Below are 57,671 nucleotides of genomic sequence, written 5' to 3' on the forward strand. Positions count from 1 at the left end.
TTCAGAAACTATTACTTTTATTTTAAAAGAAAAAAGACTGTAGGCAAACTCGAAATTTCGAGTTTGTCTACAGTCTGGCGACATGTCTAGTCGACATGTCGTTTATACGATTTGTTTTTGTAAATATTAAACATTTATGGATTTAATATTTTTTTGAACTCTATGTAGATATATTGGATTACGACATAAGTTACATTTTTGGAATTAAGAGATAATTTATTAATTTATATATATAATATATCCTTACTACATTTCAATTTATCTTTTTGTTAATATTATGTTACATAAAAAGTTAAATTTTTAGGAGGGATATACCTATGAACAATTTCTTTAAAAACACTGATTTATATTATAATAATCGTTCTATAGAAATCGTTCAGTTATTTCCCTCCTTTAATTTAGCAAAAATAAAGTACTCAGGAACTTCTGAAGAAATTACAGTAGATATTAATTTTATTGATAACCAAATTTCTAAGGAGAGCTATTTAACAATAAAAGTTTGAAAGGAAAAACAAATGATTTTTGACTTATTAGATTCCTCATTGGATGGAGATTTATGGGAAGAACTTATAGTGAAATGTTATAAATTGAAATACAATGACCAACATTTCACACCGATTCCTGCTGAATATCAAGGAGATGGAGGTATAGAAGGATTCACCAAATCAGGTGTCGCTATCCAATGTTATTGCCCTAATGATTCCAATTTATCTAATGACAAGCTTCACGAAAAGTTGCGCATTAAAATGACTAACGATATCAATAAATTTATTAATGTTGATTACATTAGTAAATTGAAAAAATTAGGTATACCTATAATTAAAGAATGGCATTTTGTTATACCCGAATATCGAGATAAAAGAATCATAGAACATGCAGCTAAAAAAAAGGAACTCGTTTTAAGCACTAGAGAAAAAGACTTACAATTATATGATTATATATCAGAAGATTTCGATATAATCATAAAAGTTGCTGATGATTATATGGTAGAGCTATCTACTATAGTACGTTCCAAAATCACTAATGTTAAATTAAATATAGTATTAAATGAGAATAGTAAACCAAACTGGACAAGTTGTGATATTGATAAAATTAACAATGTTAAGAGAAAATTAATAGCGATTCAACCTGATTTATCTAACTATCCTGATCAATTTAATGAATTATTAGATATGTATATGACTTTCTATATGTTAGGCATTGAACAATTGGAAAGGTTAAATGATAACTTTCCAGATATTAGAAAAGATATTTTAGAACTAACTTCATCTTTCCGATCTGAAGTAACAATTAAAACATTATTTAACACGGATAAAACATTAAATTCAAAATTATTCATTGAACTAGGTGAAACATTCGAAAAAAATTTGAGAAGAGACTTTGACTTTTTATCTAGTGCCTCAATTATGAATTTAAAAAATAATATTGTAGCAAGTTGGTTAGCAGATTGTTCAATGGAATTTAAAGGAGATATTTAAATTGAAAAACAATATTCTTATTCCAACTGAATATGTTAAATTTGATGCAAAACCAGATGCTGTACCATATAAATATCGATTAAGTTATAGAATATCTATTACATGTCTAATATTAAAGATTACAGGTGGAAGAAGCGGATGTTCCTTAACCAAGATACATCTAATCACTATTTCTATGTATTCCACTAAAAGTATGGACCATCTATTAGCTTATTTAAATGAACCAAAATCAAATTTTTTAACACTAAGATTTGATCCGGCAGTCAATAAAACAATTAATTTTATGCTTGCAGACAAAATTATATATCAACAAAAAAATGGACTATTTAGACTCTCTGATAAAGGAAAAAAATTCACTCAAAAATTAATTCGCTCAAATGAATTATTAATTTCTGAGAAAAATTTTCTAAATAATATCTCTACTCATTTATCAGAAGATATTATAAAAAATATTAGCAATACTCTTCTGGGGTGATAAAAGTGTTAACAATTAATGAAATAAAAATTGACATTGAAACAAATTTGAAACGATTTAGTTTTTCAAGCATTTTTAAAAAAGGTGTTAATTTAATATACAGCGAAGGTAATACAGTTGGGAAAAGTTCTGTAATCTCTGCAATTTACTATGCTATTGGATTAGAAGAGATAATTGGGGGCAAAGGTCCAAATGTATTAAGTTCTGCTTTTAAAACACAAATTGAATATGATGAAAAAGAAATACCTGTTTTAGAGTCAAAAGTATATTTAGAAATATCAAATGGAATTGAACCTATTACAATATTTAGAGCAGCAAAGTCTACTACACGTGGGCCAAATTTAATTACAGTATATTTTTCAAGTTTAGATAAAATTAATGATCTTAATATTAAAAAAGAAGATTATTACGTTCATTTGCATAATTCTGCAAAACATAAAAAAGGTTTCTATACATTTTTAGAATCATTTTTACAATTAAATTTACCCTATGTACCTAGTAAAAATGAAGAGGAAAGGAAATTATATCTCCAATTAATATTTTCTTCGATGTTTATTGAACAAAAACGTGGCTGGGGTGATATTTTTTCGGGTATGCCCTATTATGATATACTGGACCAAAAAAAACGTGTTATTGAATATATTTTAGGATTAGATACACTCGCAAATGAAAAGTTAAAGTATTCCTTAAAGAATGAAGAGAAACTTTTAAAAGAGAAATGGGAAAATTTATATAAACAATATAGTATTAAATTAAATCCCTATAAACTTGAATTAAAAGGCATCAACAAAAACATACATATAATAGAAAAAGACTCCATAGATATAATCTATACAGATAATGAATTAAATTATGATATCGAAGAATATATAAAAATTTTAGAAGATGAATTACAAGAATTAAATAAAGTTAAGATTAAAAAAAAGGAAAATCTAGAATCCTTAATTAAAGAAGTAGAAGAAACAAAAAATAGTATTAAAGAATTTGAAGACAAACTTAAAAATACTACTGAATATTATGATAAAGAACTTTCAAGTTTAAAACACTTGCAAAATAGTTTAGAAATGATAAATATTGACATTTTAAATAATAAAGATGCCTTAAAACTACAAAATTTAGGGTCGTTGGAGAAGTTTAAGACTTTTGATAATTTTTGCCCAACATGTGAACAACCTATTCAAGATACTATTTTAACTAATCAAATGTCTACTAATATAATGAGTATTGAAGAAAATATAAATCATTTAGAATCTCAGAAAAAATTATTTGAGTATGCAATATCCCAAAAAGAAAATACTATCTTTAAATTAAAAGAGGATATTAATACATATAGAACTTCTATCAAAAAACTATATTTTCTATTGCAAATTACTAATAACGATTTATATTCACCAGTTGAGACATATTCAGAAAAAAGTGTTTATAGAAAAGTAGAACTTCAAAAATTAATTTATGATTTAAATGAAGTTATATTGTTAAAAACTGAAATCAATGAGTCATTCTATAACTTATCTTCTGAATGGAAATTAAATCAGGAAAGTATTTTAAAACTTCCTAATAGTAACCTTACATTTAAAGATATAAATAAATTGGATAAATTACGTGCATACTTTATAGAGAACTTGAATACTTTTGGATATAGAAGCTCATTAGATATTAATAAAGTACAAATATCTAAAGATACCTACATGCCAATGATTGAACAGTTTGATATGAAATTTGATTCCTCTGCAAGTGATCATATTAGAAGAATCTGGGCATTTACCATAGCTTTATTGCAAACATCTATTGAAATGAATGGAAATCATCCAGGAATATTAATATTTGATGAACCTGGACAACATAGCATCATTGTAGACGATATGAAAAAATTCTTTAATGTATTGAGTAAAATTAAAGGTGTTCAGATAATTATAGGAATTACTATAAAAGAAAGTGATATTAGAAAAGTAGTGCTTGAAGAAGTGCAAACCGGTTCTTTCGGAATTCCACTTATAAATCGAGCTTTTAGTTAATATAAACCCCACTACCCAAAAGTGGGGTTTTGTTTTATACTAAGACAGAACATTTGTTCCTATTTTGTTTCAATGTATTGGTGATGGTAGTATGTATAACTCTAGTCATATAGAGGATTTTGTAAAGGAATTGTATACAAGAATTGATATCTTTGAACCACTACAACTTAATTTTAAAATAATATCTTCAAAACTAGGAATAAGAATATTCTACTGGAATGAACCCAGTCAGGCACTTTTTTTAAATAATTATTCATACATATTCTTAAATGCTCACTTAACCGAGCAAGCTATGTGGCAGGATTTTTGTCATGAATAAGCTCATGTTTTATTCCATGTTGGGAATCAAAGGACGATGACAAAAAGCTTTAGAGAATATCAGGAAGCAAAAGCAAATAACTTTATGTACCACGTTCCCACTTTCATGTTGGAACAACTAGAAATTACTGATTATACGAATGAATCTATAAAGTTAATACAATCATTATTTAATGTCGAAAAGGCATTTGCTTTACATCGTTTAACCCAATACTTAAATAAAAAGTTTTTTATGCTAAATTCGCATGGTGCTTAATTTTTAACTTTTCTATATTTAATTTTAAATTCAGATGGAAGGTGAGATTATGGCTAGTTTTCGTAAAATAAATGGTACTTGGGAATATCGAATTCGCTTCAAGGATATTGCTAGTGGTAAATGGAAAGAAAAGTCAAAACGTTGATTCTCTACAAAAAAAGAGGCACAATTAGCTGCAAACGAAGAAGAATTAAAATTTGAGTACTATGGGGTTCAAGAAGATGGTAAAGAAACTCTAAATGAATTTCTTTTGAAGTGGTTTGAACTTTATAAACGACCAAACTTAAAACAATCAACAGTTGATTTGCAAGAACGAAATACCAAGAATAATATACTCCCTAGATGGGGTAATTATAAACTAAAAGAAATTACGAGATTGGAATATAAAGAATGGTTAACAGATTTAAGCGAACATTATTCAGAAGGGTCTATCCGAAGAATTCATAGTATTATGAGTACTGCTATGCACGATGCTGTACACGAATTTCGAATACTCCGTGAAAATCCAATATCACGTATGAAAATTCCAAAATTAGCGGAGGAACATAAGATTAAGTATTTTTCTGTAGAAGAAATGGAAAAATTGATTAGTATTGCAAAAGAAAAAAAAGCAAAATACAGAGAATCCAATCAGCATTACACACTAATATATTTTTTGTTTCACACCAGATTACGAATTGGTGAAGCTCTTGCATTAACTTGGGACGATATAAATTTTGAACATGCTCAAGTATCTGTTGATAAGACCTGTAGATATAAAGATAAAGGCAAGGAAGTTGTCATTACCAGTACGAAAACGACTTCAAGTGAACGTATTATTGAAATTGATATCGATACTTTAGAAGTATTAAAAGAATATAAAAAAAATCAACAAGATATGTATTCCAAGTTTAATTATTATAAAAAGCCTGAGAATGATCTGATTTTCCATACACCTACCGGAGAATATTGGAGGGCTAATGTCATTCGGGAACAATTTAAAGTCTTTTGCAAAAGAGCAGGAATTTCAGAACTATCACCACATGCATGCAGACATTCTCATGCAGTTCACTTACTTGAAGCAGGAGCAGATATTAAATACATTTCAGAGAGACTTGGACATAAGTCTGTTGAGACTACTTACGATACCTATACACACATAACAAAAAAGATCGAGCGCAATGCACTCGACCTGTACAAAAAATATTTAAAATCATAAATTTGTGGGGCGTTTGTGGGTTTGTGTTACTTTTACACCAACCACAAGGCCTTAACAGTACTGATTTTATTGGAATTAACCAATAGAACCTTCCATTTCGAATTTGATTAAACGGTTCATTTCTACTGCGTATTCCATTGGTAATTCTTTTGTGAATGGTTCGATGAAGCCCATTACGATCATTTCTGTTGCTTCACCTTCTGAAATACCACGGCTCATTAAGTAGAATAATTGCTCTTCAGATACTTTAGAAACTTTTGCTTCATGCTCTAAAGATACATTATCGTTTAAGATTTCGTTATATGGAATTGTATCAGATGTTGATTCGTTATCTAAAATTAACGTATCACATTCGATGTTAGAACGTGCACCTGTTGCTTTTTTACCAAATCGAACGATACCACGGTAAGTTACTTTACCACCTTGTTTAGAGATCGATTTAGAAACGATTGTTGAAGATGTGTTTGGTGCTAAGTGAATCATTTTTGCACCAGCATCTTGGTGTTGACCTTTACCTGCAATCGCAATTGAAAGGGTCATACCACGAGCACCTTCACCTTTTAAAATACATGCTGGGTATTTCATCGTTAATTTTGAACCGATGTTACCATCAATCCATTCCATTGTACCGTTTTCTTCAACAACCGTACGTTTTGTAACTAGGTTATATACGTTATTCGCCCAGTTTTGGATTGTTGTATAACGGCAGTAAGCATCTTTCTTAACGATAATTTCAACTACTGCTGAGTGAAGGGAGTTTGTTGTGTATACAGGAGCTGTACATCCTTCAACATAGTGAACACTTGAACCTTCATCAACAATAATTAACGTACGTTCGAATTGACCCATATTTTCAGAGTTAATACGGAAGTATGCTTGAAGTGGAGTATCTAATTTTACACCAGGTGGAACGTAAATGAATGATCCACCAGACCAAACAGCTGAGTTTAGAGCAGCAAATTTGTTATCTGATGCTGGAATAACTGTACCCCAATATTGTTTGAAAATATCTTCATTTTCGCGTAATGCTGAATCCGTATCTTTGAAGACAATTCCTAGATCTTCAAGATCTTTTTTCATGTTGTGGTAAACTACTTCAGATTCGTACTGAGCAGATACACCAGCTAAATATTTTTGTTCAGCTTCAGGAATACCTAATTTATCAAATGTAGCTTTGATTTCTTCCGGTACTTCATCCCAAGATTTTTGAGTTGCTTCAGATGGTTTTACATAGTAAGTAATTTCATCGAAGTTTAAAGCAGATAGGTCGCCACCCCATTGTGGCATTGGTTTAGAGTAGAAAATTTCTAACGCTTTTAAACGATAGTTTAACATCCACTCCGGTTCATTTTTCATATTTGAAATTTCACGGACGATTTCATCAGTTAATCCACGTTTTGAACGGAAAACTGAAACGTCTTTATCATGGAAGCCGTATTTGTAATCGCCGATATCAGGCATTTTTTTCGCCATTTTTATTCTCCTCCGTTCAAAAATTAATTTTGATCGCTTACGCCTTTTTCCATTGCTTTCCAAGCTAATGTAGCGCATTTAATTCGTGCTGGGAATTTTGAAACACCTTGAAGTGCTTCAACATCCCCTAAATCATATTTATCGCTATAGTCTTCACCTAGCATCATTTTCGAAAAAATGTCAGCTAGTTCAAGAGCTTCATTTAATTTTTTTCCTTTAATAACTTCTGTCATCATCGAGGCAGAAGACATTGAAATGGAACAGCCTTCTCCATCAAATTTAGCATCTTCGACTATACCATCGTTGATTTTTAATGTTAAATGAATACGATCACCACATGTAGGGTTATTCATATCGATTGTGACACTGTCACCTTCCAATGAACCTTTGTTACGTGGTTTTTTATAATGATCCATAATGACTGAGCGGTATAGTTGATCTAAATTATTAAAAGACATCGTTAAAATACTCCTTCGCTGAGCGCAATCCTTCAACTAGTCGATCAATATCTTCTTTCGTATTATACATATAGAAGCTTGCTCGAGCTGTTGCAGTACATTGTAGCCATTTCATTAGCGGTTGGGCACAATGATGACCTGCACGTACAGCAATACCATTCATATCTAAAACAGTTGCTAAATCATGCGGATGTACACCGTCGATATTGAATGTAATTAAGCCGCAACGTTTTTGTGGATCTCGTGGTCCGTAAATAGTTAAACCATCGATTTTATCCATTTCACTTATAGCATATTCTACTAGGCTATGTTCATGTTCCGCAATTTTTTCCAAACCAATTTCATTTAAGAAATCAATCGCAGCACCTAAGCCAATAGCACCAGCAATATTTGGAGTACCACCTTCAAATTTCCAAGGTAGCTCTTTCCAAGTCGAATCATATAAGCCTACAAAGTCAATCATTTCTCCGCCAAACTCAATTGGTTCCATGTTTTCTAAAAGCGCTTTTTTACCATATAGTACACCAATACCTGTTGGACCGCACATTTTATGACCAGAAAAGCCTAAAAAGTCACAATCAAGATCTTGTACATCAATTGGCATATGCGGCGCAGCTTGTGCTGCATCTACTACAATCACCGCACCAACTGCGTGGGCCATTTCAGCAATTTCTTTAATTGGATTAATCGTCCCTAAAACGTTTGAAGCCATTGTAATCGCGACAATTTTCGTTTTTTCTGTAATCGTATTGCGAATAGTATCTAATGTAATCGTTCCATCTGGTTCAAGGTCAAAATACTTTAATACAGCACCTTTTTCCTTTGCCAATTGTTGCCAAGGAATTAAATTCGAATGGTGTTCCATATAGGAGATAATAATTTCATCGCCTTCTTCAACATTCATTCGTCCATAAGCAGCTGCTACCGTATTTAAAGAAGTTGTAGTACCACGAGTGTAAATAATTTCTTCTGTTGACGTCGCGTTAATGAACTTACGGATTTTCTCACGAGCTCCTTCATATGAATCAGTTGCTCGATTTCCTAAAGTATGTACACCACGGTGAACGTTGGAATTATCTAACTCGTAATAGTTTTTTACTGCTTCTAATACTTGAATTGGCTTTTGGGATGTTGCTGCACTATCAAGGTAAACGAGCGGATGCCCGTTTACTTCTTGATTGAGAACAGGAAACAATTTACGGATTTCATTCATTAGCGAACTTTCCCTTCAATGACTTTCGTCAATTGATTTTTAACGCTTTCGATAGGAAGGTTAGTAACAACAGGCGCAAGGAATCCGTGGATAACTAAACGCTCTGCTTCTGATTTTGAAATACCACGGCTCATTAAGTAATAAAGTTGAATTGGATCAACACGACCAACTGATGCTGCGTGTCCTGCCATTACATCATCTTCATCAATTAATAAAATTGGGTTTGCATCACCACGAGCATTTTCAGATAACATTAATACGCGTGATTCTTGTTCAGCATTTGATTTTGTAGCACCGTGTTCAATTTTACCGATACCATTAAAGATTGTTTGAGCTGCATCTTTCATAACACCATGTTTTAAGATGAAGCCTTCAGAGTTTTTACCCCAGTGACGAACTTCTGTTGTGAAGTTTTGTTTTTGTTCTCCGCGCCCTACTACTACTGTTTTCGCGTTCGCAGTTGAACCATCACCAATTAAATGAGTAATATTTTCAGAAATTGTATCTGAGTCATTCATTAAACCTAAAGCCCAGTCCATTTTCGCATCACGTTTAATATGACCGCGGCGGTTTACGTAAGTTGTAAAACCTTTCGCAAGTACATCAACGGCACCGAAAGTAACTTGTGCATTGTCTAATGCAATTACTTCTTCGATTAAGTTAGCTTGTCCATTTGATTGTTCTACTGTAGATACGTAAGTTTCTACATACGTTACCGCTGAATTGCTGTCAGCTACTACAAGAACATGGTTAAATAATGAAGCGTCTGCATTGTCGTTTAAGAAAACAACTTGTAATGGTTGTTCAACAACAACGTTTTTTGGTACGTATACGAATACACCACCGTTAACTAATGCAGCATGGTAAGCAGTTAATTTATGCTCATCTACTTTAACAGCTTCTGTCATAAAGTATTTTTGAACTAAATCACTATGCTCGCGAATCGCTGTTTGGATATCTGTAAAAATAACACCTTGAGCTTTTAACTCTTCAGAAATTTTAATGAATGCAGGTGTATTGTTACGTTGAATATAAAGGTTTTCTTGGCCTTCAATATCAATGATTTCTTTTACTTCTGTAGGAAGCTCATCTAAAGAATTAAATGGTGTGCTTTCTACTGTATGTTGAGGGAACTCGATAAAGTTCCAACCTGAAATATTCGTTTTGTCTGGCTTTGGCATTGGTAGCTCAGCAGCCTTTTCGATTGCTTCTGCGCGCAAGTTCGCAAACCATGATGGTTCATTGTTGCTTTGCGAGAACGAGCGTACTTCTGTAGCTGATAACGCCAATTTTGTTTCAACCGTCATGTTGTTTCGCCCTCCTCTATTAAGCTTCTTCTGTTACCGCGTCTGTATCTTCGATTCCTAATTCTTTTTTAATCCAGTCATAACCTTCTGCTTCTAAACGTTGAGCTAATTCTGGACCGCCGGATTTTACAACGCGTCCTTGCATCATAACGTGTACATGATCAGGAGTAATGTAGTTTAATAAACGTTGGTAGTGAGTGATTGCAAGACAGCCGAATCCTTCACCGCGCATTTCATTAATACCTTTTGCAACAACTTTTAATGCATCGATATCTAGACCTGAGTCGATTTCATCTAAAATAGCAAAAGTTGGTTTAATCATCATTAATTGAAGAATTTCATTACGTTTCTTTTCCCCACCAGAGAATCCTTCATTTAAATAACGTTGCGCCATATCTTGATCCATTTCTAGGAAATCCATAGCTTTATCTAATTCACGGATAAATTTCATTAATGAAATTTCATCGCCTTCTTCGCGACGAGCGTTAATAGCTGAACGGATGAAATCAGCGTTCGTTACACCTGAAATTTCAGAAGGATATTGCATTGCTAGGAATAAACCAGCTTTTGCACGTTCATCAACTTCCATTTCAAGAACGTTTTCACCATCTATTTCAATAGTACCTGAAGTAACTTCATATTTAGGGTGACCCATAATAGCAGAAGCTAATGTAGATTTACCAGTACCATTTGGACCCATAATTGCGTGGACTTCGTTTGTATTAATTGTTAGGTTTACACCTTTTAAAATCTCTTTATCTTCAATTGAAACATGAAGATCTTTAATAACTAAAGTTGACATTATATTACCTCCGTAGTTGCGAGTTAAATGGTAGTACCATTTCTAATTTATTATCATTCTAATCTTACCCGAAAACATCATAGCATGCAAAAGATTTATTTCATAATCATTAGATTTCAACTAAAACCATTATTATATTGATGTTTTACACATTTTTTCAGTTTAGAGGAAAACTAATTTTTAAAAAAAGGTCAGAAATTCATTTTCAATAAAAGAATACTAATTGAGAATAGATTTCAAATATCATAGAGTAAAAAATAATGTTAATCCATGAAAATAGAGACTTAAGTAGTTTTCCTTAGTATAACCAATTCCTATACATGTTGCGAAGAAATTATATTAAAAAAGAATTTAATGAAAATCAAATAAAAAGCGATTTTTGAGTTCTAACAGAAACCCAAAAATCGCCTACTAAATTTATGCTTTAACAGTTGTCGTTAAAAATTCATCCACACTCGCTGCTACTGCGCGACCTTCTTTAATAGCCCAAACAACTAAGCTTTGACCACGTCGTGCATCTCCTGCTGTAAATACACCAGGAACATTCGTTTCAAAGTCTTTAATGGATGCTTGAATACGGTTATTGACTAATTTCACACCAAATTGCTCTGGTAATGATTTTTCCACTCCTTCAAATCCAATCGCAACAAATACATATTGCGCTGGCCAAACCTTCTCAGTACCTGGAAGCTCTTTGAAGAAATAAAATCCGTCATCGCCTAAAATTTTCTCCATTTGAATAGTGTGAAGTTCTTTCACACGTCCGTTTTTATCGGCAACAATTTTTTTCGTTTGAATACAATATTCCCGTGGATCGCGACCTTTTACCGCTTCTACTTCTTCATAAGCATAATCCAATTGATAAATATTTGGATCTTGCGGCCAAGGACGGTCCTCTTGACGAGTTTTTGGTAATTGAGGATGTTTACCAAACTGATATACAGAGCGTGCCTTTTGTCGAATAGCAGTTGCTACACAGTCTGCCCCCGTATCACCACCACCGATGACAATCACATCTTTTCCAGCCACATCGATTGCTTTATGATCTTCAAAATTAGAATCTAGTAAACTTTGAGTGACACCTGTTAAGTAATCCATCGCTAAATGAATGCCTTCAGCCTCACTGCCTTCTAAATGTAGCACCCGCTGTTTTTGTGCACCGATACAAAGAATGACGGCATCGTATTGAGCTTTTAATTCATCTGCCGTAATGTCCTTCCCAATTTCAGTATTTAATATGAAATCAATTCCTTCTTGACGAAGTAAATTTACTCGACGTTCAATGACGTCTTTCTCTAGTTTCATATTCGGAATACCATACATGAGTAAACCACCTGGACGGTCTGCTCGCTCATAAATCGTTACACTATGACCAAGTTGGTTTAATTGGTCAGCCGCCGCTAAACCAGCCGGCCCTGATCCAACGATAGCGATTTTTTTCCCTGTACGCGTTTGAGGAATGCGAGGAACTATCCAATTATTTTCAAAGCCTTTATCAATAATGGAACGTTCAATCGATTTAATGGCAACGGCCGGATCCGTTATTGCTAATGTACAAGATCCTTCACAAGGCGCTGGACATACGCGCCCTGTGAATTCAGGAAAGTTATTCGTCATATGTAGACGATCTAATGCTTCTTTCCATTTCCCTCTATAGACTAAATCATTCCATTCAGGTATAACGTTTTGGATTGGACAACCTGCAGCTGCACCGCGAATTTCCACGCCCATGTGACAGAACGGTGTACCGCAATCCATACATCGCGCGCCTTGCCTTTGTAATGATTCATCTGACAGCCTTGTAGCATATTCATTCCAACTCGAAATACGCTCTAGTGGAGGCTGTTCCTTTGTTTTTTCTCGTTTATATTCCATAAATCCTGTTGGTTTGCCCATGCTAGAACCCCCTCTTATTTGGAAATCGCTAATTCTTTCACTCCAGTTGTTTCAACAAAAGCTTGCATCGCAGCTCCATCCTCTGTTAACCCTTGGAATCGATGATAATTAATTTTCTCTACCATTGCTTTATAGTCCGTTGGTACAACTTTAATAAACTTCTTAACAAAATAATCCCATTTCGCTAGAATATCTAATGCAATCGTACTTTCCGTATGCTCTAGATGTTTAATAATCATGGAGCGTACTGCTTCGATTTCTGCTTTATCTTCTAGTCGTTCCAATTGAATCATTTCTGTATTACATTTTTCTTTAAAACTTGCCTCATCTGTTGGTAAAACATACGCAGTTCCACCACTCATACCAGCTGCGAAGTTTTTCCCAACATCTCCTAAAATAACGACACGACCACCAGTCATATATTCACAGCCGTGATCACCGATACCTTCAACCACTACATTAGCTCCACTGTTACGTACCGCAAAGCGTTCGCCTGCGCGACCATTAATATAAGCCGTACCGCTTGTCGCTCCATATAAGCATACGTTACCAGCGATGACATTTTTTTCTTGCTCCCCTTTAATAGGAGCAATGGCCACTAATTTACCACCAGATAACCCTTTACCGAAGTAGTCATTGACATCACCAACACAAGATAACGCCATCCCACGTGGAACAAAGGCACCGAAACTTTGGCCAGCATGACCAGTAAATTTCAATGTAATCGTGCCATCTTTCAACCCTTTTTCGCCGTATTTTTTCGAAATTTCACTTCCGATTATTGTCCCAACAACTCGATCTGTATTTTTAATCGTGTATTCTAATTCAACACGTTCTTTTTCTTTTATACTATTTTCTACTTTTGGTAGAAGTTCACGTACATCGAAAGTTTCGTTAATACGTAAATCTTGATTTGTTTGTTTCGTACGTACCCCTTGCACTTGGTATAGCAATGCTGATAAATCAAGTTGACTTGCTTTCCAATGGGATTTTGCCCGTTCACTAATTTGAAGGACATCTGTACGACCAACCATTTCTTCAATCGTACGGAATCCTAATTTTGCCATATATTCTCGAATTTCTTCCGCTACAAATGTCATATAGTTCACGATATGGTCAGCATTTCCCATGAATTTTGCACGCAACTCCGGATTTTGTGTTGCCACACCAACCGGGCATGTATCCAAATGACAAGCACGCATCATAATACAGCCAAGGACGATTAAAGGAGCTGTAGCAAATCCGTATTCTTCCGCTCCTAGTAAAGCCGCCATTACAACGTCTTTACCTGTCATTAACTTTCCATCGGTTTCTAATGTTACCTTTTCACGAAGTCCATTTAACATTAATGTTTGATGAGCTTCAGCCAACCCAAGTTCCCAAGGTAAACCTGTATGTTTAATAGAAGTTTTAGGTGATGCTCCTGTTCCGCCATCATATCCAGAAATAACGATGACATCAGCTCCACCTTTTGCTACACCTGCTGCGATTGTTCCTACCCCCGCTTTTGCAACAAGTTTTACTGAAATTCGAGCGTTACGGTTGGCATTTTTCAAATCGTAAATTAGTTCTGCTAAGTCTTCAATTGAATAAATATCATGATGTGGTGGCGGTGAAATTAATCCTACACCTGGTGTTGAACCACGAACTTCAGCAACCCATGGATATACTTTATTCCCTGGCAATTGTCCACCTTCACCTGGTTTAGCCCCTTGAGCGACTTTAATTTGCAACTCATTCGCATTCACTAAATAATGGGATTTCACACCAAAACGCCCTGAAGCAATTTGTTTAATTGCACTATTCCGGTTATCACCGTTTTGATTTACTTCAAAACGAGCTGGGTCTTCTCCACCTTCACCGGAATTCGAGCGACCACCAATTCGGTTCATCGCAATCGCTAATGTCTCATGGGCTTCTTTTGATATCGAACCAAAGGACATTGCCCCCGTCTTAAATCGTTTTAAAATCGATTCTACCGGTTCTACATCTTCTAACGGAATCGATTGGTTCGTAGATTTGAATTCAAATAAATTACGTAAAAAACCAATACGTTCTTCATTTGCCATTTCCGCATACATTCTATATAAACCGTAATCATTTCTTCTCGTAGCTGTTTGCAAAGTATGAATCGTTTTTGGATTAAAGGCATGATGTTCACCATCTGCACGCCATTGGAAATCACTGCCGGAATCTAATAATTCCGACTTTGAACGACACGCTAATGCATGACGACGTTTTGCCTCTTCACCAATCGTTTCTAAATCAATACCATCAATTTGGGATGCTGTACCTGTGAAATGCTGATCAATCACTTCTTTACTAATACCTACCGCTTCAAAAATTTGAGCTCCGCGGTATGATTGAACAGTAGAAATCCCCATTTTTGACATGACTTTCACAACACCATCTGCAATCCCTTTACGATACTTGGCTACAGCATCTTGATAGCTTAAGTTAAGATGGCCAGCTTCAATCGACTGCTGAATTGAAGCGTATGCTAAATAAGGATTTATTGCATCTGCACCAAAACCAATTAAAGATGCAAAATGATGAACTTCTCTCGCTTCACCACTATTGACAATTAAACTTACTAAAGTTCGCTTACCTGTACGAACTAAATATTGATGTAAGCTACTTACCGCAAGTAAGATTGGTATTGTTGGTGTATGGACTGAATCAAGTTCATCCGTTAAAACGAGCAATGTTATACCTGCGTTAATTGCCTCATCTGCTTCTTTGAAAAGACGTTCCAATTCTTTTTCTAAAGACATTTCAAATTGAAGATTGATGACTGAATGTTGAAAATATTTATTCGACAAGCTTGTCAGTTCATTTAACTCACCGTTTGTTAATATCGGTGTTTCTAAAAAAATGCGACGGGCATTTTCAGCATTTGGATGTAACAAGTTTCCTTCTGCACCTAATAAAGTCATCGTCGAAGTCACAATATGTTCACGAATGGAATCGATTGGCGGATTTGTAACTTGAGCAAATAGTTGCTTAAAGTAATTGAACAATGATTGCGGACGATCAGATAATACAGCCAATGGTGAATCATTCCCCATTGAACCAATCGGATCCTTTGCACTTGTAGAAATTGGAACAATATATTTTTGAATATCTTCAAAAGTGTAACCGAAGGATTTTTGACGGACAGTTAAATCAGCTACTTTTTTCGGTAATTCATTTTCCGCTTCGATTGTTACTAAGTTGTCTTCTAACCATTGACCATAAGGTTCTGCCTGGGCCATTTCGCTTTTTAACTCATCATCGGAAACAATTTTCCCTTGTTCTAAATCGATAAGCAGCATACGACCTGGACTTAAACGTTCTTTATATAAAACGTTTTCCTCTTCGATATCAACAACCCCTACTTCTGAAGAAAAAACAATCATATCGTCTTTTGTTACATAATAACGCGCTGGACGTAAACCATTCCGGTCTAGAATCGAACCTATTTGTTTACCATCTGTGAAGCAAATTGCTGTCGGTCCGTCCCATGGTTCCATTAAACTAGCATGATATGCATAAAACGCCTTTTTCTCCTCGGATATATGAGGGTTTTCTGTCCATGGTTCAGGAATAAGCATCATCGCCGTATGGGCAGGCGTTCTACCAGCTAATACAAAAAATTCAAAGGCATTGTCCAACATGGATGAATCTGAACCTGAGTTATCAATAATCGGTAATAATTTATTTAAATCTTCACCGAAACTTTCTGAAATAAAGCGTTGTTCCCTTGCCGTCATCCAGTTAATATTCCCACGTAATGTATTGATTTCACCGTTATGAACGATGTAGCGGTTCGGATGAGCACGTTCCCAGCTTGGGAATGTATTCGTTGAATAACGTGAATGAACAATGGCAAAAGCTGAAACAAAGCTTTCATCTTGTAGATCGATATAAAACTCACTTACTTCTTCTGGAGTTAATAACCCTTTAAATACGATTGTTTGGCTCGACATACTTGGGCAATAAAATTTCATATCCTGTTGCTTTGCCCAAAATTCAGTCTGCTTCCGAATTAAATATAACTTGCGTTCAAAGGCTAACGTATCTTTAGGGTTTTCTGCTTTTATAAACACTTGACGAACAATAGGCGCCGTTGACTTAGCAACATCACTTAAAATTCCCTTATCTGTAGGGACTGTTCGCCATCCGATTAAAGATTGCCCTTCTTGTGCAATCAATTCATTCATTTTTTTCTCAATGGATTCTCTCTCTTTATCATCCTCTGTAAAAAATAATTGTCCTACACCATACTCCCCTTTTGCCGGTAAGTTTAGCTCTGGACAATTCAATTTATAAAATTGGTCAGGAATTTGCACCATTAAACCAGCACCATCGCCAGTTTTACCGTCACCTCCGCGTCCAGCTCGGTGATCTAAGCGACATAACATTTCTAATCCATTTCTTACAATTTCATGTGAAGCGTGTCCCTTAATATTTGCATAAAAACCGATACCACAAGCGTCATGTTCAAAACTCGGTGAATAAAGACCTTGTGCCTTCGGATACTGATGAAAAGCCATGTAAATCCCCCCAAATCTCATAAATACCTTATTTACATTTTAAGGTTTATAAAATAATATAAACAATATATAGTTTGGATTGAATTAATCTAATTTTTAGATAAATGGGGTGAAAACGTTGGAATTACGCCAATTGCGATACTTTGTAGAAGTAGCAGAAAGGGAACATATTTCGGAAGCAGCCGAACATTTACATGTCGCCCAGTCAGCAGTCAGCAGACAGATAGCAAACTTAGAAGACGAGCTAGGCACAGCACTTTTTGAGCGAGTTGGTCGAAATGTAAAACTGACACCAATTGGTAAAATCTTTTTAGACCACACAGTTACCGCATTGAAGGCAATTGATTTTGCAGTTAAACAAGTGGAAGAATATTTAGACCCCGCAAAAGGAACCATTAAAATTGGCTTCCCTACAAGTCTTGCAAGTTATGTATTACCAACCGTTATTTCTGCTTTTAAAAAGGAATATCCAAATGTTATGTTCCATTTACGCCAAGGATCTTATCGTTATTTAATCGATGCTGTAAAAAATAGAGAACTTAATTTGGCATTTTTAGGACCTGTTCCTCAGGCAGATGAAAGCATTAATACTACCATTCTATTTAGTGAAAAAATCCACGCCCTACTTCCTGCTAGCCATCCTTTAGCTAAACGAAGTAAAATTCATTTGTCCGACCTACGACAGGATAATTTTGTATTATTTCCGGAAGGATATATTTTACACAAAGTTGCGATTGATGCTTGTAAATCGGCAGGATTTGTCCCGAATATTACTTCTAAAGGGGAGGACATGGATGCATTAAAAGGGTTAGTTGCTGCGGATATCGGCGTAACACTCCTACCTGAAAGCTCCTTGTATGACTCAACACCACGTTTAACCGTTAAAATGGAAGTTGAAAGTCCTATCCTAACAAGGACTGTCGGTGTCATTTATCCAACAAACCGTGAACTCGGGCCGTCCGAACAAGTATTTTTAAAATTTATTAACACATTCTTCTCAAGGTTAAACCGTTTTATTTAACCATAAAAGCGTCCATTGAATCCAATGGACGCTTTCTTATGAAAAAACCTTCGGATTTTCATCCGAAGGTTTTTAGATTATTTATTTACAGGTACGACTGCGCCGCCCCACTCATCAAGAATAAATTGTTGGATTTCATCCGAATGTAGCACTTCCACTAAACGTTTAATTGCTTCATTATCTTTGTCTTCAGAACGTACTGCAATTACATTTACATATGGAGATTCAGAATCCTCGATTGCGATTGAATCTTTAATTGGGTTAATTCCAGCATCGATTGCGAAGTTCGAGTTAATGACAACTGCATCGCCTTCGCCTTCTTCATAATAAGTAACTAGCATTTCTGGAGCAGAGCTATTATCAATCGTTAAATTTTTCGGATTTTCCACGATATCATCAACTGTTGCGACCGCTTTATCAACATTTTCATCTAATTTAATTAAACCTTTTGCTTCTAAAAGAGTTAATATACGACCTTGATCTCCAACAGAATTAGAAATAATAATCGTTGCACCTTCCGGTAGCTCATCTAATGACTTATATTTTTGAGAGTAAATACCGATTGGTTCGATATGAATGCCACCAGCGTTTACGAAATCATAACCTTTATCTTTAATTTCAGTTTCTAAATAAGGAATGTGTTGGAAGTAGTTAGCATCAAGATCACCAGACTCTAAATCTTGGTTTGGCATTACATAATCTTGGTAAGGTTTAATATCTAATTCGATACCTTCTTCAGCTAAAATCGGTTTTGCTTGTTCTAAAATGATGTCATGTAAACCGTTAGACGCCCCAATTGTAATTTTGTTCGATTCTTCTTTTGCACCTTCACCAGTTGTCTTTTCATCTTTTGCGTTACCGCAAGCTGCTAATGCAAGTACGACTACTGATATGAATAAAATGGATAATAATTTCTTCATTTGCTTCTTCCCCTTTTCTTTATTTCTTTTATATGTGAACGGTCTATACCGTAAGCACTAAAGTGATAATTATCGTTTATCGGTCTTTGTTGTTATAAAGTCCCCAATAAACTGAATAATAAACACAATAATTAAAATAATAATCGTCGCCATCAGTGTTACATCATCACGACTTCGTTGGAAACCATCGATAAAGGCTAAGTTTCCTAATCCTCCTGCGCCGATAATTCCTGCCATCGCCGTGTATCCTACTAGCGTTACTGCCGTTACTGTAATACCCGATAGTAAAGCAGGCATCGATTCTGGAATTAATACTTTCCAAATAATTGTAAAAGTTTTCGCTCCCATTGAACGCGCTGCTTCTATAACTCCTTTATCAATTTCACGTAATGCGATTAATACCATCCGCGCATAAAAAGGGGCTGCTCCAATAATTAAAGCAGGTAATGCTGCCTCTACTCCGCGAATTGTTCCTAGCAAAAACTTCGTAAATGGAATTAATAAAATAATCAATACGATAAATGGAATCGAACGGAAAATATTGACTAATGATCCGGTAATAAAGTTTGCAATTTTATTTGCCCATATTTGATGTGGACTTGTTAAAAACAATACAATACCAACTATTAAACCAATGATAAAGGTTGCTGCTGTTGAGATGATTGTCATATATAGGGTGTCGTATGTAGCTTGCCACATATCTTCCCATCGAACATTCGGAAATAATTCACTAAGCATGTTCAATCACCTCCGTTTGAATTTCTATTGAATTAAGTAAATTTAATGCTTTTTGAACGTTGCTATCTTCACCTAGAATTTGAACAATTAATGTTCCGTATGGTCCGCTTGCCGTTTGTGAAATGTTACCGTGAACAATATTCACTTCCACATTGAACTGTTTAATTAATTGGGAAATGATTGGCTGTTCCGTCTTATTTCCTATAAACGTTAGTTTCACAATTTTACCCGTTGGATAATTAGCTAAAATCTGTTCAATGGAATCTTTTGAATCCTTTGTTCCAGATACTTGCATAACAAAGTTTTTCGTAATATCCGCTTGAGGTTGTTGGAATACTTGAAGGACATCGCCTGTTTCTACCACTTGACCCGCTTCCATTACGGCCACTCGGTGACAAATTTTTCGAATGACATGCATTTCATGGGTAATGAGAACAATCGTAAGTCCTAATCGTTTATTAATATCTAATAACAATTCTAAAATGGAATCCGTCGTTTCTGGATCTAACGCACTTGTTGCTTCATCACAAAGTAACACTTCCGGATTATTTGCTAGTGCTCTTGCAATACCTACCCGCTGTTTTTGACCACCAGACAACTGGGAAGGATAGGCATTTTCTCGGCCAGATAAGCCTACTAAATCAATTAACTCTTTTACTCGGACTTTACGTTCTGCTGCTGGAACACCGGCAATTTCTAATGGAAATGCGATATTTTCTGCAACTGTACGGGACCATAGTAAATTAAAATGTTGGAAGATCATACTGATTTTCTGTCTTGCTTGACGAAGTTTATTACCTGAAATGGATGAAATCGGCTGACCATTTACAATGACCGATCCGCTAGTCGGTTTTTCTAGTCCATTTAATAAACGAATCATCGTACTTTTCCCGGCGCCACTGTATCCAATGATGCCGAAAATTTCACCTTTATGAACGGTTAAATTAACATTTTTTACAGCTGCTATTTCACCATTTTTTGTCTTATATATTTTCGATATATCCTTTAGCTCAATCATATATGTACTCCTTTATGTTACGCCTCAATTTTCTTATGTTGAGGAAGAAATGTATGTAAAATACACAACTTTTTTATCATTTTCCTTTTGAAAATATTATCCCAAAATAAAAACCCTCTCTACACAGACAAGTAGAAAGGGTACGCAATAAAATATCTATTTACGATAACCGTTCTCTTATCTTTCAAAGTATCCACTTCGCGTGACTTGGCACCTTTTCACATAATGTGATGGTTGCCGGGCTTCATAGGGCACTTCCCTCCACCGCTCTTTATAAGAGTTACGATATTAAATTTTAAGATTATGGATGTAACTTTATCACGTTCATTTTAAGTAGTCAACTACTTTTTTAACTTTTCGTATAAATAGGGCACGGATTGAAATGCATACACTTTTTCAACTACACTATCCCGATTAATCAATAAGCAAGGAACACTTTCTATTTGATAATCAAATGCTAGTTGTTCGAGAAAATTAATATTCGCCTTTCCCATCGGTAGTTCAGGCAAAAGCGTTTCGATTACATCCAACATTTTTGATGCGACAGCACACGTTCCGCACATAGGGGTATATAAATAGAAAGCTGTTAGCGCATTTTGCTCCCTTTGCTGCTCCCAAGTTTCAATCGTCCATTCTTCCATTTGTCCATCATCCTACTCAATTTTATATCATAAAGCTGCATTTTTTCTAAGTGATTCGGTTAAGTATTTATGCCTCTGTTGATGAAGATAAATATTGTTTATGCACTGAAAATTTCGCCTCATTTAATAATTGGGCCAACACTTTTTTTGGTGCATTGGCAACTTCTATATATGTTCGAGGAATGAAAAGATGAACAGCTTCAGAATAAATTCTTTTCGTTAGCTTTCTCAACTTTTCTCCAGAATTATCTGCATCAAATAAAGTATAGAGCTTACACTCTTCAAAAGGCTCTAAAAGATCTAATAAAGCATCTTCACTAATTGTCCCATTTGTACAAATAATTTTAACATCCTCAGCAAAAATTGGTGCAATGTTCAACTTATCCGATCGGCCTTCAACAATTATACACTTTTCAACAGTCATTTGCTTCACCCCACGCTTTGTAGTTATACAGCTAAAAAATGTCTGCAAATATGCATAAAAAATTAGAAAAAGAAGATGGTTACTTATTATATTTTATTGTAAAAAAAACGCCAGTGGTTTCTGGCGTTTTTACTATATCTTATTCTTATTCTGCATCAATTAATTCATTATATTGCTCAGGAGTTAATAAAGCATCAACTTGCGAAAGATCTGTTGGTTCTACAACAATCATCCACGCTTTGTCGTATGGTGATTCATTAACAAATTCTGGACTATCTTCAAGCTCAGAGTTAATTTCAACAACTTTCCCTGAAATTGGTGCATATAGTTCTGACACAGTTTTAACAGATTCTACACTACCAAATGGCTCGTTTAATTGAATTTCGTCGCCTACTTGTGGAAGCTCAACGAAAACAATATCGCCTAGTTCAGATTGAGCAAAGTGTGTAATTCCTACACGTACTTTTCCATCTTCTACTTTAATCCATTCGTGTTCTTTTGAATAACGTAAATCTTTCGGTGTGCTCACTAAAAACCCCTCCAAATATGTAATTCATTCAAGTTTAGTTTGACATATTTCTATAGCAAATACAAGCTAGTTCAGAGGATTATTTCCAAGATTCTGCAAACTCAGCTTCTTTAAAACCTAACGTTACTTTTTCACCGTCAGTTACAATCGGACGTTTAATTAACATCCCGTCAGATGCAAGTAATTCTAATTGTTCCTCTTCTGACATTGAAGTTAATTTGTCCTTTAACCCTAATTCTTTATACTTCATACCCGATGTATTAAAAAATTTCTTTAAAGGTAGGTTACTCGCTTTCCAATACGATTTTAACTGTTCTTTAGTTGGGGTTTGTTCCACAATATGAATAAGTTCGTAGGAAATTCCGTTTTCATCTAGCCATTTTTGAGCTTTTTTGCAAGTTGTACAGCGTGGATATTGAATCAATTTTAGTGTCATTTCACTTCTCCTTCATAAGTTATAACATTTACATAAAGTATAACAGAGATTGATTGTACTGAAAAAGATAAAGTGAAAAGGTCTTTTTCCGATCATTTTTTGTTTCACCACTTAGACTATTTCGCTTACATTATTAACGGTTTTATGGAGTCTTAATACGAATGTGGGGTAAAGTGAAACTCATTTAAAGTGTGTTTTACGTAAGAAAAGAGCATAACATTTAACAAAAAAAGAAAAAGGTATCCAAGTTGGATACCTTTTTTATATATCTTACACAATATATTTTTCAGCCTCGATTAGTTTTTTAGATGCTTCACGTTTTTTCAAAATTAAATTGTAAGGGTTGCTACGAGTTAATTTACGTAGAGCTGAAAGCATCATTTTTCCATTATCTCCATCGGCAGAAGCAAGAATTGTCTCTTTCGCTTCTTTTTCGATTTCAGCAAATGCTTCTTGGCAGAAAATTTCAGTATAAAGAAGTTTTTGTTTTGACTTCTCAACACCATCACGCTCAATCGCTTTTGCTGTACGGATGACAGCCGATTCCATCGCATACAGTTGGTTAGCAATATTCGCAATGTTTACTAAAACTTCTTGTTCATTTTCAAGTTTTGCTCCGAAGGCTTGTGCCGCGACACCCGCAGTTAAAATACCAATTTTCTTCGCATTTTTCACAAGATATTTTTCCTGTGCTAAAGGCTCATCTCCGATTTCTTCAGGCATTAACATTAACAACTCTTCTTGTAGCTTTTGAGCAGCTTGAAGTAAAGGTAATTCTCCTTTTAACGCCTTTTTCATAAATGTTCCTGGAACTAGTAATCGGTTAATTTCATTTGTTCCTTCAAAAATACGGTTAATACGTGAGTCACGGTAAATACGTTCCACTTCATATTCTGCCATGAAACCATAGCCGCCATGTAATTGTACTGCTTCATCCGCAATATAATCTAACGTTTCAGAACCAAATACTTTGGCAATCGAACATTCAATTGCATATTCCGCAATTGCAGCTGCAATGACTTTACCATCCTTTTGTTCTTCTTCTGATAACTGGCTTAAGCGATCTTCAAAGTAACCGACAGTTCGGTAATTTAATGATTCTGATGCATATAGTTGGGATGCCATCGTTGCAATTTTTTCTTTTGTTAAATTGAAGCTTGAAATCGGTGTTTTAAATTGTTGACGTTGATTTGAATAGGCGATTGCTAATTCTAACGCACGTTTAGAAGCACCAACAGTACCAACCCCTAATTTGTAACGACCGATATTTAAAATATTAAATGCAATAACATGACCACGTCCAACTTCACCTAGTAAATTTTCAACAGGAACTTCAGCATCTTCTAAGATTAATGTACGAGTTGAAGAAGATTTAATCCCCATTTTCTTCTCTTCTGCCCCTACTGAAACTCCTGGATAGTTCCGTTCAACGATAAAGGCTGAGAATTTGTCGCCATCAATTTTCGCATAGACTACGAAAACATCCGCAAAACCAGAGTTCGTAATCCATTGTTTTTCTCCGTTTAATACATAATGCGTTCCAGCTTCATTTAATTTTGCTACAGTTTTTGCTCCTAGCGCATCAGATCCAGAACCTGGTTCAGTTAAAGCATAAGCTGCAATTAATTCCCCTGAAGCAAGCTTTGGTAAATATTTTGATTTTTGTTCATGGTTACCGAATAGAACGATTGGTAATGAACCGATACCTACATGAGCACCATGAGTAATAGAGAAACCTCCAGCCGGAGACATTTTTTCTGCAATTAATGCAGAAGAAATTTTATCTAGACCTAATCCTTCATATTCTTCCGGTACATCTGCAGCTAGTAATCCTAATTCACCAGCTTTTTTCAATAAACGTACAGAATGTTCAAATTCGTGGTTTTCTAAGTTTTCGACTACTGGTTTCACTTCATTTTCAACATAATCCGTCGTTGTTTGAGCAATCATTAGTTGCTCATCTGTAAAATCTTCAGGCGTAATGACACGATTTAATTCCACATCTTCAATTAAAAAACTTCCACCTTTAATAACATTTGTTGTTTGAACCATCTACATTTCCTCCCCTATATTGAAAATAATTAAGACACTACAATTTAGACCTTTGTCATAATTCACTTCATTCGTGTTACTTACTAGAACAAATCTTTTTTATAACACTTCAAATACTCCAGCAGCACCCATACCGCCACCAATACACATTGTGACAACGCCATACTTTTTACCTTGACGTTTTAATTCATGGATTAACTTTAATGTTAAGATGGCACCTGTTGCACCAAGTGGGTGACCTAAAGCGATTGCCCCACCATTCACATTCACCTTTTCTATATCGATGCCTAAATGGCGTACTACTTGAATTGATTGGGAAGCGAATGCTTCATTTAGCTCCCATAAGTCAATATCCTCTAAGGAAAGTCCAGCGATTTTCAATGCTTTTGGCACAGCTTCGATAGGGCCAATTCCCATTACTTCAGGAGGCACTCCTCCAACGGCGAATCCTAAAAATTTTGCCATCGGTTTTAATCCTTGAGCTTCCGCCTCTTCTCGATCCATTACTAATACTGCTGCTGCCCCATCGGATGTTTGTGAAGAGTTTCCTGCTGTAACAGACCCTTTTACGTTAAAGGCAGGACGCAGTTTTGCAAGACCTTCCAGCGAAGTATCGGGACGAACACCTTCATCTGTATCAAATGTAAAAGTCTTAGATTGAAGTTTGTGATTTTCATCTACGAAATGTTGAACAACTTCAACTGGTACAATTTCATCCTTAAATTTTCCTTCTTTAATTGCTTTTGCCGCTAGTTCATGAGAACGTACAGCAAAGGCATCTTGGTCTTCTCGACTGACCCCAAAACGATTGGCTACTTCTTCAGCGGTATGCCCCATACTCATATAATATTGAGGTGCTTCTTCTGCTAGTTTCGGGTTTAGCCGAACCGTATTACCTGTCATCGGAATCATACTCATCGATTCAACGCCACCAGCTAAAATCGCCTTTGAATGTCCTAACATCACCCGTTCAGCTGCATAAGCAATCGCTTGAAGTCCAGATGAACAAAATCGATTAATTGTAATGGCTGGTGTCGTATCCGGTAACCCAGCTAACGCCCCTATATTTCTCGCTACATTCATTCCTTGTTCGGCTTCCGGCATTGCACAGCCCATAATTAAATCATCGATAGGACCTTCATATCCAGCTCTTTTTAATGTTTCCTTAACAACAACTGCCCCAAAATCATCAGGACGGAAGTTCGCAAGTGAACCCTTTTTTGCTTTACCAATTGGTGTTCTTGCACCTGCTACAATTACGGCTTCACGCATATTGATATATCCCCCTTATCCATTGGCTTTTGTATTTCAGTTCATCGACATTCCTGCCAGACTATGATTAATTGCGTAATGGTTTTCCTTTTATCAACATGTGTTGCATCCGTTCTTGCGATTTCGGTTCGGCAACAAGTTGTAAAAATGCTTCACGCTCTAAGTTTAGTATATAATCTTCCGTTACTTCTGTTCCGTATGGCACAAGTCCGCCAGCGATCACATATGCGAGCTTTTTCGCTATCTTCAAATCATGTTCACTAATAAAGCCAGATTGATACATTCCTTGGGCACCTAACAATAGTGTTGCGTATCCTGGTGCTCCGACGACTTTCACTTTTTTCGGTATAGGCGCTGTATATCCAGCTTCTGATAAAGCTAGCACAGCCTGTTTCGCATCGTAAATTAAATGATCAGGATTTACTGAAATACCATCTGCAAAGTTTAAGAAATTATTTTCGCGAGCTTCTTCACCGGATGTGGAAACTTTCGCTAAAGCAATTGTTTCAAATACTTTATTGGCAATCGTTTGATAGTCTATTTCCACCCCATTCGGAATCCCTTTTATAAACTTTTCATAGAGTGCTAGATTTCCACCGCCACCAGGTATTAATCCGACCCCTACTTCCACTAATCCCATATACGTTTCACTAGATGCTTGAATATGAGCAGCTGGTAAACATACTTCAGATCCTCCACCAAGCGTCATTCCAAAAGGTGCTGCCACAATTGGTTTTTTACTGTATTTAATTCTACGCATTGCTTTTTGGAAAGCACGAATAGTAAAATCTAGTTCAAAAATATTATCATCTTGAGCTTCCATTAAAATCATGCCAAGGTTTGCTCCTACACAGAAGTTTTTCCCTTGATTTCCAATTACAAGGCCTTTAAAATTTGCCTCCACTTCATCTATTGCGAAGTTGATCATTTGAATAATATCTAAACCAATCGCATTGGATTTTGAATGGAATTCTAACAATGCAACCCCATCACCTAAATCTAGTAAACTAGCACCAGAGTTTGATTTAATAACCCCATGTTTTTTCTTAAAGCGTTTTAAATCAATCACTTTCTCATTCACAGGTACTTTTACATATTCATTGCCATTGTAGTACGCTAAATCTCCATCAATTTCTGTATAGAAAGATTCATAGCCTTTAGCTAAAAATTCTTTTACAAATGAAGGAACTTCTCTTCCTTCAGACTCCATTTTTTCAACAGATTGTTTGACCCCAATGGCATCCCACATTTCAAAAGGTCCTTGTGTCCAGCCAAAGCCCCATTTCATCGCATTGTCAATTTCAACAATTGTTTCTGCAATGATGCCTGTTAGTTCAGCAGAATAAAGTAGCGTCGGAGCAAATATGTTCCATAGTAGCTCACCTACTCGGTCATTCGCATATACTAATGTCTTCACCTTATTTGGAAGCCCTTTTGTTTGTTTAGCCATTTCAATCGAAGGCGTCTGTAATTTTTTCATTGGCACATACTCTAAAGTGGATGGCTCAATTTCAAAAATTTCTTTTCCTTTCTTCACAAAGAAACCTTGCCCTGATTTTGCACCTAGCCAACCATTCTCGACCATTTTCTTCATTAACTCAGGCACTTCAAATACTTTTTGTTCTTCCCCTGTTGTTTGGTCATAAACCGTTTTCGCCACATGAAGGAATGTATCTAAACCAACGACGTCTAAAGTTCGGAAAGTTGCTGATTTTGCTCTACCAATTAATGTACCCGTTACCGAATCCACTTCCCCAACGGAATATCCGCGCTCTAACATCTCTCTAAGTGTAATAAGAAGGCCATATGTTCCAATTCGGTTAGCCACAAAGTTCGGCGTATCTTTTCCTACGACAACCCCTTTGCCTAATACATCTTCAGCAAACGTTTTCATGAAGGTAACAACTTCAGGTAACGTATGTTCAGTCGGAATTACTTCCAACAGTTTTAAATAACGAGGAGGATTAAAGAAGTGAGTTCCTAAAAAGTGCTTTTGGAAATCTTCAGAACGACCTTCAGCCATTGCATTTACACTAATCCCTGATGTATTAGAACTAATGATTGTACCTGGTTTCCGTACTGCATCTACCCGTTCAAATAGGCTTTTCTTTACATCTAAGTTTTCAACTACCACTTCGATAATCCAATCTACATCTTTCAACTTTTCTAAGTCGTCTTCCAAGTTTCCAACTGTTATAAGTGATAAATTTTTCTTAGCTGTTAATGGTGCCGGTTTTTGTTTTAATAGCTTTTGAATCGCACTGCTTGCAAAGCGATTGCGAACTGCTGGATGTTCTAATGTCAGTCCTTTCGCTTCCTCTTCCTTCGTTAACTCCCTTGGTACGATATCTAATAACAATGTTGGAATCCCGATATTTGCTAAATGTGCGGCAATACCCGATCCCATAACCCCTGAGCCTAGTACGGCTGCTGTTTGAATTTTGTAAGACATATGCATCCCCCTTATCACCTTTGAATGAATACTCATTCATTTTATGGTAAAAAAAATATAGCTCTCAAAATATTAATTGTTTCAAACAGTTATTCTGTTCTTAGTGTAGAATATTTCTTCATTTTTAGCAATATTTTTTAACTTAATTTTCTAAAAAATCAATTATTCGTTTACTAAATTAATAGTTCTATCTATATTTTATGAACAACCATTCATTTAAGTCAAATTACTTTTAAAAAAATTTAAAATGTGTACACTGATGATAAGGAGAGTGATATAAATGCAAGCAATTACTACTGCGGAACAATTTAATGAAATTATCGCATCTGAACAACCGGTTATCGTAAAATTTTATGCAGGTTGGTGCCCAGACTGTACACGTATGAACATGTTTATCGATCCAATTATCGAGGAATACAATCAATATACTTGGTACGAAATTAACCGCGATGATTTCCCAGAACTAGCTGAAAAATATCAAGTTATGGGGATTCCAAGTTTATTAATCTTCAAAAATAGTGAAAAATTGGCTCACTTACACAGTGCTAACGCAAAATCACCAGAAGATGTAAAAGAGTTTTTAAACGCTCAAAACTAATCGAACAGACTACAAACTAAACATTCTACTTAGTTTGTAGTCTTTGTTTTTATTAAGATTCCTTTTCATGTTAAATTAAATTTAATTGGGGTGAATAAAGATGCCATATGTCAATATTAAAATTACAAATGAAGATGTGACACCAGAGAAAAAAGCAGCTTTAATTAAAGGAGCAACTCAATTATTAGTTGATGTATTAGGTAAAAATCCTGCTACAACGGTCGTTGTTATTGATGAAGTAGATACAGATAATTGGGGCATCGGTGGGGAAACTGTTACAAAAAGAAGAAAAGAAGGAAAATGAATAAAAATGGGTGGCTAATGTAAATATGGCCACCCATTTTTTTATTGCTTTACATGTAAAATGTTATATAGTTCATCAAGTTTAACTATTTCATAGGTAGGAGTAATTTCTGATTGAATCGCTATCTTTTTAAGGTTTATCCAACATGTATCGATCCCCACGTTCCAACCACCTGTTATATCTGCGCTAAAGGAATCACCAATTATTAATGTTGTTGATAAATCGACATTTTCAATTTGTGAAAACACCACATTAAAAAACTCCTTCATCGGTTTTTGATAACCAGTATCTTCTGACACAAATACTTTTTTAAAATAAGGTGTCAGTCCAGAATCGTGAAGTCTTTTTTCCTGTGTCTTCGATTCTCCATTGGACACAACATACAAATCAAATTGTTTATATAATGTTTTAATTAAATCCAATGCCCCTTCAATGAGATGATGCCCTTCCGATAAATATTTTCGATAGTTTTTTTCTAAAGCAACCCCATCTACTTCAATACCGTATTGTTTAAATAAAATAGCGAATCGCGTATTCACGACTTCATCCCGATCCATTTTATCCTCTTCATAAGCTCGCCATAACTCGCTATTTAACTTTTTATAGTCGGCTTTCATTTCAGGTGTTAACTCAAATTGCTGATCTTGAAATAACTTTTGCAGTGCAACTTCTTCTGTTGCCCCAAAATCAAGCAATGTATCATCTAAGTCGAATAATAGTGTTTTGTACTGTTTCAAAATTAACTCCCCCTAATAAACCTTCAAATTTAAGACTCTTCATTTATCATATAGCCTATCTTCTATTATACTTTTGTATAGTCCATTGGGACAGCCATTGTCCGAAAAAGAAAAAGAGGTGTACGATGAAAACGCAACTAAATCTAAAAGGAATGTCCCAATATAGTCTAGATGTCCATCCGAAATTCCAAAACTCAGCTTGTGGTCCAACGACCGTTTTGGTCATTTTAAACTACTTATTAAATCATTCATTCAATAAAGATGTGAATGAACTTTATACCTTTTTAGGTGGCACGAAAATCGGTTTATTTAAATGGCGTTTAATAAAAAATTTACAAAAACTATTAGGACCTAATTGGAGTGTTTCCAGTTGCTCGCTAACAACTGCGTTAAAGGAATTGGATGCAGGAAGACCCGTAGCAATGAAATTTGATAAATATTTTACCTTTCAATGGCGTTCAAAGCCGACCTTCAAATACCATTGGGTTCCACTAATTGGTTATGAAATCGAGAAGGATGTACTGTATTTCATCGTTCATGATAATGGTGGACGTAACCGTGATAGTCAAATAAGAAAAGTTCCCTACGCTCCTAATCGTAAAGTCGTTCGTTTCGTAAAAATAGAGCCGAAGTGATACCTAAAAGGTCACCCGGCTCTATCTCTTTCCATTAAACGAAAGAATATAAAGATCTTGCATGCTTTACAATTAAACTAAATCCTCTTTCTTGTAAGCGCTCGAAGTTGTCTTGTTCATAATCTACTAATTGCAGCTCATTTAATTGAGCATGAATCGGGACTTGTCGTTGAATCGTTGCTAATTCTTTCGATAACTTCAACATTTCCAAGTTGTCAGCGATTTTTGATCGTTGAGCAGGTTTTAAAGCATCTAAATTTGCTAAAACATTTTCAACAGATCCATAATTTTGGATTAGCTGTAATGCCGTTTTTGGACCAATCCCTTTTACCCCTGGGTATCCGTCACTAGTATCCCCCATAAAAGCTTTCACATCAGCAAATTGATAAGGCTCAATCATATATTCTTCTTTAAAACGTTGTTCTGTGTAAACGTCGTATTCTGAATATCCTTTTTTCGTGAAGGCAATTTGAGTCGTTGGGTTTAATAATTGAAGCAAATCTTTATCACCACTAATAACAGTAATATTCGCTTCCTCTTTCCATTTTTCAATCATGGACCCAATCGTATCATCTGCTTCCATACCTATTTGACCAAAGTTTTTCCAGCCAATCATTTCAGAAACTTCCTTTGCCATATCGAATTGGGGCAACATTTCTTCAGGAGGTGCTGGACGATTCGCCTTGTATCCATCGAATAATTCATTGCGGAAAGTTTGTGCCCCCATATCCCAACAAACAGCTAAATGGGTTGGTTTCATAATCGATTGGGCTGTTAAAACATGACGGGCAAATCCTTGTACCCCATTTGTTGGTGTTCCGTCTTCTAAACGAATAAAATGTCCCATTGCGCTTGAAGCAAAAAATGAACGGAACAATAACGCCATTCCATCCACTAGTAAAAGATGCGGTTTATTTGTCATCATCATAATTCCTCTCTAACTCTATTATTTCCATTATATCAAATCTGTCTTGAAATAAGATGACAATTGCATTGTTAATTAATAAGTAGATTCCCATACACTTCTATCCATCAAATTTTATTCATAACTTGTTCCCTTCATTCCTCGCCACCAATGGAGTTGTAGAAGCATCGTACTAATAAATGTTTTTGAAATAAAACCAGAAAAAACGGTTACAATCGTACCCCCATAATTTACTTTTAATTGTTGTAACTGTTTTTCCCCTTTGATATCACCGAAATCAAATACTTTATAACCTAACCGACGAAAATGTTTTATATTTTCCCAGATTAAAAAGGCATTTGCATAGTCATCTGTTCGCCGCGCTTGACTACAATCGTATAAAGACATGGCCATCTCACCATTGATTACATAAACCCGGTAACAAATCGTTTCATTTCGTTCATTTTCCAATTTCGTTATGTGTAATCCACCTTTATCTCGGAGTAACTTTAATGTTTGTATGTCGAAGTTATTTATTTTACTTCCACCTTCTTTTTTTCTATTTAAGTTGTAAAATTGTTTAAAATCATGAATATCTGAATCCTTTACATTATCAATAATAGAAATATTCCAGTTTTTTTCTTGCATGTCCTGAACTTCATTTTGTATATCAGTAGACATGGAGTTTAATAATCGTTGTTCATCTTTTTGCAAATCAATATGGACCGTTTTTTGTCCTTGTAGTTGCCTTGACGGTTTCAACAAATGGGTGTAACGAATTAATTTCGGGTCAAATCGACTATCACCTTTCGACTCTTGAAAATACACATGATTCAATGGTAAAGCAAAATATTTTCTACTAATCTGCAGCATAAATTTCACTCCTTCAATGATTTTTTGGGGATTAAACATTTTCCTCATCCAAAATAGTTAGTTTGCTAGAAAAATAATTTACACAATGACTTCCTTTTTATTTCCTAGGGAATAAAAGTTAGACGTTGTGTATAAAGGGTTTTATCGAAAGATACAATTCACCATTCTTACTACACAAATTTTTTAACATAATTTTTATATGATTAATCAATAGTAATTCACTTACTAATACAAACCATTACGCTAAAAGATGGGACCTATTTCTACCATTATTAGCAAAATATACTTATACTAATCACTTTTATACAAATTAAAAAGAAGCAGAGATAAATTTCTCTGCTTCTCCCTATTAGTCTTTTAATTTTAACTGTTGGTCTTCTATCACATATACTTGTTCTGCTACCCGTTCAATAAATGTTCGATCATGGGGTACAAATATAATGGTCCCCTCATAGCCTTTTATAAATTTTTCTAAAGCTTCGATCGCTTGAATGTCTAAAAAGTTGGTCGGTTCGTCTAACAATAAAATATTATATTCACCTAAAAATAGTTCACATAGCTTTAAGCGAATGGCTTCACCGCCACTTAAAGACTTTACATGCTTTTGAATATCTGTTCCAACAAACTGCATCGAATGCAAAACACTCCGTAAAAGTCCTTCATCGTAGTCAGAAGAGTTTTTCATCATTTCCCATACCGATTCATCCTTTGTCCATTGATAACTCATTTGACGGAAATACCCTATTTTAGCTTTTGGAGATATGATTAAGCCAGGTGCCATATTCGCAATATGAGAAAGCAATGTACTTTTCCCACTTCCATTGTTTCCTGTAATCGCCACTATTTTACCGAGCGGTAATTGGAAACTTATTTCCTTTAGTAATACTTTACCCTCTACTTGAAGAGTAAAACGATCAGCCATAATCGGAAACTTATTATGCAGTTCTACCGCTTTTGACTGACGGAAAACAATCGGGCTATCCTCTTTAACTGCTTCGACTTCTTGCAGTTTTTCCACTCGTTGCTCAATCGCCTTTGCTGCTCGTTGGATTGATTTTTGACTAGTCCCTTTCGATTTTGTCATAAAAGATTTATTCGGTTTAGCCCGTGCTTCTTTTTTCGACATACGGTTTGCTTGTGCAACCTTTTCTGCTTTTTTCATTTTTTCTTGTGCTGCTTTTTCCAGGCGATTCTTTTCTTTTATAAACTGTTCATGTGCTTGACTTTGTTGTAGCCGCTCTAGCTTTTTTTGCGCCAAGTATTCACTATAATTTCCTGTATACACATGAATTTCACCCTCATCAATTTCCCAAATCGTTGTTACTAGTTCATCTAATACAGCCCGATCATGACTAATTAATACTAGGGCACCATAGTAATACCTTAATTCATCAAGTAAAAAAGAAACCCCTTCCTGATCTAAATGGGTTGTTGGTTCATCAATTAGTAACGCTTCGTAATAATGGGTAAACAACTGGGCAAGTTTCAATCGAGTTTGCTCCCCACCACTTAACTGATTAGAGTCCTTTGGAACAGCTAATTTCCCAACAAGCGCTGGATCTGCTTCTCGGATTGCCGGAATTTCCAGTTGTTCAAAGTATCCGCTCTCTACAAGACGATGAACTTGACCTTTCGTTGGTTGAATGATACCTGCTAACATTTTAATTAAAGTACTTTTCCCTGAACCGTTTTTACCAACAATCCCAATACGGTCAAATTGATGTATCGCCAATCTTTTAATCTTTAAAATTTCTTTATCTAAAAAAGTTACTTCGACATTTTGTAATTCAAAACAAATTTGTTCCATCTTTGCTACCTCCGAAAATTTACTTTTTCGTATCGATAGCTAGAATCGATACGAGCTTCTATTACAAGCTCGTATTAAAAAAATAATAAAAAGTGCATTGTTGTTCCTCCTACTCATTTATAGATATATGTTGTTCAAACTGCAAAAAAACATAGGCGCTTTGCCTATGTTTTCAGAGTAAATGGAAAAACCTATCTTTTATTAAAGGAAGATCTAAGGTAATGAAAAAAGAAAGGTAGAAAAATCTACCTTTCTAATTAATCCTATGACTGTGAAAGTAGATAAGAAAAACATCGATCATTTATCTATAAGGTAAATCAACGGTTTTTCTTCTACGGTGAAGATTATTAAAAAAGGACAGACTAATCCCGTCTACTCTGTATACACAAACAGAGCCTTTGAACATATTCAATTATTTGTTCAAAGATAGGAAACGTAGTCTCATTGAATGGGTCATTTTTTAATAATCCTCCTTAACGTTTATACAGTGATAATTATAGAATACCCTTTTTGTAATCGTCAAGATGCTCCGTTTCATTTCTTGTAAAAGAAAAAAGCTACTCTACTTATTCATGAAAAGTAGAGTAGCGTGATGTTTAGTAAAAAGTTCATTCTTTCATCACTATTCCATTCGTTTCATATCCCGAATCGCTTGTATCGATAATCGAACAAGTAAAACGGCACATAGGAATAAACCTAAATATGAAGCAGTATTCAAATAAATTGCATATGCTGAATAAATAAATTGGGAAATAGCTAGTAATGCAACCGAAATGACACCAAAGGTTATACCGACTAAAAGTAATACAAATTTCGAAAACAATTGGGTAATAAATTTTGCATTATTTTTATCTGAGAAAATATCGTGGTGTAAAATAACTTTCCCATCTTCCACCTTTTTAAATAATTGATCGACTCGACGGGGAATTTTCCTTAAGTTTGGAATAATTAAAGCTAACTCTTCTTCTAATCGCTCTTTTGTTGCCCTCGGTTCTTTAAATGGTTTTTTCAAGGCGACTTTTAAATAACCACTTGAAAACAATTTCGCTTCTTCAAACATATTGAAATTACTATCAATAATTCTTAATGTACCATCTAACGTAACAATTACTCGTAATGCCACGCTAACCGACGGATAAAATTGTAGTCCGAAATCACGAATCACTGTAAATATCGAATAAATAATTTCATCCGTTCGAATCCGCTCAACATAAGAGATTTTTAAAATAATTTGGCTAATGGCTTGCTCTAACTCAAGTCGGTCTACTTCCCTCGTATTTTTCACTAAAAGTGAGATTCCATCATATAGAATTGAAGCATCATTTTGTTGAATACCGATGAAAAATAGTTTCAACCCTTCTTGTTGAGCAGCTGATAAACGACAAACTGCTCCGAAATCCAGTAATGTAATTTCCTTTGTACTTAGATCGTAATGAATATTTCCCGGATGGGGATCAGCATGGAAAATACCCGAAACTAAAGCTTGTTCTAAATAAGAGAAAAGTAAAGTTTCCGCAATTTCGTGACGATTTTCTATTTGATATTGGGCAAGATTGCCTAAGCTTACACCCGTTGCTAATCCCATTACTAAAATATTTTCATTACTGTACTCTTCATATACTTTCGGAATGTTTACTTTTAAATTACTTTTTTTCATTACATTATGGATTTGAATCATATTACGAGCTTCTATTTTAAAATCGATTTCTTCCCGTAATGAGGAAACAAATCCTTCTGCTAAATCTCTAAATCCAAGATTTTCAGCCCATTGGGATTTACTTGTAACCCAATTGGCAAATTCCATTAAAATGCTTAAATCTTCTCGCATAATTTCCTTCACTTCAGGGCGTAACAATTTCACGACAACTTCCTCATTTGTTTTTCGTAAAATTGCCCTATGCACTTGCCCAATAGACGCAGCTGCAATCGGCTTCATATGAAAATATGAAAATACTTCATCCATTTCACCGCACAAATTTTGCTGCAATATTTCTTTTACTTGATTTTCAGAAAGCTGTGTTACATTTTCTTGCAACTTCTCCAATTCTTCAATAAAAATCGGAGACAGGAATTCTTTTCGGGTAGAAAGGACTTGCCCGAACTTAATAAAAATACCACCACACTGCTCAAGGGTATCCCTTAAGGCGATTGCTAATTCCCGATCTGAATCTCGATTTCTAGCATATTTCATTGTTCTTGTTATACCATTTGTTACAGCAATTCTTAAAACTGTTCGTAACCGTTTTTGATGACGCCAATACCCTATAATTCTTTTAATAATAAATTTTTTTCCGTTGTTTCTTCCATTACTATCATTTAAAGCAATCGGATCAAATAACTCAAAAAATAAATAAATGAGCATTGAAATGAGCAACATACTACCAATCCATAATAAGGTAGAAGCATTCACAACACTTTCAATTGTATTTAAAGAATGTTCAGTTCCTCTTAAGTACGTATACCAAAAGATAAAGGTTGTAAAGGAAACACTGATGACAACAGAAAAGAGTCGCTTAAAAATATTTACATTAGAACCAATTAAACGTCCACTAACAAAAAAGATGAAAATTGAAACGAATAATATTTGAACGATTGGTATTATAATGCTCATTCCCCTCACCCGCTTTCTTTAGGATATAAGTTACAAAGACTTTATAGAACAATCCACTTGTACTTCTACATTCCCTCTCAATGCTCTACTAATCATACAGTTTTCTTCCGCCTTCAAAGCTAAGCGATTAGCTAAACGAACATGACTTTCACTTGCATCATGAAGCAATATTTCAATATGATGAACAATCTTTTTATATGTAAATATGTTATTTTCTACTTGAACAATTCCATCCGACTGTAGGACTAATTTTGCTTTTATATCCGACCGCTCCAACATCGCGGCAAGGGAAATCATATAACATCCTGCTGCGGCACTTAATAACAATTCATCCGGGTTCGTCCCAATTCCAGGGCCATCCATTTCTTTTGGAATCGATATTGTCGTTTTTAAATTTTCACAGGAAATCTCCCCTGTATCATTCCTTCCACCGTCCCAACCCGTTTGAAGCTTAAAAACATGTTCAACTGCATTTGACATAAATTACCCACCTCTCTATTTTTACTATACCACCCATCTATCAATGATAAGAAGTAAAAACCAACGAAAATGTAAGAAAGAGGACTCACTTAAAGTGAATCCTCCAATGATTAAATTGTAATCGTATTTGTTGTTAAATCTGAGGTCAACCCAACAGAATGAATCGTTAAAAGGCGAGAACCTTTTGTAAAAATAACACCATGAAGCTTTCCTCGTTCATAGATAGCTCCACCACCATCAATCCCAATCTTCTTTTGACAGGTTGAAACCCACACATTACTCGATTTGTCTTCATTTAATAAAACGGTTGGTGTGTGTCCAAAAACAACAATTTCCTTTGCTAAATGGGGAACATTGAAAAACTCTTCCCTAATCCAATAAAAGTCATCTTTTTTCGTCTCGCGGAAATTTTCGACACTAGCAGAAATTCCTGCATGAACGAAAAGATATAGATCCCACAAATAAAATCTTCTTAAATTTTTCATAAACTCGATGATTTTACTATTTTCCTGTTGAATCTTTGTCGTAATTTCTTTAACTGAAAAATGATCGGAAACGATCGAGAAAGTTGGCGCGTCATAAAAACTTTGGACTGTAGCAGCGCCACCCACCTTTGGATTAAAATAAAACTCCGAAAGTTCATCGGGTTTATCGAGCCAATTTAAAAAAAGCTGTTCGTGATTACCACTTAAAGTTACTGCATCATACTCTTCAACGAGCTGCATAACTTTTTTAATCACTTTCACACTATCTGGTCCTCGGTCAATGTAGTCTCCCAAAAATACTAACCGTTCCTCATTTGGATTCCATTTTTCTAACAGTTTTTCCAAAAGGTCGTAACAACCATGTATATCTCCTATAGCAAAAACTTTCTCCAATGCACACACCCCATTTAAAAAACAAGCTTTTATTATTGATACGTATGATTTTGTTATACTTTTTACACTTCTTTTACATCTTTCACTTCTTTATTCTTACTATATCATATTCAAATCGGAAATTTTTTATATCTATAAATATTCGTGAGTTTTCTTAATTTGAAAGGAATTTTCCTTCTAATTACCCTAGCTAAAAGTAAGGTTGTAGGACAGTTTTTATATGAAATAAAATTATTTTTCATTTTGGGTAGACATTTCGAAAATTAGCAGGTATAATAAAGAGAATAATTATATTGCTTCATATCTAATGAATTCACATGTTACAAAAAGTAATCGTGAACGTTCGGTACTTTTTGTAATGTGTGAATTTTTTTATAGTATTTTGAAGTAATTGGTTATTGATTAAATTTTTGGAGGTCTTTTAAAATGACACAAGGTACAGTAAAATGGTTTAACTCAGAAAAAGGTTTTGGATTTATCGAAGTTGAAGGTGGAAACGACGTATTCGTACACTTCTCTGCTATCCAAGGCGACGGCTTCAAAACTTTAGAAGAAGGTCAAAAAGTTGAATTCTCAGTTGAAGAAGGAAACCGTGGACCACAAGCTTCTAACGTAGTAAAACTTTAATTTACTATTTAAAGGGCAATCTCATTATTGAGATTGCCCTTTTTTTAATTGCTAAATATTTGTTTAATATATCCGTAGTACGCTGACTGGGTTGAACAACAAAATTCCTTTTGAATGCTTTTACAATTCTCTACTATCTTATCGAAGGAATTCGGTTTGCTTATTAAATAACCTTGAACTGCATCACATTCACTATTTACTAAATAATTAAATTGCTCCATCGTTTCTACACCTTCAGCAACAACATTTAATTTAAAATGTTTAGCCATGGAAATAATTAAATCCACTAAAGGCTTATGATTTTCTTCATTCATATTTTTAACAAACTCCCGATCAATTTTTAAACAATCGATTGGTAAGTCTTTTAAAAAAGAGAGGGACGAGTATCCTTTACCAAAATCATCTAACGCAATAGTAACCCCAATCTCCTTTAATTCATATAAAATCGGAGTTAAAAAGTTTGTATTCATCGTCATACTTTCTGTAATTTCAAGCTGTAAACATTCCGGTGGAAGTTTTGTATCATGTAATATCATTTTGACTACTTGCACAAAATTTTCATGGAAAAGTTGACGTAAAGATAGATTTACAGCTACTGTTACCGGTTGTTGTATAACTTCCTGCAATTCCTTCGTTTGTCGACAGGCTGTTTCTAACACCCATTTCCCTATAGGGACAATTAAACCCGACTCTTCTGCAATTGGAATAAATTCTGAAGGCGGAATTAACCCTTTTTCTGGGTGTTTCCAGCGTACAAGAGCCTCCATTGCGATGGAATGCTTTGATTTTAACTTTAGTTGTGGTTGATATTGAAGAAATAACTCATTATTATTTATCGCTTTATATAAATCATTTTCTAATAACAATTGTTCTTCGCGAACACTCAACATGGAAGGCTTATAAAAAGTAAATTGCTCGGGCGATTTACTCGCTTCATATAGGGCAAACTGAGCATATTTAATAATATTTTCTTCTGTTTGAGCATCTTCTGGGTAATAAGCAATTCCGATATTAACCGTTATATTTAATGAAAAATGCTGGATGCAAAATGGCTTCTCCATCATTTCAATAATCTGTTTACACAATTTTTGAATGGCCGCTTCATCATTATGATTCTCAATTAAAATTAAAAATTGATCTTCCCGCAATCTTCCAAATAAATAAGTCGGAAAAAACATATGTAATCTATCAGCAATCATTTGAACAATATGATTTGTATAATAGGAACCTAATGAAGTTTTAATCGTTGTTAACCGATCAATTTTTATTACTAATACCGCTTTTCTAGAAGTATCATCAGCTAGGTTTTCCTTTATTTTCTCTAATAAATAACGTTCATTGGGCAGTTTCGTAATTTCATCGTAATATGCCATAAAATGTTTTTCTTTTTCAGATTCATTTAGTTTTTGTTCGGTATCTTGTAAACTTTTCACCGCTCCATCATAAACGCTTTTAATTCGAGCAGCTAAATACAGTTGGGTAATAATAATAAGGGAAAGAATAATTCCATAGACACTTGTAATTTCATTTAAAAATATTAAAAAACTCGTTAAAGTGATAATGATCACATTCGTTATTAAATAGACAAAGTTATTTTTATACAAGAAAAAAACACTATCATTAACGTTCATCATTATCCCCCCATTTAAATCAAAATGACTACTTATATATATAACTCTTAGGTATTTTGAAATGATAAATTTTCTTTTAATTAGTTTTAATTTAATACTAAAATTCAGGGGGATAAACTTTTTGTACACTATTTTATACTAATTTGCAGGGTGATTCGTAACAACTTTTTTCATTAATTCTTCTAATTCATCTTTATATTTCTTATATATTTTGTCATGGCCTAATGCTTGTAAAACTGTAAAGGCTCGATTACATTTTTCTAGTCCTTCAGCAACAGATTCCTCCACAATATTTAACATTCCTTCATAAAACAACATTAACGTTTGTTCAAAGAACTCTGTAGTCTCAGTAAAGTAATTTTTTGTAGCATCCAGTATAAGTTTCGAATAGGTATAGCCATCATATCTAAAACTAAATTCTAAAAGATTAAAAAATAAGAAACTTAACACTTTACTATCAGTATTTAACTCTTTATATTTTTCAGCCCGATTTAATAAATTTTTCGTCATTAAAAAAGCAGTTGAAGGCGGGAATAGAAAAATAAAATTATTTAACATTACTAATTCATGGTAGCACCACTCGTCAACACTTAATAAGTAATCTGCAATTTCATCTAAATACTCCTTATTAATTCTGCTTAAATCAAAATCATTTTCTATACAGTGACATTGAATATATAAGTGGCGCAAAAACATATCTCCACTTTCCTCATACTTCTTCTTAACTTCTAATTTAATTTTTGATATCTCTTCAATTTCATTTGCATAATACAATTTTAAAACTTTATTAAACTCGTTCATTTTGGAGGATTTTTTATAGTCATTTTTAATGTAAAAAAATTCATTATACGTAACGTTGCAATATTCCAAAATTTCAGTAAGTTTATCAGATGAAATACTATTCTTACCCGATTCTATTCTTGCAATATAGGGACGTGTCATACCGATTGCATCTGCCAAAGCTTGCTGTGTGATATTTTTATTTTTTCTGATGTATCTGATAACCTGACCTATTTCCATTTTATTTTCCTCCTATTTCCAATTTCCCTATGTATAATTTAGTATACACTTTTATAGCATTTTTTCTTTTCTAGTACAATTTAATTATATTAAATAATTAAAGAAAGGGTTGAGTACAATATGAAAAAGAAAAATTCTTCTATGATTAAATTCTTAATTGTTACTGCTACTGCTTTAGTTGTTTCATCATTACCAGAAATCCAACCACTTATTTGGCTTGCTGGATACTAATTTAATTAGTAACAAAAAAATCTTTAGTTATTTTATCTAATCTATGGAAAATCTCTTTAAAATCGTAAATTCTGCCTATCTAAAACAGATTTGTAATTGTTCTCCTCCTTTATAGGAGGATTTTTTTTGTGCGATAAGTTCTACCTATTATTATATCTTTTTCAACCTTTTATATTAACTAATAAAACCCAATTAAATCGTAATTCATTGTCCATGCTTTTATTGATCGTAATACAAAAAGGATATTGTTTAAAAGATATTACTTTTAAACGATATCCTTTTCCTCTTATATTCTACTTATTTCCTAAAAAACATTAGGCTTAATAGCTATAAAACATTCGATTGCAATCTTTCGAAAGTACACCCTTCATAGTTATTAGCAGCCACTTGGTCACATATATTTTTATAGTTATTTAAACCACCTACATAAATGACGAAGTCCCGCTGTTCCCCATCGATGTTAGCTCCTGTATACCATGAATTTGTATAAGGGTATAATGTTTGATGAGCAAGGTCATCACATTGTTGCGCCCACTCGTTTTCTGCTTCTTTTTTCGCTTCAATCGTTTGGATTTCCTTTTCCTCTAAATATTCAATACACTCGTCAATCCAATCAACATGTTGTTCAATGGCAGCTGGCATGTTCGTTAAAACGGAAGGACTTTGTGGTCCTGTTATCATAAAGAAATTCGGGAAACTTTCCATCATTAATCCTAAATAAGTTTTTACATTCCGACCTTCTTCCCATTTCTTTTGAATAGTTTGACCATTGCGGCCTTCGATCTCAATTTTTAGTAACGAACCCGTCATGGCTTCATAACCTGTCGCATAAATAATGACATCACATTCCACTGTATCGTTCTTTAACTGAACCCCCTTTTCCACAATTCGTTCAATTGGATTGTCCTTCAACGATATAAGATGGACATGGTCTTCATTAAAAATTTCATAGAAATGCGTACCAATAATTAAACGCTTAGTCGTTATATAGTAATTAGGATGGAGCAATTTAGCCGTTTCTGGTTCCTCCACAATTTCATCGATTTTATCGCGTACAAATTGAGAAACAACATAGTTTGCTTCTTTATTTACAGACACGTCGGTGAAGACAGAACCAAGAGAAAGACCACCTGTTTCCCAAATGTGATTTAATGTTTCATTTTGTTCTTTAGTAGAAAAGGCTGTTGCTGATTTCCCGGTTGTAAATAAACGAATTCCTCCAGGAGTATTGAAGAACGCTTCTCGAATGTCTTTATAATTGTTTATGGCCTGCTCTTGTTCTTCTTTACTTAACGGATGATTACGAGCTTCTGCAACATAATGGGGAGTTCGCATTAATAATGTCATTTCCTTTGCTTCCTTCGCCACTTCTTGCATCGTTTGAACTCCACTGGAACCATTACCAATGACGACAACCCGTTTTCCCGTAAAGTCTACCTTTTCATGAGGCCAACGACCTGTATGATACTGTTCACCTTTGAAATTTTCAGAGCCTTCAAAAGGTGGAATATTTGTTGTAGATAAACAACCGACACCGCTAATAAAATACTTCGCTTCAAAGATTTCCCCATGATCTGTTGAAATTTTCCAGCGTTTCTCTTGTTCTTGGAATTGTGCTTTTGTTACCCTTGTTTTCAACTGAATATCAGGTCGGAGATTTAACTCGTCTGCTACAAAATTCAAGTACTCTAAAATTTCTGGTTGGGAAGCATAACGGTCTTTCCATCTCCATTTTTTATAAAGCTCTTCAGAGAATGTGAAATTATAATAAATTGAATCAGAATCACATTTAGCCCCTGGATAGCGACTCCAGTACCATACACCGCCTACTCCTTCAGCTGCTTCTAGTACTCTAGCTGTTAAACCTCTTTCCCTCAACTTATGAAGCATATACAATCCAGCAAAACCCGCTCCTATAATAATGGCATCATATTGCTTTACTTTCATCGTATACCCCCTTATTTGTTTGAGACGTTTGTAGGAATCGTTGTTAAAAATTGTGCGATCGCATCAACCGTTGCTTTTGTTTCTTCCGCAAACACAGCCATGTTACTAAAGAACCCGTGAATGCTTCCATCAATTTGCATATATTTTACTTCTACACCTGCTTGTTTTAATTTTTCGCTATATTGTTTCCCTTCATCCAATAACACATCGTTTTCAGCTGCAATAATAACTGCAGGCGGTAAAGCGCTTACATCTTTGAGTAACAAAGGAGAAACATAATAATTTTTAAACTCGTCTTCGTTATTTACATAGTACTCACCAAACCAAATCATTAAATCTTTATCTAATCCATATCCATTAGCAAATTTTTCGTAAGAAGAAGTGGTAAAGTCTAAATTAGTAACAGGATAAATTAACGCTTGCGCTTCAATCGTTGGACCATTTTTTTCATGACTTAAAATCGCCATGACTGTCGCTAAATTACCACCAGCAGAATCTCCACCAACAACTATTTGATCCGCTATGCCATTTAATTCTGTTGCATGATCATGTACCCAGCATAAGGCTGTATAACTGTCTTCTACCGGTATAGGGAACCGATATTCAGGTGCTAATCGATAATCAACCGATACGACAACACGTTGGGTTTTTTCAGCTAATAAACGGCAACCCCCATCGGAAGTATCTAAATTTCCAATTACCCAGCCGCCACCGTGATAATAAACAAAGAGTGGAAACGGTCCTTGACCTTCCGGTGTATAAATTCGAACGGTAATTTCACCACCATCAACGGAAATTTGACGCTCTTCTACCTTTCCTACCAGTGGTACTTCAACCCCTTCAGGAGCAGGTGCCAAACTCATCATTTCCCGTACTTGTTCTGCCGATAGTGTTTGGAATTTTGGACCGCTATAAAAACCCTCTAAATATAGCTTTGCATTGCTTGTTAATCCCATTTCAACAACATCCTTTCTTACATTTATTTGCAGACTAATGTATGCAAATTTATCGTAGCAAAGGTTCCTTTTTCAGAATATTCCTACTTTTAGTTGTCTCTATTATTCTATTTAGTATAAAATGATGACAACAATAGTACTTTTTAGAAAGATGAAAGCATATAAAACAATGGAGGGGTGATAGAGATGCAGATAACTTCTTGGTCTATTAAAGAGCAATTAAAACGGGGGAGCCATTTACAAACCCAGGAAGAACAAATATGTCATATACTGTTAACATTAGAACAATTACTTTATAGTGAAAAACTTTCCTTTTTCCGATATAGTCCGGTTGGCTACGTTGGAGAAGGTATAGCAGAACTTGAAAAGGGACAACTCCACTCATTAACCCACATCCGTGACGATATACGCTCACTCCCTGTTATTAAAAAAGTTGTAGATAATCAAAGACCTGTCTACTATACAGGTCAAGAAATTATTACCCTTATCTCTAGTCGTTATCAACGAGAAGTTCCATTAAAGGGGTTATTAGTCGTCCCCATCGTTGTGAATTTTATGACCATCGCTTATATTTGTAGCGAATTTATTGAAAGCGCTTACGAAATAGAACAATCCATCTTGGAACAACTGACACTCTTTGGAAACCTTGCCGGTGAAATGCTTGTACAATCACAAACGGCCTCCCACCCGAAACTTAGTCCTCGAGAAAATGAAATTATGCGAGCTCTTACCAACGGATATTCAACAAAAGAACTGACCAATATACTTTGCTTGAGTGAATCAACGATTAAGCAATACATTAAATCTGCCCTTATTAAACTTGGAGCGAAAAATCGCGCCCATGCCGTATCTATATTCCTCGCTCAAAAATTATAATGCCTCAATTCTATAAATGAATTGAGGCCTTCTTTCGAATTACTTTGAAATTAATTTACATTTTTTAAATATCGATCCATCACTGAACGCCAATTATCTAAAAAGGAATTTCGGTTTATACCGTCTAGCTCAAGGTAAAGATTTCTCGCCTCGGAATCAACAGTTAAATAATAATCTCTAAAATCACTGTCAAATTCCAAATAAACTTCTGTATCTAATATCTCTTTATCTTTTAAATAGTTAATGGCTTCCTGTAAGTTATTATACTCACGGTTATTTCTAGTTTGCTGCTCATTATACCAGTCGTTTAATTGGCTTTGGATAGTTTTAAATAATTGATTTAATGTATCTTGTGTATTGTTATGCCAATCTGACCATATTTTCGCCATATCGGCTGTCTGTTGAAATTCGCCATTTAATTGTTCCTGATTTTCAGCATTCACATAATTTCCGTTCGAAACTTCCGCCATTTCTTTTAATTGGGCTAAACCTTCGTTATCAACATGGTAACCAATAATATTAATAACAGGTTGAATATTCGATTGCGCAAGGGATTTAATCGCACCTACTGGATCAGTACCACAAGTTTCCACACCATCACTAACGATATAAATAATATTCGTATTTTCTTCGCCACTAAACTCCTTCAAATCCTCTTCCACTTGTTTAATCGCTAATCCCGTCGGTGTCCACCCCGCTGGCTCAAATTGGTTTAACGCCTCGGAAAATTTACTATACTCATATGTACCAAGAGGATAAACCTCGTCTACTTTAGAACACGATACCGCTTTATCTTCATCGCTTCCTGTTCCAACATGTCCGTATACTCTTAAAGATACATTTGCTTGTTTCGGAAGGCTTTCAACAAACTGTTGTATTGACTCTTTTGCCAATTCCATTCGTGTTTTATTATTTTCCCAATTAGCCATACTCCCACTTGAATCAAGTAAAATGACGACATTATAATTTTCTTTTAATTGGATAGAGTCATTTTCACCTTTAGGATCTTTCATTTGCATCGACTCCCATTGGTCAATTGGAACATCTACAACATTTAAATCTTCCTTAAATAAAGCTAATAAATATTGTTTAGCCTTAGTTCTTTCCTTCTCGGAGAAGTCTTTCGTTAATAAAGGAAACTGATCTAAAACATCTATTATTTCCTTTTGATTTGTAAATTTCTCCCCCGCAAACATTCCTCTTCCTTTATATTGGGCAGATTCATTAAAGGATTTTGGTATAGGTGGTGCTTCAAAACTTAACGCTTCCCTTTGTTTTCCCGAATTTTCTGATGACTTATTTTCTTGAGCCCCACTTGAACCTTCTTCATGTTTTGGCTTTTCATCAATTACTTCATCCTGGTTACATGCGACTAACAGACAGCAGGATGCGATAAAAAAACCTCTCCACCATTTCTTTTTCAACTACATTCACCTCACACTAACTAAATAAATGGTAATTTTTCCCTCTATCCCTTCCACATTAATGGAATTGCTAACTTATGTAAATCGCCAAAACGATTCTTTTTCGAAAATGGTTTCTACTATTACTTTCTTCACTAATATAGTTCATTCGAATTACCCATTCATTAACAACAACACCCCCGTAATAGATTTCTACTTTTACGGGGGTGTTACTTTTACTGATTTAAATAATAATGTCCCTTTTTTGGAAGAAGATAAATGTAAGAACCATAAAGATAATGTAATACACGGCTAAAATGAGTAATGACATTGGCAATGTCACATCTTGAAGGATATGATCCTGCAATGCATAAACTGTTAAATCTAAGTGAGGGAAAATTAAAAGCTTCGCCCAAGCAAACTTCTCCGCAATCATAACAATGATGCCGCCAAGTGTTGATGATAAAAACAAAACAAATATACCAATCCCTACTGCCAAAGCTTGGCTTTTAAAAATCGTCGACAACATGAAGGCAATGGATACGATGATTAATAAGCTTGGTAAGTAGTACAACACTTTTAATACGAACTGATCTCCAACAACAGCTAATTTATATCCATCCAATGTCGTTTCAAAGAATTTCGTGTTAAAATCCCCTGCTCCAAATAAAACCAACCCAACGATATAGCCAAAAATAATAAGGGCTACTAGTAATGAAAACGAATAGATTAACGTTGCAATATATTTTGATAGAAGAATTTCCCATCGACGATGTGGTCGAATTAATAATTGCTTAATTGTTCCATCCGCAAATTCAGATGACACAACGGCACTTCCTACAATAACAGAGAACAATGTGATTAGCATCGTCATGCCAATTACTGTCCCATTCATAAAATGCCAACTACTATAAGCATTAGGGTCAATGTTTTCATCAAGATAGCTCTGATTTTGCTGAATTAATTCCATTGTCCACTCATCTTCAGGGTTTTCTTTCAATATTTTTTGATATTCATTTATTTCAGCTTGAACATCCTCACGCCAATTAGGATCACTTGGACCTAAATCAAATACTTTTTGTTGAAGAATTCCCACTGCAATAACAGCTAAGAATAAAATAATGATATAAATCCAACTAGCCTTCTTTGCAAAAATTTTCGTTAACTCATTTTTAATTAGCGAGATCATTCGTTTTTACCTCCCTTTTCACCCTTACCAGTTAATTCTAAGAAACGATCTTCAAGGGTAGTCGTTATTGGATGAATGCTATATACTTTTATCCCTTTGCTCACTAACAGTTGATTGACATCAGCAATCGTTTCTTTGTCTATTTTAATGGAGAATTGTTGTTGTCCCTCTACCACTTTCCAATCATTTGTTAGTTGCTGCTCTTTTAATAGTTCGAAGGCTTGATTTACATCACTCACCTCAAATAGAACCGTAGGCACAAACTGTTCCTGACTCGCTAGTTGATTAATAGAAGAAACATGAATGAGTTTCCCCTTCTCGATAATAGCAAAACGGTCACACATTAACTCCATTTCCGATAACAGATGGGAAGATACAATAACGGAAATCCCTTGTTTTGTTAATGAGCGTAAATAATCTCTAAATTCTCTTATTCCTTGAGGATCAAGACCGTTCGTCGGTTCATCAAGGATAAGCAAAGATGGATTATGTAATAAAGCTTGCGCCACTCCTAAACGTTGTCGCATACCTAGTGAATATGTTTTTACCTTTTGATGAACCGCATTCTCTAAACCAACTAATTTGACAACTTCTTTAATTCGTTCTTCCGTAACTTCATTCGTTGCCATATTCGCATAATGCTTTAAGTTTTTATAACCGCTCATATATTTGTAAAATTCAGGGTTCTCAACGATTGCCCCCATTTCACTCATGGACTTTTTAAATTGTTCATCGGTATGATAACCATTTACAATTACTTCGCCCTTTGTCCGACCTATTAAACTAACGATCATTCGAATAATCGTCGTTTTCCCTGCTCCATTCGGGCCAAGTAAACCAAAGATTTCTCCCTTTTCTACTTCAAAACTTACATCATCTACGATGACTTTATTTTTTACCTTTTTTGTTAAGGAACGTACTTCTAACGCTTTTTTTGTCATTACCTCTCCCTCTTTCTTCAATGAAAGTTTGGAAAAAATCCTTCCACCCTCATTTACGTCATAATTTGGAAAAAGTTTCACTTAAATTTTATTAATATATTAAATAAAACATTTCATCATAAAAACACCAGAAAAAAATAAAGAGATATTCATTAAAACGAATGCGTTTAATGAATATCTCTCCTGTTTTTTTACAGTTAAAGTTTGTATAAATAAATAGTAAATTACCATTTCGATTAACCAAGGAATGATTAGCTAATTATGTAAGACAAACGGAACCTATAAACATTTATAAAAGATGATACACTTTAGGATTTATTACATTAAGAAGTATCCTTTTAACGGGTAATATTAGGGATATTGGATGATAAGAGAGTCTTTTACAATATCCCACATCACTTTTTAATACTGTTACAGGCGAAAAAACAAAATTACTGGTAATTTTTTTCTTTTCCTATGAATTTGTCGTCTCCATCTAGCACTAGTTCGCTAATTTGAACATCCGCTGGTAATAAAGGGTGTTGGCGAATAACCTTGATTATATTTTTCGAACTTTCGGATTGCCCTTCCAACCAATCCATTAAATTAGCTTCGGGAAATTCAGGTTTACAATGTTCAAATAGATAATTTAACGTTTGTATTTTCTCTTGTATATCGTTTTCTTGATTAGTCTCCATCACAATAGACGATAAGCTTTTTTGTCTATATTTTTCTTTAGAGGTTACTATAACGATCTGGGCAATGTTGTGTTGATAAACAGCAAGAATAATACTCCGCATACTATTATCAAATGGTGAAATGACTGGACTACATTCCAAGACGATATCATTATCTAAATCGATATTTTGGTTCTGTGTTAAGAAATCTTCCACGTTCATTTCATTATCAATTATATAGAGCTTTCTTTTCTTTTCATCCATACCCATGAAACACCCACCCCATTATTAATTTAAATTCTTTTAACGAACCCACTTTCGCTTACCCTTTAGTCAAATTGGCTTTGCAAGTCTTCCGAAAGTTTAAAAAGCATAATCCGTTCCCCTGTTTGTGTACTTAAATCCGTATAGAAACTTACAACTTCGTGGCCTGTTATTGAAAATACAATTTCTTTTAATTCTTCAACACCAGATTCCACTAAATTATTTCGATTCGTTTTAACTGATAATAATCCGTCTTTATCTTGGCATACTGAATATTCAGCAGGAGTTAATATTCCTTTTAACACAACAATGACCATATCTCGTACAATATCTGATTTAACAGAAACGGAACCGCGCCCAAGATAATTTTTCTCCCAGTGGGTGAGCGCTTTACTTATTTCCGCCTCAACAATACCTTTTGTTTTTTCCATCATAACTCCCCCTCAATTCCACAAATCCCTATGACAATTATAGATAAACTCTCTATAACATTTCTTTTTCGATTTCAAACTATGCAATGGTAAGAAATGGACTTAAGACAATTTTTAAACAGTCCAACTTTCCCAATGTCCTTCTGGATCAATAGATGCTAATCGAATCCATCCATTTTTCAGTTTTTGATGGAATGATTGATTACGATCCAATAATCGTTGTACATATTCTGTTGGTGCTTCAATTACTACGAGTAATCTTAAAGGCTCATGATAGAGCTCTTGGTCTGATTTCATCACCGATTGCCATGGAAGCCCACTTAATAGGTCACTTGCGTTTCCTTGCATAACCCCAATTCCAGCTGTTACAGTTTGAGTCGTTTTATTGCCACTTCCGTAATAATGCGGAGCAACAGTAGAAGCGTAATATTGTAGGTTAATCCATTGGGTCACCGTTGTTGGACCAGCAATGATATTTTCAAGTATTGACCCATTGGGATCCTTCTGCCAGTCATAACTGTGAAGAAAAGCTCTACCATCTAAATGACGATTCTTTGTCAGCTCTCGATTACCAATGATAAAAGTGGCATTTCGAGCCAATCCCCATTCTGGGCGAACTTCACTCCAGTCTTCACCTAATCGTTGTGCTTGAGCATTAAGGTTTTTATGATTTGCTTTAAGATTAGGCAATTTAACGAATCTTTCAGCAACTGCCTGTTCACTTACCTTTGGCAATGTAGTTCCAATAAAATCCAATGCCTCTTGTGCTTTTTCCGAAAGGTGAGGAACGTAGAGCCACTGTAGTTCATCAGTTGTCGTTATATGCTCAGCAGCTGCAAAAACAGTTTCATTTGGAATAGAAATCCCTTCTTCATTGAGCGCTTTTCTTACTTCTGGCAAATTACATAAAGTTGCTAATACCCGGGCATTAAAACCACTAGATGCTCCTCCACATGCACCACAATCAAGTGCCGAAGCATATGGATTGTTCGTACTGTGACTACCATGTCCACAAATAACGACAAGGGGAGCAAAATTTTCAGTTAACCCCATCATGTTTAAAGCTTGCCGTGCATAAAGAACTTGCTCTTCTTCAGAAAAACCAATCGGCAACTCGGTCTTGTTCGTTTGTACTTGTTGTAGTGTAAGTTCTGTTGATGGTTTACGAAGCCAGTTTTTCCGAAGTTTACGACTAATCATACCTGTACTTCTAGGGAAAAAACTACGAGCGATTGTTTGCAAACTATACCAAGGGCCTGTAATTTCCGGTAACAAGAGGCTAGATGGCAAGCTGTTTTTCAGCGTTTTAAACGAGTAATTTAGTAAGTTCACGGATTGCTGACGTTCTTGATATGTTTTTAAATCCTGTTCAGATGCACATTCGTTCACTTTAATTTGTGGTTTGAACAATATCGGTAAAGACGGATGACTATGTTTTTGACCGAGTTCGCATGTTTCAATCGGTAATCCAAAAAAACCTGCTGTTCCAAAGGTTTCAAAAGGGCCTGCTTCTTCAAGTTTACGGCGAAATGGTTCAGACCGGACATCGATACAAAACGCAAATTGAGCTAAAGGTTGCTTTAAGTTTTCAGTTATCCGGTGAGATGATGCACCAATGATATTCATTAATTGAGCTTCATAAGTTTGTTCCCAAGCCTCTAACAAAATTCGATTTCGAACCATTTGGTCAAATCGATATGCAAGGGTTAATCTAGCTTCAATTTCTTTAAGTGATAACGACAGCCATGTATCGATGGGCATATTCCCCCAATTAGTCCAAGAGATAATTAAAGATTGTAAAAGTTCTTCGCCATCATCTTGAAACTCTGGTAACGGCAAGTAAGGCTTAATAAAAGCGTACTCCATACATATTCGAACCGCTAAAAATTCTGTTAACAAATTCTCTTCCTTGTTGGATTGTTGCGATCTCCAGAGCATCATTCCCGCCCATCCTGGCAATGCAAGTAAATGGGCTTCTAAATATTGTTGAATCTCTGTGTAAGGTATTTGTAAACCTAATAAAGCTGCCATTAATGCTTGATCAGCTTCCATTGGTAACTCTTTTAGTTCCTTACGTATCGTTCTGTTTATTGATGGATCATTAGGAACGAGTTTCTTCCACGCAGCATAAAAACCCTTTTCCCGGTTTGGCATCGACCAAACAGCTTGTGATTCATCCAAATATAATTTACACCACTTAATCATCTGTCCGTTGACAACTTGGTTTACTTTGTTGCCATCCATTTTTCCTAAACGTTCACTATATGTTTGGACGTAATGATTTTGAGGGATATTAAAATTATATTGGAGTATTTCTTTCATCACACTTTCTAAGTCAGTTTTGGAAGGTGAGTTAAACGATGTTTTATTTTGCAAAAGAGCTGCCTGACAAAATTGAAATGCTTCATCATGGGGCAAATCTATTGTTTGTAAATCAAGCCATTGGTGTAGTTTCATTTCTACAAACTCTTGTTTAATTTCCCCTTGTTTCCAAGCAGACTTTAACACTTCATCACTAGGGTATATTTCTACTCCATTTGTTTCCTTAAGCCGTCGAGCAACTTGCTCAAAGGACTGCTCTTCTAATCCTGCCCAAGGATTACGTGCAGCAAAACTTGTAATCGGACCAAGGGGGACAATCACTTTGCTAGCTGCGTTTACTAAATCATCAATATGAAAATCGACATTACTTTCATTTCCTTCTAAATTGAGTTCTTTGACAACTGTCGTATTCAATGTCACTTCCCTCCTTGAGAAATTAATTGTTTTAAATAACTTGGATGACTTTCTATCCCATCTTCATGGGGCTCCCCAAATCGGACAAGCCAAAGATATATCACTGTATATAAGTTAGATAAGCGATTTCGCACGAGCCAAATACCTATGACACTTGCTAATAGCAAGATAAAGATAATCAAAATCGCACCAATGGATGGAGATTGGATTTTTGGAATCATGTCTTTTAAAGCATGATGTAAGAGCTGATGGATGTACAAATAGATTATTCCTCCACCTACAAATACTAAAAGTCCAAAGATACGACCAATTTTCCCTAATCCAAAGGCAACGAGTTGAATCCAAGCTAAAAATACTGACCATCCTAACATGAAAGCACTAACCAACTGATACCCTTCTTCTGGGGAAGTGAGCCAAAAACCAATTCCTACTAAAAGAGCCAATACACTTCCGGTAAAAATCCATACAAAAGGCAATGGTTTTTTTGTATAAACTTTAGACTGGTGATGATCTAATACTGAACCCGCTTGAAGAAATAGGGTCGATTTGAATAAACCATGTAATACCGCATGGATAATGGCCGCCAAATAGGCACCTAATGCACATTGAATTAGCATAAAGCCCATTTGGGCAATAGTAGAACCAACTAGCTGACGTTTATAATCCACTTGAACCAACATAATACCAGTTCCAATTAATACTGAAATGCTAGAAAAAATAAATAACAATATTTGTACAGGACTTCCTACAAAAAGTGGAGCAAAAAGAGTTAAAATTATTCCTCCTGCATTGACAATTCCCGCATGCATGACTGCAGAAATAGGTGTTGGAGCTACGACCGAATCCAACAGCCAGCGTTGAAATGGCCATTGTGCTGCCGGAATAACGACAGCCACGACGAATAGTAAAGTGATTCCCGTTTGCTCCCAAGATTCAAGCTGAGCAAGGCTGCTCGTAGTAAGAACATCCGTCAACTGCCAATGATTCGTAACTTCCGCTAACCAAACAATCGCTAACGTTAATAATCCCCAGCTAAGAGTAAACAAACGACTGCAAGTTTTTGCAGCATTTCTTGCCACTTGCCACTCTCTTTTTAAGCTAATGAGTAATGTTAACCCTAGTAGTGTAGCCCCCCAACAAAACAGTAATAATCGAAGATCATTGCTAAACCAAGCAACGGAGTCTACAATCGTAGTCAATGTTAACAAAGTAAAATATTTCCGATAAGCTTTATCGCCATGCAAATATTGAATACAATATCTTTGTACAATTAAGCTAATTGTAAGAACAAAAAACGCTAATAACCAAGATAAAGAATCAAAATGGAAAGGACCCATGATGATTCGCCCACCATTCGAAAAAAGAGCGAGTAAAGCCACAATCGGTGGTAAAGCAATGAAACCGATATGAATACGAATATAAGAAATTGGCGTATTTGGATTTAAAAAGATGATCGAACTTAATGCAGAAATGGCGAGTACGATGAAAAACACCGTTGGGAATATACTCATGTCTAAAAAGTTAAACATCTAGACTTCCTCCACCAAACAGAATGGTATGTAATCAACTAACCTTTCAAAAATGTGTATCCCTAGCTTCATAATAAATCCTTCCCTTCTGCCAAATACTTATTTGTAAAATAAAAAAACCGACAATTTTTAAAGCTAATGGTCTTTCTAAACCACTAACTTTTGAAAATTGTCGGCTTACTTTTAACTACCTTATAGGTTTTTAAAGCGTCTACCTTATATATAATTTTTCAAATCTAGTTTTTTATTATCCTTTTTTAAATAGCCAATCGAATCGATTAACGATTTACTAAAGGACTAAAAAACAGCTTATTTTTATTTATGATATTAAATTGTATTATTTGGTAAGTATTCTGTCAAGTCTTCAATATCATATGCCATCGTTTCACGATGATCTTCATCAAATGACATGGTCTTTATGAAATCTTCATTTCTATATTACATCAATTGCTTTTTATGCTAATTTTTCATCGATATCCGCAGTGTCTACTCCATCGCCAAACCAATTTTTCAATTTCTCTTTCGCTTGATTTTTCACATCATCATCGATATACATGGAGACCTGCCACAAAGCAGCAAGAAGAGCCCCTAAGTCGTCCGTATAACCTACTCCCGCTGCTAAATCAGGAATCAAGTCCAAAGGTAAAATGAAATATCCTAATGCGCCAATAATAATTGCTTTATTTTTCTTTGGTACTTCATCTTTTTGTAATACATAATAAAGGAGTAATACTACATATACAGCAGTTGAACCGGCTTTTTTTGAATATTTTTTTATTTTATTCCAAAGTCCATCTTCCGAATAATGCTTACTATTATTTAAAACCGTTTCTTCATCGATGAATTGTGCTTTCTCTTTTAATTCTTCTATTTCTTCCTTACTAAGTTTCATCTCTATTATTTCTGGTTGTTCTTCGACCAGTTTTTTCTTTTTAAATTTCTCAAACATGGCAATCCTCCTCAGCAACTCATAATAATTTCATTATATTGTAATTTCCTTCATAACGGAAATGTTGGAGTTCAATAGAAAAATGCTTTATAAAAATATCCTTAAAAAGCATCTAAATTCTAAAGATTGGAGTTTTTTTATAAACTGTTGCTCGATCTATCTTAATTCAATTTAGATTAAGGGGATATGCTTTATAAATCCATTTAAATCAATGTGATAAAATTGTTCAATGTCATTTCTTAATCTTTCCTCTAAAGTTATAAATTCTTGGACAGCATTATCTAAATCAATAACATTGTTCACTTCACATTGTGCCCATATCGATGTAACCCGCGCTTTATTAGAAAATGGGATCAATGAGATCAAGGCACCATCCTCGTACTCATCGTATTCAATTGTATAATAATGAAATTCTATGATATTTTCTTTTATTAATGTTTCTTTCCATTTAAAAAGTGCTTTATAAAACTCAAGTATAGCTATCTCTGCTTCAAAATAAATGGCATCGTCAATTATAATCGTAAACAAAGCATCTACTGTTAAAATAACAGAGACGTCCCTTCGATCCTTGTTCGATATGGTCCCTTTCTTACTAATAAATTCGTAATGAAATGTTATTCTATTTAAGGTATTTTCCATCACTACCACCTAGTAATTTTTTTGAGTTGCTTTCCCAATTAATAACTATTAGATAAACATATAAAAAGTCCTTCTTTGAACAACCGATTTGTTCAGAAGGACTTTTCTTCACCCTATTAATACTAATCTTGCAAACTTCGATTCCACGCAACTGCTTCGTTCGTAATAGCTGCCCAATTTTTTGAAAGTAGCCATTCTTTTTTAATTAAATCACTACCTGCCCCAACTATTTGGGCTCCTGCCTCAATATAGGATTTAGCCGTTTGAAGATTAATACCACCTGTCGTCATAATCCCAATATGAGGTAATGGTCCTCTAACATTTTTAATAAACTTTGGTCCTAATGTTTCAGCAGGGAATAACTTAATCATCTTCGCACCTGCACTATAAGCTGTTTGCATTTCTGAAGGAGTGAAAACACCTGGAATGACTGGTATGTTTTCAGTTATGCACATATTTACCACATCGATATTCAATGAAGGGGAAACGATAAACTCTGCACCTGCTTCGATTGCCTTTTCACAATCCTCTACGGTTAAAACAGTTCCAGCCCCAACGAGTAAAGTTCCATCGTTTCGTTCCTTTACTTCCTGTATCATTTCCGTTGCCTTTTCGGAATCTAACGTAATTTCGACTGCTTTAACTCCCCCATCTTTTAATGCTTTCACTAAATCATGGCAAAGGGGGTACGGTATTTTTCGTAAAACGGGTATTAACTGAATCCCTTGGAATTTACTATACATGCCCATCTTCCTAACGTTCTATATTTTCTCGTGTTCCTAAAAACACTTCCACATCTTCTAAATAGGGCAATCCTTCATTGTCGCCTTCTACTTGCACAACCATCGCTCCTACAGCATTAGCTAATTGAATGGATTTTTCAACTGACCAA

General features: G+C 34.9%; 52 protein-coding genes, 1 pseudogene and 1 riboswitch (1 of these 54 running past the window's edge). Of the genes and pseudogenes, 13 read left to right on the forward strand and 40 right to left on the reverse strand.

The window, feature by feature from the left end; translation table 11 throughout:
• Positions 1-317 precede the first annotated feature (317 nt).
• The 7 genes and pseudogenes from H9636_RS11915 to H9636_RS11940 all read left to right on the forward strand — a co-directional run bounded on the left by H9636_RS11915 (position 318) and on the right by H9636_RS11940 (position 5,740).
• Complete coding sequence (locus tag H9636_RS11915) at positions 318-503, forward strand: hypothetical protein (RefSeq protein ID WP_191707807.1); 186 nt, start codon at positions 318-320, stop codon at positions 501-503.
• A 12-nt stretch (positions 504-515) separates the two neighbouring features.
• Positions 516-1,478 carry a hypothetical protein gene (locus tag H9636_RS11920; RefSeq protein ID WP_191707808.1) on the forward strand — a complete coding sequence of 321 codons (963 nt, stop codon included), beginning with the start codon at positions 516-518 and terminating at the stop codon, positions 1,476-1,478.
• Between the two features lies 1 nt (position 1,479).
• Entirely contained in the window at positions 1,480-1,953 is a 474-nt protein-coding gene (locus H9636_RS11925; protein WP_191707809.1) for a hypothetical protein, read from the forward strand.
• Between the two features lie 5 nt (positions 1,954-1,958).
• Positions 1,959-3,968: a hypothetical protein gene (locus H9636_RS11930; RefSeq protein ID WP_191707810.1), complete on the forward strand. Its 2,010-nt coding sequence runs from the start codon at positions 1,959-1,961 to the stop codon at positions 3,966-3,968.
• 355 nt (positions 3,969-4,323) lie between these two features.
• Positions 4,324-4,542 carry a hypothetical protein gene (locus H9636_RS19090; protein WP_225230199.1) on the forward strand — a complete coding sequence of 73 codons (219 nt, stop codon included), beginning with the start codon at positions 4,324-4,326 and terminating at the stop codon, positions 4,540-4,542.
• Positions 4,543-4,786: 244 nt separating this feature from the next.
• A pseudogene (locus tag H9636_RS19265) lies at positions 4,787-4,936 on the forward strand (tyrosine-type recombinase/integrase); the annotation flags it as partial.
• Positions 4,937-5,059: 123 nt separating this feature from the next.
• Positions 5,060-5,740: a site-specific integrase gene (locus tag H9636_RS11940; protein ID WP_263604230.1), complete on the forward strand. Its 681-nt coding sequence runs from the start codon at positions 5,060-5,062 to the stop codon at positions 5,738-5,740.
• Positions 5,741-5,815: 75 nt separating this feature from the next.
• Here the strand turns inward: H9636_RS11940 and sufB are convergent, their stop codons facing one another.
• The 7 genes from sufB to gltB all read right to left on the reverse strand — a co-directional run bounded on the left by sufB (position 5,816) and on the right by gltB (position 17,424).
• A complete protein-coding gene (sufB, locus tag H9636_RS11945; protein WP_122972490.1) occupies positions 5,816-7,213 on the reverse strand; it encodes a Fe-S cluster assembly protein SufB in 1,398 nt (465 codons plus the stop codon).
• Positions 7,214-7,236: 23 nt separating this feature from the next.
• Complete coding sequence (gene sufU, locus H9636_RS11950; protein WP_191707811.1) at positions 7,237-7,671, reverse strand: Fe-S cluster assembly sulfur transfer protein SufU; 435 nt, start codon at positions 7,669-7,671, stop codon at positions 7,237-7,239.
• On the reverse strand, positions 7,661-8,884 hold the full coding sequence (locus H9636_RS11955; RefSeq protein WP_191707812.1) for a cysteine desulfurase: 1,224 nt from the start codon (positions 8,882-8,884) through the stop codon (positions 7,661-7,663). The genes sufU and H9636_RS11955 overlap by 11 nt, the downstream gene beginning before the upstream one ends.
• Entirely contained in the window at positions 8,884-10,191 is a 1,308-nt protein-coding gene (sufD, locus tag H9636_RS11960; RefSeq protein ID WP_191707813.1) for a Fe-S cluster assembly protein SufD, read from the reverse strand. The genes H9636_RS11955 and sufD overlap by 1 nt, the downstream gene beginning before the upstream one ends.
• 19 nt (positions 10,192-10,210) lie before the next feature.
• Positions 10,211-10,993 (reverse strand): Fe-S cluster assembly ATPase SufC, encoded by a 783-nt coding sequence (gene sufC, locus H9636_RS11965; protein ID WP_191707814.1) that lies wholly within the window; start codon positions 10,991-10,993, stop codon positions 10,211-10,213.
• Positions 10,994-11,410: 417 nt separating this feature from the next.
• Positions 11,411-12,889, reverse strand: a complete 1,479-nt coding sequence (locus H9636_RS11970; RefSeq protein ID WP_191707815.1) for a glutamate synthase subunit beta — start codon at positions 12,887-12,889, stop codon at positions 11,411-11,413.
• Between the two features lie 14 nt (positions 12,890-12,903).
• Positions 12,904-17,424 (reverse strand): glutamate synthase large subunit, encoded by a 4,521-nt coding sequence (gene gltB, locus H9636_RS11975; RefSeq protein ID WP_191707816.1) that lies wholly within the window; start codon positions 17,422-17,424, stop codon positions 12,904-12,906.
• Positions 17,425-17,542: 118 nt separating this feature from the next.
• Between gltB and H9636_RS11980 the strand changes: the two genes are divergently transcribed.
• Complete coding sequence (locus H9636_RS11980) at positions 17,543-18,445, forward strand: LysR family transcriptional regulator (protein ID WP_191707817.1); 903 nt, start codon at positions 17,543-17,545, stop codon at positions 18,443-18,445.
• 77 nt (positions 18,446-18,522) lie between these two features.
• Here H9636_RS11980 and H9636_RS11985 read toward each other — a convergent pair whose 3' ends face one another.
• The 10 genes from H9636_RS11985 to H9636_RS12030 all read right to left on the reverse strand — a co-directional run bounded on the left by H9636_RS11985 (position 18,523) and on the right by H9636_RS12030 (position 28,927).
• Positions 18,523-19,365 (reverse strand): MetQ/NlpA family ABC transporter substrate-binding protein, encoded by an 843-nt coding sequence (locus H9636_RS11985; RefSeq protein ID WP_191707818.1) that lies wholly within the window; start codon positions 19,363-19,365, stop codon positions 18,523-18,525.
• A gap of 69 nt (positions 19,366-19,434) precedes the next feature.
• Positions 19,435-20,103 (reverse strand): methionine ABC transporter permease, encoded by a 669-nt coding sequence (locus H9636_RS11990; RefSeq protein WP_191707819.1) that lies wholly within the window; start codon positions 20,101-20,103, stop codon positions 19,435-19,437.
• On the reverse strand, positions 20,096-21,121 hold the full coding sequence (locus H9636_RS11995; RefSeq protein WP_191707820.1) for a methionine ABC transporter ATP-binding protein: 1,026 nt from the start codon (positions 21,119-21,121) through the stop codon (positions 20,096-20,098). Before H9636_RS11995 ends, H9636_RS11990 begins: the two co-directional genes overlap by 8 nt.
• A 174-nt stretch (positions 21,122-21,295) precedes the next feature.
• A riboswitch (SAM riboswitch) is annotated at positions 21,296-21,401 on the reverse strand.
• A 61-nt stretch (positions 21,402-21,462) separates the two neighbouring features.
• Positions 21,463-21,762, reverse strand: coding sequence for a thioredoxin family protein (locus H9636_RS12000; RefSeq protein WP_191707821.1), 300 nt, complete (start codon positions 21,760-21,762; stop codon positions 21,463-21,465).
• 67 nt (positions 21,763-21,829) lie between these two features.
• Positions 21,830-22,186, reverse strand: coding sequence for a toprim domain-containing protein (locus tag H9636_RS12005; RefSeq protein ID WP_191707822.1), 357 nt, complete (start codon positions 22,184-22,186; stop codon positions 21,830-21,832).
• Between the two features lie 145 nt (positions 22,187-22,331).
• Positions 22,332-22,715, reverse strand: coding sequence for a glycine cleavage system protein GcvH (gcvH, locus tag H9636_RS12010; protein ID WP_191707823.1), 384 nt, complete (start codon positions 22,713-22,715; stop codon positions 22,332-22,334).
• Between the two features lie 79 nt (positions 22,716-22,794).
• Positions 22,795-23,151 (reverse strand): arsenate reductase family protein, encoded by a 357-nt coding sequence (locus tag H9636_RS12015; RefSeq protein ID WP_191707824.1) that lies wholly within the window; start codon positions 23,149-23,151, stop codon positions 22,795-22,797.
• A gap of 270 nt (positions 23,152-23,421) precedes the next feature.
• A complete protein-coding gene (locus H9636_RS12020; RefSeq protein WP_191707825.1) occupies positions 23,422-25,203 on the reverse strand; it encodes an acyl-CoA dehydrogenase family protein in 1,782 nt (593 codons plus the stop codon).
• A 99-nt stretch (positions 25,204-25,302) separates the two neighbouring features.
• Entirely contained in the window at positions 25,303-26,475 is a 1,173-nt protein-coding gene (locus tag H9636_RS12025; protein ID WP_191707826.1) for an acetyl-CoA C-acetyltransferase, read from the reverse strand.
• A 67-nt stretch (positions 26,476-26,542) separates the two neighbouring features.
• Positions 26,543-28,927, reverse strand: coding sequence for a 3-hydroxyacyl-CoA dehydrogenase/enoyl-CoA hydratase family protein (locus tag H9636_RS12030; RefSeq protein WP_191707827.1), 2,385 nt, complete (start codon positions 28,925-28,927; stop codon positions 26,543-26,545).
• Between the two features lie 280 nt (positions 28,928-29,207).
• Between H9636_RS12030 and H9636_RS12035 the strand changes: the two genes are divergently transcribed.
• Entirely contained in the window at positions 29,208-29,525 is a 318-nt protein-coding gene (locus H9636_RS12035; RefSeq protein ID WP_122972508.1) for a thioredoxin family protein, read from the forward strand.
• 100 nt (positions 29,526-29,625) lie between these two features.
• The gene (locus H9636_RS12040) at positions 29,626-29,829 is read left to right on the forward strand and encodes a 2-hydroxymuconate tautomerase family protein (RefSeq protein WP_191707828.1); all 204 of its coding nucleotides are present in this window, start codon (positions 29,626-29,628) and stop codon (positions 29,827-29,829) included.
• 41 nt (positions 29,830-29,870) lie between these two features.
• Here the strand turns inward: H9636_RS12040 and H9636_RS12045 are convergent, their stop codons facing one another.
• On the reverse strand, positions 29,871-30,566 hold the full coding sequence (locus H9636_RS12045; RefSeq protein ID WP_191707829.1) for a YjjG family noncanonical pyrimidine nucleotidase: 696 nt from the start codon (positions 30,564-30,566) through the stop codon (positions 29,871-29,873).
• A 125-nt stretch (positions 30,567-30,691) separates the two neighbouring features.
• On the opposite strand from H9636_RS12045, the gene H9636_RS12050 reads away from it, so the two are divergent.
• Positions 30,692-31,201 carry a C39 family peptidase gene (locus H9636_RS12050; protein ID WP_191707830.1) on the forward strand — a complete coding sequence of 170 codons (510 nt, stop codon included), beginning with the start codon at positions 30,692-30,694 and terminating at the stop codon, positions 31,199-31,201.
• 34 nt (positions 31,202-31,235) lie between these two features.
• Here H9636_RS12050 and H9636_RS12055 read toward each other — a convergent pair whose 3' ends face one another.
• The 7 genes from H9636_RS12055 to H9636_RS12085 form a co-directional block, all read right to left on the reverse strand.
• The gene (locus H9636_RS12055; protein WP_191707870.1) at positions 31,236-32,123 is read right to left on the reverse strand and encodes a 5'-3' exonuclease; all 888 of its coding nucleotides are present in this window, start codon (positions 32,121-32,123) and stop codon (positions 31,236-31,238) included.
• Positions 32,124-32,240: 117 nt separating this feature from the next.
• The gene (locus tag H9636_RS12060) at positions 32,241-32,978 is read right to left on the reverse strand and encodes a hypothetical protein (RefSeq protein ID WP_191707831.1); all 738 of its coding nucleotides are present in this window, start codon (positions 32,976-32,978) and stop codon (positions 32,241-32,243) included.
• A gap of 349 nt (positions 32,979-33,327) precedes the next feature.
• Complete coding sequence (locus tag H9636_RS12065) at positions 33,328-34,785, reverse strand: Msr family ABC-F type ribosomal protection protein (RefSeq protein ID WP_191707832.1); 1,458 nt, start codon at positions 34,783-34,785, stop codon at positions 33,328-33,330.
• A gap of 412 nt (positions 34,786-35,197) precedes the next feature.
• Entirely contained in the window at positions 35,198-35,242 is a 45-nt protein-coding gene (locus H9636_RS19460) for an erythromycin resistance leader peptide (protein ID WP_191707871.1), read from the reverse strand.
• 165 nt (positions 35,243-35,407) lie between these two features.
• A complete protein-coding gene (locus H9636_RS12075; RefSeq protein ID WP_191707833.1) occupies positions 35,408-37,396 on the reverse strand; it encodes an ABC1 kinase family protein in 1,989 nt (662 codons plus the stop codon).
• 30 nt (positions 37,397-37,426) lie between these two features.
• The gene (locus tag H9636_RS12080) at positions 37,427-37,876 is read right to left on the reverse strand and encodes an SACOL1771 family peroxiredoxin (RefSeq protein WP_191707834.1); all 450 of its coding nucleotides are present in this window, start codon (positions 37,874-37,876) and stop codon (positions 37,427-37,429) included.
• A gap of 110 nt (positions 37,877-37,986) precedes the next feature.
• Positions 37,987-38,754 (reverse strand): metallophosphoesterase family protein, encoded by a 768-nt coding sequence (locus tag H9636_RS12085; protein ID WP_191707835.1) that lies wholly within the window; start codon positions 38,752-38,754, stop codon positions 37,987-37,989.
• Positions 38,755-39,180: 426 nt separating this feature from the next.
• Between H9636_RS12085 and H9636_RS12090 the strand changes: the two genes are divergently transcribed.
• A complete protein-coding gene (locus tag H9636_RS12090; protein ID WP_118876281.1) occupies positions 39,181-39,381 on the forward strand; it encodes a cold-shock protein in 201 nt (66 codons plus the stop codon).
• Between the two features lie 44 nt (positions 39,382-39,425).
• On the opposite strand, the gene H9636_RS12095 is transcribed toward H9636_RS12090, so the two are convergent.
• The 4 genes from H9636_RS12095 to H9636_RS12110 form a co-directional block, all read right to left on the reverse strand.
• Positions 39,426-41,012 carry a putative bifunctional diguanylate cyclase/phosphodiesterase gene (locus tag H9636_RS12095; protein WP_191707836.1) on the reverse strand — a complete coding sequence of 529 codons (1,587 nt, stop codon included), beginning with the start codon at positions 41,010-41,012 and terminating at the stop codon, positions 39,426-39,428.
• Positions 41,013-41,150: 138 nt separating this feature from the next.
• Positions 41,151-42,032, reverse strand: a complete 882-nt coding sequence (locus tag H9636_RS12100) for a helix-turn-helix domain-containing protein (RefSeq protein ID WP_191707837.1) — start codon at positions 42,030-42,032, stop codon at positions 41,151-41,153.
• A gap of 558 nt (positions 42,033-42,590) precedes the next feature.
• On the reverse strand, positions 42,591-44,210 hold the full coding sequence (locus tag H9636_RS12105; protein WP_191707838.1) for a flavin-containing monooxygenase: 1,620 nt from the start codon (positions 44,208-44,210) through the stop codon (positions 42,591-42,593).
• Positions 44,211-44,221: 11 nt separating this feature from the next.
• Entirely contained in the window at positions 44,222-45,166 is a 945-nt protein-coding gene (locus H9636_RS12110) for an alpha/beta hydrolase (protein ID WP_191707839.1), read from the reverse strand.
• A 186-nt stretch (positions 45,167-45,352) separates the two neighbouring features.
• Here H9636_RS12110 and H9636_RS12115 point away from each other — a divergent pair, with 186 nt between their 5' ends.
• Positions 45,353-46,042, forward strand: coding sequence for a response regulator transcription factor (locus H9636_RS12115; protein ID WP_191707840.1), 690 nt, complete (start codon positions 45,353-45,355; stop codon positions 46,040-46,042).
• Between the two features lie 50 nt (positions 46,043-46,092).
• On the opposite strand, the gene H9636_RS12120 is transcribed toward H9636_RS12115, so the two are convergent.
• From H9636_RS12120 to H9636_RS12170, 11 genes are all read right to left on the reverse strand, one after another.
• Positions 46,093-47,466: a vWA domain-containing protein gene (locus H9636_RS12120; RefSeq protein ID WP_191707841.1), complete on the reverse strand. Its 1,374-nt coding sequence runs from the start codon at positions 47,464-47,466 to the stop codon at positions 46,093-46,095.
• Positions 47,467-47,689: 223 nt separating this feature from the next.
• Positions 47,690-48,634: an ABC transporter permease gene (locus H9636_RS12125; protein WP_191707842.1), complete on the reverse strand. Its 945-nt coding sequence runs from the start codon at positions 48,632-48,634 to the stop codon at positions 47,690-47,692.
• Positions 48,631-49,575, reverse strand: a complete 945-nt coding sequence (locus H9636_RS12130) for an ABC transporter ATP-binding protein (RefSeq protein ID WP_191707843.1) — start codon at positions 49,573-49,575, stop codon at positions 48,631-48,633. The genes H9636_RS12125 and H9636_RS12130 overlap by 4 nt, the downstream gene beginning before the upstream one ends.
• 431 nt (positions 49,576-50,006) lie before the next feature.
• Entirely contained in the window at positions 50,007-50,501 is a 495-nt protein-coding gene (locus H9636_RS12135) for a carbonic anhydrase (RefSeq protein WP_191707844.1), read from the reverse strand.
• Between the two features lie 59 nt (positions 50,502-50,560).
• Positions 50,561-50,926 (reverse strand): DUF2294 domain-containing protein, encoded by a 366-nt coding sequence (locus H9636_RS12140; protein WP_191707845.1) that lies wholly within the window; start codon positions 50,924-50,926, stop codon positions 50,561-50,563.
• 114 nt (positions 50,927-51,040) lie between these two features.
• A complete protein-coding gene (locus H9636_RS12145; protein WP_225230202.1) occupies positions 51,041-53,662 on the reverse strand; it encodes a DUF2309 domain-containing protein in 2,622 nt (873 codons plus the stop codon).
• Positions 53,663-53,664: 2 nt separating this feature from the next.
• A complete protein-coding gene (locus tag H9636_RS12150; RefSeq protein ID WP_191707847.1) occupies positions 53,665-55,191 on the reverse strand; it encodes an NADH dehydrogenase subunit 5 in 1,527 nt (508 codons plus the stop codon).
• Between the two features lie 454 nt (positions 55,192-55,645).
• Entirely contained in the window at positions 55,646-56,140 is a 495-nt protein-coding gene (locus H9636_RS12155) for a YkvA family protein (protein ID WP_191707848.1), read from the reverse strand.
• A gap of 171 nt (positions 56,141-56,311) precedes the next feature.
• The gene (locus tag H9636_RS12160; RefSeq protein ID WP_191707849.1) at positions 56,312-56,779 is read right to left on the reverse strand and encodes a DUF7878 domain-containing protein; all 468 of its coding nucleotides are present in this window, start codon (positions 56,777-56,779) and stop codon (positions 56,312-56,314) included.
• A 122-nt stretch (positions 56,780-56,901) separates the two neighbouring features.
• Entirely contained in the window at positions 56,902-57,522 is a 621-nt protein-coding gene (locus H9636_RS12165; RefSeq protein WP_191707850.1) for a bifunctional 4-hydroxy-2-oxoglutarate aldolase/2-dehydro-3-deoxy-phosphogluconate aldolase, read from the reverse strand.
• Between the two features lie 10 nt (positions 57,523-57,532).
• On the reverse strand, positions 57,533-57,671 hold the end of the coding sequence (locus tag H9636_RS12170) for a sugar kinase (protein ID WP_191707851.1). 809 nt of this gene lie beyond the right edge of the window; the window shows 139 of its 948 coding nt (coding positions 810-948); the start codon falls outside the window, past its right edge — the gene reads right to left on this strand; its stop codon occupies positions 57,533-57,535.

It is taken from the genome of Ureibacillus galli (assembly GCF_014836845.1).
Taxonomy (GTDB): domain Bacteria; phylum Bacillota; class Bacilli; order Bacillales_A; family Planococcaceae; genus Ureibacillus; species Ureibacillus galli.

Bases quoted from the DNA above. Each gene is read 5' to 3' on its own strand.
- H9636_RS11915 (WP_191707807.1), top strand. From the start codon at position 318: ATGAACAATTTCTTTAAAAACACTGATTTATATTATAATAATCGTTCT.
- H9636_RS11920 (WP_191707808.1), top strand. From the start codon at position 516: ATGATTTTTGACTTATTAGATTCCTCATTGGATGGAGATTTATGGGAA.
- H9636_RS19090 (WP_225230199.1), top strand. From the start codon at position 4,324: ATGACAAAAAGCTTTAGAGAATATCAGGAAGCAAAAGCAAATAACTTT.
- H9636_RS11940 (WP_263604230.1), top strand. From the start codon at position 5,060: ATGAAAATTCCAAAATTAGCGGAGGAACATAAGATTAAGTATTTTTCT.
- sufB (WP_122972490.1), bottom strand. From the start codon at position 7,213: ATGGCGAAAAAAATGCCTGATATCGGCGATTACAAATACGGCTTCCAT.
- sufU (WP_191707811.1), bottom strand. From the start codon at position 7,671: ATGTCTTTTAATAATTTAGATCAACTATACCGCTCAGTCATTATGGAT.
- H9636_RS11955 (WP_191707812.1), bottom strand. From the start codon at position 8,884: ATGAATGAAATCCGTAAATTGTTTCCTGTTCTCAATCAAGAAGTAAAC.
- sufD (WP_191707813.1), bottom strand. From the start codon at position 10,191: ATGACGGTTGAAACAAAATTGGCGTTATCAGCTACAGAAGTACGCTCG.
- sufC (WP_191707814.1), bottom strand. From the start codon at position 10,993: ATGTCAACTTTAGTTATTAAAGATCTTCATGTTTCAATTGAAGATAAA.
- H9636_RS11970 (WP_191707815.1), bottom strand. From the start codon at position 12,889: ATGGGCAAACCAACAGGATTTATGGAATATAAACGAGAAAAAACAAAG.
- gltB (WP_191707816.1), bottom strand. From the start codon at position 17,424: ATGGCTTTTCATCAGTATCCGAAGGCACAAGGTCTTTATTCACCGAGT.
- H9636_RS11985 (WP_191707818.1), bottom strand. From the start codon at position 19,365: ATGAAGAAATTATTATCCATTTTATTCATATCAGTAGTCGTACTTGCA.
- H9636_RS11990 (WP_191707819.1), bottom strand. From the start codon at position 20,103: ATGCTTAGTGAATTATTTCCGAATGTTCGATGGGAAGATATGTGGCAA.
- H9636_RS11995 (WP_191707820.1), bottom strand. From the start codon at position 21,121: ATGATTGAGCTAAAGGATATATCGAAAATATATAAGACAAAAAATGGT.
- H9636_RS12000 (WP_191707821.1), bottom strand. From the start codon at position 21,762: ATGGAAGAATGGACGATTGAAACTTGGGAGCAGCAAAGGGAGCAAAAT.
- H9636_RS12005 (WP_191707822.1), bottom strand. From the start codon at position 22,186: ATGACTGTTGAAAAGTGTATAATTGTTGAAGGCCGATCGGATAAGTTG.
- H9636_RS12015 (WP_191707824.1), bottom strand. From the start codon at position 23,151: ATGACACTAAAATTGATTCAATATCCACGCTGTACAACTTGCAAAAAA.
- H9636_RS12020 (WP_191707825.1), bottom strand. From the start codon at position 25,203: ATGGTTCAAACAACAAATGTTATTAAAGGTGGAAGTTTTTTAATTGAA.
- H9636_RS12025 (WP_191707826.1), bottom strand. From the start codon at position 26,475: ATGCGTGAAGCCGTAATTGTAGCAGGTGCAAGAACACCAATTGGTAAA.
- H9636_RS12030 (WP_191707827.1), bottom strand. From the start codon at position 28,927: ATGTCTTACAAAATTCAAACAGCAGCCGTACTAGGCTCAGGGGTTATG.
- H9636_RS12035 (WP_122972508.1), top strand. From the start codon at position 29,208: ATGCAAGCAATTACTACTGCGGAACAATTTAATGAAATTATCGCATCT.
- H9636_RS12040 (WP_191707828.1), top strand. From the start codon at position 29,626: ATGCCATATGTCAATATTAAAATTACAAATGAAGATGTGACACCAGAG.
- H9636_RS12050 (WP_191707830.1), top strand. From the start codon at position 30,692: ATGAAAACGCAACTAAATCTAAAAGGAATGTCCCAATATAGTCTAGAT.
- H9636_RS12055 (WP_191707870.1), bottom strand. From the start codon at position 32,123: ATGACAAATAAACCGCATCTTTTACTAGTGGATGGAATGGCGTTATTG.
- H9636_RS12060 (WP_191707831.1), bottom strand. From the start codon at position 32,978: ATGCTGCAGATTAGTAGAAAATATTTTGCTTTACCATTGAATCATGTG.
- H9636_RS12065 (WP_191707832.1), bottom strand. From the start codon at position 34,785: ATGGAACAAATTTGTTTTGAATTACAAAATGTCGAAGTAACTTTTTTA.
- H9636_RS12075 (WP_191707833.1), bottom strand. From the start codon at position 37,396: ATGAGCATTATAATACCAATCGTTCAAATATTATTCGTTTCAATTTTC.
- H9636_RS12080 (WP_191707834.1), bottom strand. From the start codon at position 37,876: ATGTCAAATGCAGTTGAACATGTTTTTAAGCTTCAAACGGGTTGGGAC.
- H9636_RS12090 (WP_118876281.1), top strand. From the start codon at position 39,181: ATGACACAAGGTACAGTAAAATGGTTTAACTCAGAAAAAGGTTTTGGA.
- H9636_RS12095 (WP_191707836.1), bottom strand. From the start codon at position 41,012: ATGAACGTTAATGATAGTGTTTTTTTCTTGTATAAAAATAACTTTGTC.
- H9636_RS12100 (WP_191707837.1), bottom strand. From the start codon at position 42,032: ATGGAAATAGGTCAGGTTATCAGATACATCAGAAAAAATAAAAATATC.
- H9636_RS12105 (WP_191707838.1), bottom strand. From the start codon at position 44,210: ATGAAAGTAAAGCAATATGATGCCATTATTATAGGAGCGGGTTTTGCT.
- H9636_RS12110 (WP_191707839.1), bottom strand. From the start codon at position 45,166: ATGGGATTAACAAGCAATGCAAAGCTATATTTAGAGGGTTTTTATAGC.
- H9636_RS12115 (WP_191707840.1), top strand. From the start codon at position 45,353: ATGCAGATAACTTCTTGGTCTATTAAAGAGCAATTAAAACGGGGGAGC.
- H9636_RS12125 (WP_191707842.1), bottom strand. From the start codon at position 48,634: ATGATCTCGCTAATTAAAAATGAGTTAACGAAAATTTTTGCAAAGAAG.
- H9636_RS12130 (WP_191707843.1), bottom strand. From the start codon at position 49,575: ATGACAAAAAAAGCGTTAGAAGTACGTTCCTTAACAAAAAAGGTAAAA.
- H9636_RS12135 (WP_191707844.1), bottom strand. From the start codon at position 50,501: ATGGGTATGGATGAAAAGAAAAGAAAGCTCTATATAATTGATAATGAA.
- H9636_RS12140 (WP_191707845.1), bottom strand. From the start codon at position 50,926: ATGGAAAAAACAAAAGGTATTGTTGAGGCGGAAATAAGTAAAGCGCTC.
- H9636_RS12150 (WP_191707847.1), bottom strand. From the start codon at position 55,191: ATGTTTAACTTTTTAGACATGAGTATATTCCCAACGGTGTTTTTCATC.
- H9636_RS12155 (WP_191707848.1), bottom strand. From the start codon at position 56,140: ATGTTTGAGAAATTTAAAAAGAAAAAACTGGTCGAAGAACAACCAGAA.
- H9636_RS12160 (WP_191707849.1), bottom strand. From the start codon at position 56,779: ATGGAAAATACCTTAAATAGAATAACATTTCATTACGAATTTATTAGT.
- H9636_RS12165 (WP_191707850.1), bottom strand. From the start codon at position 57,522: ATGTATAGTAAATTCCAAGGGATTCAGTTAATACCCGTTTTACGAAAA.